Genomic DNA, 46,418 nt, shown 5'->3' with positions numbered 1-46,418 from the left:
TCCGGGTCCACCCCCCCCGCCTCGTGCGTCGGGGTCGGGCGCGCCCGCTCGCGCCGGCCCCCCGACCCCCCGCCCCCCGCCCCCCCCCCCCGCGTCCGGTCAGGCCGAGGCCTCGTCCAGCAGCGCGGTCTGCTCCGGGGTGAGCCGCAGCGTGGCGCCCGCCAGCAGCGGGGGCAGCTGGTCGACGGTGCGGGCGCTGGCGATCGGGGCGGCGACCGTCGGGCGGGCGGCCAGCCAGGCCAGGGCGACACTCGCGGGCTCGACGCCGTGCTCGGCGGCGACCGAGTCCAGCGCGGCCAGCACCTTCGGGCCGCGCGGCTCGGCCAGGTAGCGGGCGGCGCCCTCGGCCCGGGCGCTGTCGACGCCGGCGCCGCCCGGGCGGTACTTGCCGGTCAGGAAGCCGGAGGCGAGCGCGTAGTAGGGCACGGTGGCCAGGCCGTGCTCGGCGACCACCTCGGCCAGCGGGCCCTCGAAGGTGGCGCGGGAGACCAGGTTGTAGTGCGGCTGCACCGCGACGTACTTGGCCAGGCCCTCGCGCTCGGCGAAGGACAGCGCCTCGGCGAGCCGCTCGGCGGAGATGTTGGAGGCGGCGACGGCCCGGACCTTGCCCGCGCGGACCAGCTCGTCCAGGGCCGTCACGAACTCCTCGACCGGGGTGTCGTCGTCCCGGTGGGTGTAGTAGAGGTCGATGTGGTCGACGCCCAGGCGGCGCAGCGAGCCCTCGACGGAGGACTTGATGGTGGCCGCGGCCAGTCCGCTCGCCTCGGGGTGGCTGCCGACCTTGGTGGCGATCACGAACTCGTCGCGGTTGCCCCGGCTGCGCAGCCAGTTGCCGATGACCGTCTCGGACTCGCCGCCGGTGTTGCCGGGGGCCCAGGCGGAGTAGACGTCGGCGGTGTCGACGAAGTTGCCGCCGGCGGCCGCGTAGGCGTCCAGCACGGCGAAGGACTGCTGTTCGTCGGCCGTCCAGCCGAAGACGTTGCCGCCGAGCGAGAGCGGGTGGACGGACAGGTCGGAGGTGCCGAGGCGGACCCGGCTCTGGTTTCCGGTCATGACCGAAGTCAACCCGCTTGTGCGGCAGCGCATTCCGTCGATCACACGGAATTCACGATCCGGTCGTACCGCCGTCGCACGCGCGGGTGGTGTGTTCGCCCGAGGAGGGGTCCGGGGTGTGCCTGAGGTGGGCGGATTCGTTAGAGTCCGTGCCATGGCTGACAACGACTACGACCCCGCCGGTAGCACCCAGATGTTCCGGGCGTTCGTCGACGAGACCCCGGCGCGTCAGGCACCGGGTTCCGTCTCCACCTACGGCAGCAGCAAGAACAGCGGCAGTCGCACCGGCGTGATCGCGCTGGTCGCGGTCGTCGCCCTGGTCGTCCTGGGCGCCGTCGTCTGGCTGGCGGTCAAGTGACCCTCGCGCGGGTGGCCCCGGTCCGGGTCACCCGCGCGACGGTACGCATCGGGAGGACCGGCCTCAGCAGGGCTTGCGCCAGGCGTTGAGGTCGAGCTTCTTCTGCATCGAACTGAAGCCCAGCGCCTTGGTCTTGGCGCAGAACTGATCCGTGTCGAGCTTGTACTCGACGTGGAATACCGCCTTGCCCGCCTTGATGAAGGGCGACACCCGGTCGCACTCGTCGAACTGCGAGCACTCCTCGTTGACCGCGAAGTCGAAGTCCGGCAGCAGCGCGGGGATCTGGTCCAGGTCGTTCTTCAGTCCGATCGCCAGGCCGCGTTCGTGCGCGAGCTGGGCCAGCATGCGGTTGTACGCGAGCTGGTCGTCCGGGGTGAGCGGGAAGCCGCTGTTCTGGTTGTAGGCCTCGATGGTGTCCGGTTCGATGGCGTCGAAGCCCTTGCTCCGGCACATGTCGAAGCGGGCCGCCATCAGTGGCTTCAGCTGGTCGAGCTTGCGGATGTCGAACCACTTCTCGCCCTTCCAGCCGGTGTCCGAGCCCTGGAGGGACTTGGCGAAGGCGGCGGAGTCGGGGCGGAAGTCCTCCCAGGAGCCGGCGTTGATGTAGCAGATCACCTTGCGGCCCTTGGCGTGCAGCGCGGCGACCACCGAGGCGTCGTTCTCGAAGCCGTCGATGTCGTAGACCGGCACGTCCACCGACTGGTCCACGGTGCCGCCGAGCTGCCACTGCCAGGTCAGGCCGGGGGTGGGCTGCCAGCGGGCGCCGGTCGGCGGGGTGGTGGTGCCGGGCGGGGTGGTGCCCGGCGGGGTGCCCGGGGCGGTGGTGCCGCTCGGGGTGCCGGGGGCCGGGCCGGTGCCGGTCCCGCTCGGCGTGCCGGGCGTCCCGGTGTCGGGGTTGCTCGGGGCGGTGGCCGTCGGTGAGGTGCTCTGGGAGCCGTCGGCCGAGTCGTGGTCGTCCTCCGAGCCCGAGCTGCTGCACGAGCTGACCAGCAGGGCGGTGGCGGTGGCGAGGGCCAGGGCGGCCGGCAGCAGCCGGTTGCGGCGGTTCACGGTAGTCGAACTCCGGGTCGGGTCAGGTCAGTTCGGCGGCGGTCAGATCGTGGGGCAGGGTGCGCCAGGGGTTCTCCCCGGCGCCCGGTACGGCACAGCCGACGCCGGCTCGCCGGGCGGCGATCAGTGCGCGGGCGTCCTGGGCGGCTTCGGCCGGGACGTCGTAGACCAGGTGGCAGAAGCGGGAGGCCGCGTGGCGGCCGGTCCACAGCGGCAGGGTCATCTCGCGGTACGCGTCCCAGTCGCCCTCGAAGGTGACCAGCAGGTCGGCCAGGCCGACCTCGGCGTAGCCGGGGTCCGGGTGCTCGCCGTGGCCGAACACCACGGTGCCGCAGCCGGCCGCCCGGGCGGCCGTCGCGAGGCGCCGGTAGTGCGCGAGCGCGCCCGGGTGGGTGGCGACCTGGTCGAGGTAGACGCCGGTGATGCCGTGCCGCTGGCGGTACGTCAGGATGTCGGCGACCACGGCCGCGTGGGGCCGGCGGCCGTAGTCGGTGTCGGCGTAGCCGACCAACGGCAGCCCGGCCGCGCGGAGTTCCTCGGCGGCCTCGGCGAAGACGTGGTCCGGGTGTTCGCCCGGGCCGTCCGCGAGGTTGAGCACCACGGCGGCGATCCGGGCGGGGTCGGCGGCGGCGACCGCCCGCCAGGCCGCCGGGTCCACCGCGGGGTGGACGTACAGCGGCACCAGCAGGCGGCCGTCGGGGGTGGTCCCGGTCATGCGACCACCGGGGTCGGCGCGGGCTCGGCGGTGCTGAGCCACAGGTCGCGCAGGGTGTCGGCGAGGTCGGTCGCCGGGCGCCAGCCCAGTTCCCGGGCGGCGGCCGACACGTCGGCCTGCTGCCAGGAGACCGCGGCAGAACGCTCGGAGCCGGCCCCGCTCTCGTCGATCCGGCCGGTGAAGCCGGCCGCCGCGACCAGGCCGTCGGCGATCGCCCGGACCCGCTGGGCCCGGCCGGAGGCGAGGTTGAGCACCCGGGGGAGCGGGCCCTCGGCGGTGACGGCCAGGCCGACCGCCGCGGCGATGTCCCGGGCGTCGACGAAGTCCCGGAAGGCGGAGAGGTCGCCGACCGTGACCACGCCGTCGGCACCCCGGGGCGCCACCCGGCGCAGCTCGGCCGCCAGCCGGCCGGGCAGCGAGCCCGCCGGTGCGCCCGGGCCGACCGGGTTGAACACCCGCAGTACCACGGCGTCCAGCGCCGAGCCGGCCACCGCGAGGGAGCCGGCCAGCTTGGTCGCGCCGTACACGCCCACCGGGCGGGCGTCGGCCTGCTCGGTCAGCGACTCGCCCTCGGCGCAGACGCCGTACTCGCCGGCCGAACCGATGTGCACCAGCCGGGCCTTCGGGGCGCCCAGGGCGAGCGCCTCGCAGAGCACGGCCGGTCCGCGGGCGTTCACCTCGGCGAGCTTGACCGCGCTGCCGGCCACCGCGCCGGCGAAGTTGACCACCACGTCGGGGGCCAGCGCGGCCAGTTCCTCGCCGAGCGGGCCGGCCTGGGCGGTGCCCAGGTCCAGCCGGAGGTCGTGGGCGGGACGCCGGCCCGCGGTCAGCACGGTGGCCCCGGGCAGTGACCGCAGGACGGCGGAGGCGTGACGGCCGAGGAAGCCGTCGCCGCCGAGCAGCAGGATTCTCACGCGGCCCGTCCGTCGCTCTCGGCGCCCGCGGCGGCGGGCTCGTCGACGGTGGCGTCCGGGGCGGTGCGGGCGGCCGGGATCGGCAGCTCCGCGAGGCCCGGCGTGGCGCCGGTCGACTCGAAGGGCATCAGGACCGGGCGGATCGAGGAGAACTCGGCGTTCGCCCGGTCGTAGTCGTCCGGGCGGCCGATGTCCAGCCAGTAGCCGCCGAAGTCGTACGCGGCCGGCGGGGTGTTCGCGGCCAGCAGGTCGAGCACCAGCTCGTCGAAGCCCAGCGGCAGGCCGGGGGTGTACTTGGCGAGCGCCGAGCGCGAGACGCCGTAGACGCCCATCGAGACCCGGTAGTCGATGCTGGGCTTCTCCTGGAATCCGGTGATGGTGCCGGAGTCGGTGGTGAGCACCCCGAAGTCGATCTTCACCTGGCGGGCGTAGGTGGCGATCGTCAGCGGGGCGCCGGACGACTCGTGGTGCTTGAGCACCCCGGCGAAGTCCAGGTCGGTCAGGATGTCGCCGTTCATCACCAGGAAGTGCTCGGGCAGGCGGTCCTGCATGGTGAGCAGCGGGCCCATGGTGCCGAGCGGGCTGTCCTCGACGGCGTAGCCGACCCGCAGGCCCCACTGCGAGCCGTTGCCGACGTAGGCGCGGATGATGTGGCCGAGGTGGCCGATGGCCAGGGTGACGGTCTTGAAGCCCGAGGCGGCGAGCTGGCGCATCACGATCTCCAGGATCGCGTGCTGGTCGCCGATCGGGACGAGCGGCTTGGGAAGCGCGGTGGTGTACGGGCGGAGGCGGACGCCCTTACCGCCGGCCAGGATCACTGCGTGCATGGTGTTTCCCCCACGGAAAAGGTGTGTAGGACACGAACCTTGGCTACCAGGACGAGCATGATCGTTACGGCGGTCAGACGTTGTAGATGTCGGTCTTGTAGCGGGCCAGGTTGGCCGGGTCGCGGAAGAACTCGATGGTCTGCTCCAGGCCCTGCTCCAGCGTGAAGTTCGGGGCCCAGCCGGTGGCCTCGCGCAGCCGGGTGGCGTCCGCGACCAGGCGCATGACCTCGGAGTTGGTCGGACGGATGCGCTGCTCGTCCTCCTTCACCACCAGGTCGACGCCCATCAGCTTGCCGACCAGGGTGACCAGGTCGCCGACCGAGATCTCGCCGCCGGTGCCGGCGTTGAAGGTCCGGCCGACCACCGTCTCGGCGGCCGCGGTGCCCACCGTGCGGAAGGCGTTGGCGGTGTCCTTCACGAAGGTGAAGTCGCGGGTCGGGCGCAGGTCGCCCAGGGTGATCTCGGTCTGGCCGGCCGCGACCTGGGCGATCACGGTGGGGATGACGGCGCGCATCGACTGGCGCGGGCCGAAGGTGTTGAACGGGCGCAGGGTGACGACCGGGGTCTCGAAGCTGGCGTGGTAGCTGTCGGCCAGCCGGTCCCCGCCGGCCTTGGAGGCGGCGTACGGGGACTGGGTGTTGATCGGGTGGTCCTCGGTGATCGGCACGGTCTGCGCGGTGCCGTAGGTCTCGCTGGTGGAGGTGTGCACCAGGCGCGGGATCTCCTGGTGGCGCACCGCCTCCAGGACGTTCAGGGTGCCGGTGACGTTGGTGTCCACGTACGAGTGGGGCGCCCGGTAGGAGTACGGGATCGCGATCAGCGCGGCCAGGTGGTAGACCGCCTCGGTGCCCTTGACCAGGCCGTTGACCGAGCCCGGGTCCCGGACGTCGCCGAGGACGATCTCGACCGAGTCCAGCACCTCCTGCGGCAGGGTCTCCAGCCAGCCGAAGGAGGAGAACGAGTTGTACTGGACCATCGCGCGAACCTGGTGCCCGTCGGCAACCAGGGTCTCGACGAGGTGGGAGCCGATGAAGCCCTCGGCTCCGGTGACCGCGACGCTGCTCATGCGGATTCGCTTTCTCGATGTTCGGGGCGGCCGGACGTCTGAGCACGCCCGGCCGGTGGTGCCTCGGAGGAGGCGGGTACTCAGCGGTGTTGGGTGGTGCGGCCGAGCGCGGGCCCGGCGGTGGCGGTGAGGACGAGCGCGGCCGCCCCGCAGCCGATCAGCTGCAGGACGATCGGATCCGCACCGGTCAGCAGCCCGACGCTCTCGGCGACCGCGGCGGCCAGACAGATGAGGGCGGTGCTCCAGCTGAACCCGAAGGCGTTCAGCAGCAGCGCCAGCCAGAGCGAGCCGCCCAGGAGCAGCATCGCGCCGAGCTGCGGCACGCCGAGCGACGGGGCGCCCGGCCACAGCACGGTCGCGGCGGCGTCCAGCGCGGCCACGGTGGTGAGGTAGATGAACAGGCAGCCGAGCAGGATCCCGCCGGTGCGGCGGGTGAACTGCCCGGTGGTGTGGCTGGTGCGCAGCGCGGCCACCGCCATCGCCCGGTAGCGGAACAGCAGCCACTCGGCGAGGCCGAGACTGAGCGTCAGCGCGATCATGGCCGGCCCGGTCGGGGTGGTGCTCACCCCGGAGGGCGCGGTGTGGCCGCCGTGCACCGGGGTGTGGGCCGTGTGGGAGGCGGCCTGCACGGCCTGGTGGATGGTCTCGCCGAGGCCGGCGATCAGCGTGAGCGCGCCGCAGGCCAGCCCGAACAGCAGGTGCGGGACCTCCTGGCGGATCGGCAGCTTGAGGTCCACGCCGTCCTGGTCGCCGCTGCGGGCCGCGACCAGCAGCTCCCGTGCGGCCAGGCCGACCGCCAGCACCACCGAGGCGAGCAGCACCACCGTACGGACCGTCTCCGGGACGTCGACCGCCAGCACCACGCCCGCGCCGACCGAGGCCGGGGCCAGCGCCAGCAGCAGGAACTTCTCCCGCCCGAGCACCAGCAGCGCGGTGGCCGCGCCCAGGTAGCAGGACTGTCCGGCGGCGAACCACAGCGCGCCGAGCGGCCCGCCGACCACGTACGCGGCGGCGGAGGCCAGCAGCGCCCCGGCCGGTGCGCCGACGGCCAGGCAGACCGCGGCCTCCCGGCGGCGCAGCCGGCCCAGCCAGCGGTAGGCGCGGTGCGCCAGCGCCTGGTTGAAGCCCCAGCTGACCAGGGTGGCGACGGACAGCGCGAGCATGCCCGAGGGCAGGCCGAAGCGCATCCGGGCGGTGGCGAACAGGTTGGCGCCGAGCAGGTAGCCGAGCCCGGGCAGGGCGAACACCAGGCCGCGCACCACGCAGCGCCACGGGTCGGCCCGCCAGGGGTTGGCGAACTCGGAGCCCTGGCCGGGGTAGCGGCGCTCGACCTTCTCGAACAGCTCCTCGGCGACGGTGAAGGCGTCGGGGCGGCCGTAGAGCAGGGCGGCCTGCTCGTCGGAGAGGCCGTCGGACTCCAGGAAGGCCGCGATCTCGTACGGGTGGACGGCGTCGGCGCAGATGTCGTGCAGGCGCTCGGCGAGCTCGTCCAGCGGGTCGTCGGAGAGGTCGAGCTGCTCGGCGGGGTCGGGCTCGACGGGCGGGGCGGGGCGGCGGCGCTTCAGCGGCAGGGTGCGCAGCTGCATCGTCCGCTCGGCGCCACCTTCGTCCGGAACGAGGCGGATCGGACCACTCATGCGCCCACCTCGCTCGGCTCGGCGGCCGCGGAGCGGGACACGCGCCTCTCGATGGTTCGCTCGCTGCGCTCGTTCACGCTCCGACCTCGCTCGGCTCGGGCCGGGCGGTGGCCAACTCGGGCCGGGCGGCGGTCAGCTGCTGGTCCCAGTCCGGGCTGGGCGCCTGGTCGGTGACGGCGACCATGCCGCCGGGCATCCAGCGGGCGGTGCCCAGGAGTTCGGTGTAGATGCCCCGGAAGCCGTCGATGTTCTGGCGGAGCGTGAACTGCTCGATGACCCGCAGCCGGGCGCCCTCGCCGAGCCGGGCGCGCCGCGCGGGGTCGCGCAGCAGCTCGATCGCGGCGGCCGCCATCGGCTCGGGCTCGCGCGGCGGGACGACCAGTCCGGTGTCGCCGACCGCCTCGCGCACGCCGCCGACGTCGGTGGAGACGGTCGCCCGGCCGCAGGACATCGCCTCGATCAGGGTGAACGGGAAGCCCTCGCTGATGCTGGAGAGCATTACCACGTTGCCCGCCGCGTACGCGTCGGTGATGTCGGCGACGCGGCCTTCGAAGGCCACCGAGTCGGCCACGCCGAGCTCGGCGGCCAGGGCTATGCAGCCGTCCCGGTACGCCTCGCCGCCCTTGGGGGTGCCCCCGAAGAGCCGCAGCCGCGCCTCGGGGATCTCCTGGTGGACGAGGGCGAAGGCCCGGATCAGCGTCTCCAGGTCCTTGATCGGGTCGACCCGGCCGGCCCAGCTGAGGGTCGGCGTCTCGGGCTCCGGCCCGGCCGGCGGGAAGGCGGCCGGGTCCACGCCGTTGTAGACGGTGCGGATGTGCGCGGACGGGGTGCCGCCGCGCTCCTCCCAGCGCCGGTTGTACCGGTTGCCGGGGGTGACCAGCGCGGCGACCCGGTAGCTCTCCTCGGCGAGCATCCGGTAGAAGCCGAGCAGCAGTGCCTTGACCGGCCAGCGGTACGGGCCGGTGCGGTAGCCGAGGTAGCGCTCGCGCAGGTAGATGCCGTGCTCGGTGAGCAGAAACGGTACGCCGTACTGCTGGGCGGCGATCAGCCCCGGCAGGGTGGCGAGGCCGCCGCTGGCCGCGTGGGCGACGCCGTCCTTCGGCGGCTCGACCGACAGCGGGCGCAGCGCGTGCTCCAGCAGGTCGGTGGCGTTCAGCGCGTCGTGCAGGGTCGGCCGGGAGACGGCCGTGGGCAGGTAGTCGCGGGTCCAGACGTGCTGGAGGGTGCGCAGGGCGCGCTCGCTGCGCAGCGCCGGGCTGAGCAGCCCGCGCCGGGCGAGGTCGGCGAAGCCGTACAGCTCGGTGCCGAAGTGGGTGGTGTAGACCGGGTCGAGGATGGAGTGGAGGAAGCGCTCGTACGCGTTGAGGAAGCGCCGCATCTCCTTGCCGCGCGGCGCCCGGGCCTCCGCGGCAGGGCCCCACAGGGGTGCGGTGGTGACCGACCGCACGTTGGCGGGCAGTTCCCAGGCCAGTGGTTCCTGGCCGGTCCCGGTGACGGCGATGACGTCGAAGTCGACGTCCGGCATGCCCTGGACGAGCTGGTCGCACCAGACGCTCACGCCGCCGTGCTGGTGCGGGTACGTCCCCTCGGTGAGCAGGGTGACGCGCATTCCTGTCCCCCCTCCTGTTCTTGCGTGGTCTGTCCGGCCTGGGTGGTCGGAGCGGGAGCCGTGGCGGGGCCGGACCGGTTGCCCGGCCCGACCCCGCCACGGGGTGCTGCGGGTTACCGGTGGCCGGAGTTACCGGTGCCGGTGGTGCCGTGCGAGGCCGTCCCCCCGGACGGCTTGCCGGTCTGGGCGCCGTTGCCCTGGGTGCCGGCGCCCGGCACGACGTCCTTGCCGGGAACCGGGGTTCCGCTGCCGGGGACGAGCGACTGGGCGGGCTTGCGGGTGACGTCGCTCGGGCCCACCGGGACGGGGGTGGCGACGCCCTGCGGCACGACCTTCTTGTCCGCCGGCGCCGGTGCCGGCACGGACTTGGCCGCGACGTTCGGCGTGACGGCGGCCGGTGCGGCCGGCGCGCTGCCGGAGGGGAGCTGCAGAACGACGCTGCTCTGCAGGGCGCCCGGGGACACCCAGCCCGAGAGCGTACCGGCGTAGGCCGAACCGAAGGCGGCCGTTCCGATGGCCATCTTCTGAGCAGTTCCGGTCGGCATGGTGGCCTGGACCTGAACACCGGCCGGCGCGTTGACGGTGACGGTGTTGCCGATCTTGTACGCGGTGACCTGACCGGCCGTGACGGCCTTGTTCCAGGCGGCGCGCTTCTGGAACTCCTGGCCGATCTCGCGCTCGCCGAGGTTCACGATCGGCGCGCTGTCCGTGTACAGCGAGCGGTAGGTGCCGAGGATCTTCTCCAGCACCGGGTAGATGATCCGGTCCTCGGAGAGGTTCGACTGGTGCACGAAGTGCGGCCGCGGGTCGTTGTTCAGCACGTGGCCGAGGTCGATCCGGGCCTCCAGCGGCACGATGTACGACTGGAAGCCGGTGGCGGTGTCCAGCGGTTGGGGCAGGCAGGTGGAGTTGGCGTTGTTCTCGCAGACGCCGCTGCCGCCGTTGGCCTTGCTGGTGTAGATCCAGTTGTACTCGTCGGCCTCCTCCTTCGCCGTACCGGCGTTGTAGAAGACGTTCATCGGGTACCGCGGCACGGTCAGCGTGGAGGAGCCGACGGCCCGCTGGGCGGGCTCGCGGGAGGCGTCGCTGCCGGTGTACTTGATGCCGTTGGCGGCCAGCGCCGGCGCCAGGTACGGGTTGTCGCTGGTCTCCTGCGGAGCGGTCAGCAGACCCGAGTGCTCACCGGTGACGAGGACCTGCGGGTCGACCTTGAGGCCGTTCGCGGTGGCCCAGTCGAAGTTCTGCTTGATCTGGGTGGAGATGGTGTTCTGGTCCACCCAGACGGTGTTGCCCGAGGCGTCCTTGGTGCACTTCCACGGCACCACGGAGACGTCCTGCACGCAGCCCAGGTACGGGTGGGTGAAGGTGTGGTTGACCCACCGGTAGCTGGTCTGGTCGGCGATCAGCTGGTTGGCGGTCGGGTCCACCGTGGTCTGGTGGTCGGCCTTCCAGTCCTCGCTGCCGCCGCCGTTGAACACCATGTCGATGGTGAAGTTGTTGGCGGCCTGCCACTGCTTGAGGTGCTGGGCGTCGGCCGGCGTCATCCGGATCGGGTTGGCGGTGTCCGGGGTGCCGGGCGGGCAGGTGACGTCACCGGGGGTGCACTTGAGCACGGTGTCCCAGCGGTCGTCGGCCAGGAACACGTCGTCCACGTGGGTGGCGAAGTAGTTGCGGTCGTAGCCGAGGTGGACGCCCTGGGTGATCCAGTCGACCATGCCGCGGGCCAGCAGCCGGTACTGCTGCTGGTACTGGTTGTAGACGAAGGTGACGACCAGTTCCTTGCGGCCGTCGTGGGTGTACTCGCCGACCAGCGAACCGCGGGTGGTCGAGCCGGGTATCGCGGCGTCGACCAGCGGGACGAAGGAGGCGCCGGACGGCAGGTTGGCCAGCGGGGTGGCGAGGTAGCCGTAGCTCTCGCTGACGTTCGGGTCGTTGTCCTCGAACGGCACGCTGCCCTTGAGGTACCCGAACGGGCCCGAAGTTCCGGCGGTCGTGGTGGCCGCCTGGAATCCGTCCAGGGTGCCGACGAATCCCGGATTCTGGGCGTAGTTCAGGCCGACGGCCGGGCTGGCCCAGGTGTACGCGTCGATCTGCCGGACGTTGAAAGCCGCTTCGTAGGTGGCGATCGCGGTCATCTCGGCGGCGCTGTTGGGGAAGGGGTTTTCGTTGGGCAGCACGATGCCCTGGTACTTGCCCCGGGGGAGCCCGTTCACCGTGTCGCTGAGGAAAGCGGAGTTGATCACGGGGCGGTTGGGGTCATTGAGGCTGACGACCTTGTACGGCGTGCCCTGGCTCTTCAGCTCGGCGGTGATCGCCGCGACGGAGGGGCCCCCGTCGTCGATGACCAGGACGGTGAGGTCGATCCTGGGCGCCGGCGTGGTGTCGCCGTGGGCCAGGGTGATCTGCAGGCCACTGGCCAGCAGAACTGCCGCTGCGCAAGCGGCAACTCTTCGGGTCGCTCGACCCATGTTCTGATCCTCCCCTTGGGACAGGCACCGCACTGCTCGGCGCTCGCCTGCCCGTGTAGCTGTTCGCGGGCAGCAGGCTGCCCGGCGCCCATCCTGGTCGAGGGTCGGCGGTGCGAGGGACCAATTGGGCGAGAGTGCAGCGAACCTGTTACCAACGTTCATGGTGAAGCCATGGAGGCGCTGATTGTGACCGTAACCGGACCGCCCGCGCAAATAATGAATTGAAAATGAAAAACCGGAAGCCGACCGCTACTCGTGGTTACCGACTCTGCGGCCCGCGCCGAAGGGCTGGGCACCTACACTGTCGTCGTTGCGACATGACACTCTTGCACATCCTGCCGCACCAATGGGCAGGTTCATGCAATATCGGGCACCGCTGTGCCATGTGACAGTCCGAATATGCAATGGAGGCGCACGAGTGGCCGATCGTCAGATCGCGTCCGAGCGAATCAGGGGCCTGCGGAATGCCTTCCCGGCGGCGGACGGAACGGTCCTGGTCGGGCGCAGTCTCGGTCTGCGCGGTGCGGTCAACGCCCGGGACCTGGGCGGGTACCGGACGGCCGACGGCCGGGCGGTCCGCGCCGGAGCGGTGCTCCGCAGCGATGGCCTGAACCACGTCACGGCCGAGGACCTCGACCCGCTGGGCGCGCTCGGACTGCGCGCGGTGGTCGACCTGCGCAGCCCCGAGGAGATCCGCGAGGCCGGTCCGGACCGGCTGCCGGACGGCGTGTCCACCCACCACCTCCCGCTGCTGGCAACAGACTTCGACATCCACCTGACACTGCGCGGCGCGCTGGCCGAGCGCAGCCCGGACCGCCAGCGCGAGCTGCTCGGGGACGGCCGGGCGGCCGCCATGATGACCGGTCTCTACCGCTGGTTCGTCACCGACCCGGTGGCTCGGGAGCAATTCGCCGCCCTGCTGCGGCTGCTGGCCGATCCGGACGGTGTGCCGCTGCTGTTCCACTGCTCGGCCGGCAAGGACCGCACCGGCTGGGCGGCGGCGCTGGTGCTGACCGCCCTGGGCGTGGACCGCGCGACCGTGCTCGCCGACTACCTGCTCACCAACGAGCGCGCCGCCCCGGTGGTCGACCGGGTGCTGGCGGACTTCCGCGGCCGCGGCCTGATGCGCGAGCCCGAGCTCCTCCTGCCGGTCTTCCGGGCCGACCGCGACTACCTGGACGCGGCCTTCGCGGAGGTCGAGGCCGGCTGGGACGGCTTCGACACGTTCTGGCGGGAGGGGCTCGGTCTGGACGAGCGGGTGCTGGCCGGACTGCGCGCCAACCTCCTGGCGGACGACGGCAGTTGAGCCGGGCGGCGGTCGGCCCTCGTTGATCAGCCCTCGTTGATCAGCCCGGCGCGGAGCTGGGTCAGCGTCCGGGTGAGCAGCCGGGAGACGTGCATCTGGGAGATCCCGATCTCCTCGCCGATCTGCGACTGGGTGAGGTTGCCGAAGAACCGCAGCATGATGATCCGTCGCTCGCGCGGCGGAAGTTTGGCCAGCAGCGGCTTCAGCGACTCCCGGTACTCCACGCCCTCCAGCGCGAGGTCCTCGTAGCCGAGGCGCTCGGCCAGCGGGCCCTCGCTGTCCTCCTCGCCGGGGCTGGAGTCCAGCGAGCTGGCGGTGTAGGCGTTGCCCACCGCGAGGCCCTCGACCACGTCCTCCTCGCTGACCCCGAGGCAGACGGCCAGCTCGGCCACGGTGGGGGAGCGGTCCAGCCGTTGGGAGAGTTCGTCACCGGCCTTGGTGAGCGCCAGCCGAAGTTCCTGGAGCCGCCGGGGCACCCGGACCGACCAGCTGGTGTCCCGGAAGAAGCGCTTGATCTCGCCGACCACGGTGGGCATCGCGAAGGTGGGGAACTCCACCCCGCGCTCCGGGTCGAAGCGGTCGATCGCCTTGATCAGGCCGATGGTGCCGACCTGGACGATGTCCTCCATCGGCTCGTTGCGGCTGCGGAAGCGCGCCGAGGCGTACCGGACCAGCGGCAGGTTGAGCTCGATCAGGGTGTCGCGGACATAGGTGTGCTCCGCGCTGCCGGGCTCCAGCGCGGCCAGCCGCAGGAACAGCGAGCGGGAGAGCGTCCGGGTGTCCAGCCCGGCGCCGGGCGGTGCCCCGGCGGACGCTCCCGGGCCGGGTGTCCCCTGGCCGGGCGCCCCCTGGCCGGGTGTCCCGGTGTCGGGCCGTTCGAGCGACGTGGCCCGCTGGAGCGGGATCCGGTCCTCGGCGACCGCCGTACCCTTGGCCTGACCAGCGTGGATCTCCGCAGTGCCCAGCTCTCCGGACATGCACCCACCCCCTTGTGACTGACAATTGAACGGGGGCCTTCGCGCGGAGGTTCCCGGCGGAGGCCCAACCCCCTCCATACCGGAACACGGTGCACGCCAAACCCGAGCGTCGCAAGATGTCACGCGGGGGTAACGCGCTGCAACCTCACTCTTCCCAGGAGTTGCCGGTCCGAAGCCTGGTCAGGATCCGGGAGAGCAGCCGGGAGACGTGCATCTGGGACATCCCCAGCTCGGTGCTGATCTGCGACTGGGTGAGGTTGGCGAAGAACCGCAGCATCACGATCCGTCGCTCCCGCTCGGGGAGTTGGACCAGCAGGTGGCGGACCATGTCGCGGTGCTCGACCTCGGCCAGCGCGGCGTCCTCGTAGCCGAGCCGGTCCAGCAGGGCGAGGCCGCCCTCGTGCTCCTGGGCGGCCTCCAGGGAGGCCGCGTTGTAGGCCCGCCCGGCGTCCAGGCAGGCCCGGACGTCCTCCTCGGGGATCCGCAGGCTGGCGGCGATCTCGGGCACCTTGGGGGCCCGGCCGTGCAGCACCGTCAGTTCCTCCATGGCGCCGCTGACCTGGACCCACAGCTCCTGGAGGCGGCGCGGGACGTGCATGGTGCGCACGTTGTCCCGGAAGTAGCGCTTGATCTCGCCCAGGATGGTCGGCAGCGCGTAGGTGGGGAACTGGACGCCCCGGGTCGGGTCGAAGCGGTCGATCGCGTTGATCAGGCCGATGGTGCCGACCTGGACGACGTCCTCCATCGGTTCGCTGCGGCTGCGGAAGCGGGTGGCCGCGTAGCGGACCAGCGGGATGTTCACCTCGATCAGGGCGGCCCGGACCCGCTCCCGCTCGGGGGCGTCCGGAGGCAGCTCGGAGAGCCGCTCGAAGAGCACCCGGGTGAGCGTCCTGACGTCCACGACGGGCCGGCCGCCGGGGCCGCGCAGTCCGTCCGGGCGGAGCTCGCCTGCCGGGCTGATGATCGCAGCCAACACCTCGTCCACGGACACGTCACCCCTCCCAAAGTCGACAACGGCGGGCCCTGCGGATCGGGTGTCGCGGCTGGTTCGCACCTCGCCATGTCCGGCAAAACCGGTCATAGCATCACAAGGTGGGCGCAGGTCGGGCAAGCACCCGGTGGAGGTGTGTTGATGGGGTGCGCGGGCCGCGGGCGGCCGGTCGGCGAGGCGCCGCAAGGGTCGTTCCCGGGCGGACCAAGACGCCCCGCCCGGGAGTCGGACGGGGCGGGCGCGGGCCGTCCGGGGGACGGCCGCGAGGGGGGCGGGTCGCTCAGACCTCGATGTCGGCGATCACCCAGGTCGCGAACTCGCGCCACTGGCCGGCCGCCGCCTGGTGCGCGGGGTGGGTCAGGTACGCCTGGAGGGCGGTACCGTCCTCGACCAGGCTGTTGATCGCGTAGTCGTACGCGATGTCGCGCTCGGTGGTGTTCCAGCCGGACTCCCACTCGCGCAGCTCGGGGATGAGCGAGCCCAGCTCGGCGAACGCCTTGGCGCCGGCGAGCACGCGCGGCTCGTCCTTGGCGACGCCCTCGTTGAGCTTGAACAGGACCAGATGGCGGATCACGATTGCCGCTCCTTACTTGATCAGACCGGTCATGAAGGTGCCGACCGCCTTGGCCGCGTTCGAGATGCCCTCGAAGCCCAGCTGGACGAGTTCGGCGGACCGGGCCGGTGAGGTGATGATCGAGTAGAGCACGAAGATGAGCAGGAGGGCCATGCCGATCTTCTTCGCCTGCGCCATCGTGACCTTCCTCCCTGCGGTGGGCCGCCGTCATCCGGGTCCCCGAGCGGCCCTGCACGGCAGCTTATCCACCGGACGGGCTATCAAGTGTGCGACGCGTTCGCCCGGCGGGACGAAGGTCCCCGCGAGTGGGGTCTTTCTCCGGATGCCCCGCGGAGGCCCGGGCGGCAGGATGGAACACGTGCCGAGGATCTGGCAGGAATCCCCGGCAGGTGGATCCGGAGTCCCCGCTGTGGGACCGGTCGTCGCGGCTTCCCCCCACGCGGCGCCGGTTGTGGGACTTCGACGGGGGAGCGGTCAGTCCCCCGAGCCGCTCCCCCTCCAAGGCTCCGTACGAGCCGGGCACGGTGGTCATCGGCCCGGAGTACGGGGCCTCTTTCGTGCCCGGGGTCGGGTCCGCGGTGTCCCGCAAGCCTTCGACGGTGCGTCGGGGACGCGCCGGGGGTGCGCGGAAACGCCGAGAGCCCGTCCGGATCGGACGGGCTCTCGGGCTTGCTGGCGGTAGCGGTGGGATTCGAACCCACGGTGGAGTTGCCCCCACACACGCTTTCGAGGCGTGCTCCTTTGGCCGCTCGGACACGCTACCGAGGGGAACTCTACCGGACGGGTGGCGCGGTCACGAAATCCGTATCGGGAGGGCCGTCGCCGGGGTCTCAGCGGTGGGTGTCGAAGAAGGCGCGCAGCTGTGCGCCGCACTCCTCGGCGAGCACGCCCCAGATCACCTCGGGCCGGTGGTTGAGCCGGCGGTCGCGCATCACGTCGAAGAGCGAGCCGGCCGCGCCGGCCTTCTCGTCGAGGGCGCCGTAGACCACCCGGTCGATCCGGGACAGCACGATGGCGCCGGCGCACATCGTGCAGGGCTCCAGGGTGACCACCAGGGTGCAGCCGCTGAGCCGCCATTCGCCGGTCTTCTCGGCCGCCTGCCGGATCGCGACCACCTCGGCGTGCGCGGTCGGGTCGCCGACCGCCTCGCGCTCGTTGTGGCCGCGCCCGATCACCTCGCCGTCCGGGCCCAGGACGAGCGCCCCGACCGGGACGTCCCCGGTGGCCGGCGCCAGGGCGGCCTCGGCGATGGCGAGGCGCATCGGCGCCGCCCAGCGGTCGCGGACCGGGTCGGGGCGGACGGGGGCGGGCAGCGGGGGGACGTGCGGGACGGTCAGCGGGGTGGATGCGGGCTGCATGGCATCCAGTGTCGGGCATCCGGTGGCGGACACCGGTGCGAGCGGTGCCGCTACCGGACCGCTTCCAGGACCTCGCCGCAGCCCAGGGCCTCGGCGATCTCCTCCAGGGCGTCGCCCGGCACCGCGCCCTCGCCGCTGAGGCCGAGCAGTTCGTCGGCGGCCAGGCCGAACTCGGTGAGCAGGTGGGCGTCGCCCAGCGGGCCGACCGGGACGCTGCCGTGGGCGTCCGCGTCCTCCTCGTCCTGCTCCTCGGTCTCCGCGTCCTCGTCCAGCAGGTGGTCGAGGTCGCCGAACTCGCTCTCGCCGGCCTGGTCGACCAGCTCGTCGGTGAGGACGGAGCCGTAGGAGCTGCGGGCGGCGGCGGCGCCGTCCGACACGAAGATCCGCGGGTCGTCCTCACCGTCCACCCGGACGATGGCGAACCAGGAGTCCTCCTGTTCGATGAAGATCAGGACGCTGTCGTCGTCCTGTGCGGCGCCGCGGGCCAGGTCGGCCAGATCGGCCAGGGTTTCGACGTCGTCGAGTTCCGTCTCGCTCACATCCCACCCGTCCTCGGTGCGAGCAAGCACTGCAGCGAAGTACGCCACCAGGGACACTCCCAAGATCATCGGTCTCGGCTGTCGGCGCGCTCGGGCGACGCGGAACTCTGGCCGCCCCCGCGCCAGAGGCGGTCCGCTTGTTCGGACCGTCCCATCGGAATCGTGACAGAAAGCCCGCCCTCGCGGGGGGTGTTCGGCAGCGCGTCTTTGCAGGTCGTGTCGGAAGGGCCGGGTGGCGGACGGCGGAACCGGGTCGGGGCCGTCCGGCGCCGGTCGAATTTTGTCCCGAACGCCTGTCGGATTCGCTGCGGGGTCTTGACGGGGCCAGGGTGCGGTGGTGTCGGGGTGCGGTGGTGCCGGGTCGGCACCGGGCGGGTCGGAGCCGGTCAGATCCGGAAGGTCCGCATCCGCATCGCCTCGCGCATCCGCCGCTCCTTGGTCCGCCGGGGCTGGACCCGCTCCCTGAGCTCACGGGCCTCGGCGAGCTCACGCAGGAAGACGGCCCGCCGCTTGCGGCGGTCCGACTCGGTCTCCGGGGGGTCCTGCGGAGGCCCGGCGCGGAGGGCCGCCCCGTCGACGGGCTCGTCCGCCGAGCCGTCCCCGGCCTTCGGGTTGCTCGTCATAAGACGTGACATTCCCAGAACGGCCGGGTTGATACCACAGCAAACGGTTCCGTCCGGACATTCCCCGACTGTCACGGCGTGTCACCGAAAGATGACAGCGGCCGGTGGGCGGCCTGGCACGGCGTGTCGTACAGGCGTCCAGGACCGGGCTAACCTCGGTACATGCGTCTCCACGTCGTCGACCACCCCCTGGTCGCCCACAAGCTCTCCACCCTGCGCGACGAGCGCACCGACTCGCCGACCTTCCGTCGCCTGACCGACGAGCTGGTGACCCTCCTCGCCTACGAGGCCACCCGGGACGTCCGCACCGACGAGGTGGAGATCACCACCCCCGTGGCGGTCACGCTCGGCACCCGGCTCAGCTACCCGCGTCCGCTGGTCGTCCCGATCCTGCGGGCCGGTCTCGGCATGCTCGACGGGATGACCCGTCTGCTGCCGACCGCCGAGGTCGGCTTCCTCGGCATGGTGCGCAACGAGGAGACCCTGGAGGCCTCCACGTACGCCACCCGGATGCCCGACGACCTGTCCGGCCGCCAGGTCTACGTGCTCGACCCGATGCTGGCCACCGGCGGCACCCTGGTCGCCGCGATCAAGACGCTGATCGAGCGCGGTGCCACCGACGTCACCGCGGTCGTGCTGCTGGCGGCGCCGGAGGGCGTCGAGGTGGTCCGGCGCGAGCTGGCCGACCTGCCGGTCACCGTGGTCACCGCCGCGCTGGACGAGCGGCTGAACGAGAACGGCTACATCGTCCCCGGCCTGGGCGACGCGGGCGACCGGCTGTACGGCACGGCCGGCTGATCACCCTTCCCCCGAGAACGTCCGAGAGCCCCCGGCGCTGCGTCTGCCGGGGGCTCTCCTCTTGTCCTGTTCCGGCTTGCCCTGTTCCGGCGGCCGGACCGGACCTAGCAGCTGCCGGTGGTGCTCGGGGCGGGCGAGGGCTTGATCGCCAGGGCGAGGGCGGCGGCCGCCTGGGTCTCGTCCAGCAGGGCGTTGTAGCTGTCGCCGATCACGAAGTCCACGCTGGTGTCCGCGCGGGCGTCGGCGGTGACGGTGGCTCCGGCGATTTGCGCGCCGACCAGGGTGCCGGCGGCGGCGCCGGTCGGGCCGGCGATCACCTGGGCGGTGCCGGGCACCTTCTTGTCCAGCTCGGCGGGCGCGTTGCCGACCTTGCCGATCGTGAAGCCGCGCTTCTTCAGCTCGTCGGCGGTCCGCCCGGCCAGGCCGGCCTTGGTGGTGGCGTTGTAGACGTTCACCGTGACGGCCGAGGGCTGCGGCACCGCGTGCGGGTCGACCGCGGCGGCGGGCGCGCCGGAGGCCGCGGGGGCGCCCGGGGTGGCGCCCGGGGTCGGGGCGGCCAGCGCCTTGCCGGACGGGGCGGCGCAGGCCTGGGCGGCGGCGTTCTTGTCCTTGCCGCGGAAGATGTCGTACAGCTGCACGCCGCCGAGGCCGATCAGGGCCAGGGCGAGCACGGCCGCGAGTGCGGCGATCACCTTGCGGCTCTTCTTCGGGGGGCGGCCCAGCCGCGGGTAGGCGTTGCCGGTGACGCGGTACTGCTTCCCCTTGAGGCCTTGGGGAGTCAACATGCTCACGGTCTGTCTCCCCCTCGTGCCGGGGCGGGGTCGGAGTGACGGGAGGGCCGGGCAGGGAAATCCCCCAGGTGCGGGCGGATCCCCTGGTCGCGGCCGTAGTCAGCAGCGTAGTGCCGGACAGCTGTGAAGGTACTAAACGATCATCATCTGGAGTACCCCGGTACCCGAAAGGAGGTACCCGGGTACGCCGGGACCGCCCTCCGCCGGGTGGCGGGGAGCGGTCCGGGGGACATCCGGGGGTCGTCCGGCTGGGTCCGAAGGCGTCCGGTGCGACCGTCAGTCCATTTCGAGGACACGGGCGTGCAGCACCTGGCGCTGCTGCAGCGCGGCCCGTACGGCCCGGTGCAGCCCGTCCTCCAGGTAGAGGTCGCCGTGCCACTTGACCACGTGGGCGAAGAGGTCCCCGTAGAAGGTCGAGTCCTCCGCCAACAGGGTTTCCAGGTCGAGCTGGCCCTTGGTGGTCACCAGCTGGTCGAGCCGCACCGGGCGTGGGGCGACGTCAGCCCACTGTCGGGTGCTCATCCGGCCGTGATCCGGGTACGGCCGCCCATTGCCGATGCGCTTGAAGATCACACGGAAAGCCTACCGTTCGGACGGTGCGTGGCGCAGCAGCCGGTGCGCCGCCACGCGCACGGGTGCGAGCTGCGGGTGGGCGATTGCGGCTGTTTGATGGGAAATGTCGTGAACATCGGCCGGTCCCGGCCGGGTTCAGGACCGGCGTCCGACCGCCGATCCCGTCCGGCGATCCCGTTCGCCGATCCCGTCCGGCGATCCGTTTCAGGAGCGTGCACCGATGGACTCCGCCCTCACCCCGCCGACCGTCCGGGAGATCGCCGACGGGTACGCCTTCACCGGGCCCGCGCTCGACCTCGGTGCGGTGCTGCTGGACGGCACCGCCTACCCCGACGCCCAGGTGCGCATCCCGCTCGCGGTGCTCAACCGGCACGGACTGGTCGCCGGGGCCACCGGCACCGGGAAGACCAAGACCCTCCAGCTGATCGCCGAACAGCTCTCCGCGCAGGGCGTGCCGGTGTTCCTCGCCGACATCAAGGGGGACGTCTCCGGCATCGGCGCGCCCGGCGCCCCCAGCGACCGGACCTCGGCCCGGGCCGCCGAGGTCGGGCAGCAGTGGACGCCGCAGGGCTGCCCGGTCGAGTTCTACTCGCTCGGCGGACAGGGCACAGGCATCCCGATCCGGGCCACCGTCACCAGCTTCGGGCCGCTGCTGCTCGCCAAGGTGCTGGACCTGAACGAGACCCAGGAGTCCTCGCTCAGCCTGGTCTTCCACTACGCCGACCGCCAGGGCCTGGAGCTCTACGACCTCAAGGACCTCACCGCCGTCATCGGCCACCTCACCTCGCCCGAGGGCAAGGAGGAACTGCGCACCATCGGCGGCCTCTCCGCCGCCACCGCCGGGGTGATCCTGCGGGCGCTGACCGTGCTGGAGAACGAGGGCGCCGGGGCCTTCTTCGGCGAGCCCGAGTTCGACACCGCCGAACTGCTGCGGACCACCCCGGACGGCCGGGGCGTGGTCTCGGTGCTGGAACTGCCCGCCGTCCAGGACCGGCCGCGGCTGTTCTCCACCTTCCTGATGTGGCTGCTCGCCGACCTGTACCAGGAGCTGCCCGAGGTCGGTGACCTCGACCGGCCCAAGCTGGTGTTCTTCTTCGACGAGGCGCACCTGCTGTTCAAGGGCGGCTCCAAGGCCTTCCTGGAGGCGATCACCCAGACCGTGCGGCTGATCCGCTCCAAGGCCGTCGGGATCTTCTTCGTGACCCAGACGCCGCGGGACGTCCCGGCCGAGGTGCTCGCCCAGTTGGGCAACCGGGTGCAGCACGCGCTGCGCGCCTTCACCCCGGACGACGCCAAGGCGCTCAAGGCCACCGTCTCGACCTTCCCGCGGTCCTCCTACGACCTCAGCGCGGTGCTCACCTCCCTGGGGACCGGCGAGGCCGTGGTGACCGTGCTCTCCGAGAAGGGCGCGCCGACGCCGGTGGCGGCCACCCGGCTGCGGGCGCCGCAGTCGCTGATGGGGCCGATCGAGGCGGGCGCGCTGCAGGCGGCCGTGGACGCCTCGCCGCTGACGGCGCGCTACCGGGACGCGATCGACCGGGAGTCGGCGTACGAGAAGCTGGCGGCGCGGGCGCCCCGGCCGGACGCCGTGCCGGTCGAGCCCCCGGCGCCGCAGCGGGAGCCGGCGCCTCGGCGGGAGCCGACGCCTCGACGGGAGGAGCCGAAGGGGGCGGGCGGGCTGCTGGGGTCGCTGCTCAGCAACCCGACCGTGAAGTCCTTCGCCCGCTCGGCCGGGAAGCAGCTCGGGCAGGAGATCTCGCGCAGCCTGTTCGGGACGTCCAAGCGGCGGCGGTGACGCGGGCGGCGGTGATGCGGACGGCGGACGCGGCTCAGCCGCTGAGGGCGGCGCCGATCCGGTCGAGCGAGGACAGTCGCATCAGCCCGTAGTTGTAGAACTCGACCTCGGGGACGCCGAGTTCACGCAGCACGGCGATCTTGGCGGCGAGGTTCTCCGGGCCGTCGCAGTCCGAGGCCATCGGGCGCAGGATGACCGCCATCCGCTCCGGGCGGACGCCGTGCAGGGCGAAGGCGGCGAGCTTCTCCCGGACGGCCTCCGGGGTCTTCGCGTAGCCGAGGGTCTCGATCTGGTCGGTGGCCCCGACGAGGGCGGGCAGGTCGATGCCGGAGAGCCAGCCCTTGCCGGGGCCGCCGCCGTCCATGAAGCTCAGCCGCAGGCCGTGCCGGTGGGCCTGTTCGGTGAGGTCGGCGGTGAGCGCGGTGACGGTGGCGGCGGAGGCGTCCAGGTAGGCGGCGAAGGCGCCGTCGGCCAGGGTGCTCAGGTCGGCGGGCTCGGCGGCGGCGGTCTCGTCGGCGAGGCGGCGGCGCAGTTCGGTCCGGACCGCCTCGGCGACCCCGTCGGCCGGGACGCCCGCGCGGTCGGCGGCGGCGCGGCAGTGCGGGCAGAAGCAGACGCCGAGCAGGGCCTCGGTGATCGGGCCCAGCTCCTCGAAGTAGCGCTCGTGGTGGTAGCCGTGGCGCAGGCCGTGGAAGTGCAGGGACTCGGCGCGGATCGCGTCCACGCCGTACCGGGCCAGCTCCTCGACCAGGGTCAGCGCGTACTCGCGGACCTCCGGGTGGGCCGGGCAGAGCTCGGTGAGGTGGCGGTCGCCGAAGGCGTTCGCCGGGGCGCAGTCGGGGTGGGCGAAGCCGAGCCGGTCGTTGTGGCAGAACACCGTCCAGGCGTGCAGCTTCAGACCCCGGCGGCCGGCCTCGGCGGCGGCCTCGGCGAAGGGGTCGCGGTCGCCGATCGCGCCGGACGGCGCCGGGGCGAGCCGGAGGCCGGCCCAGCGGGCCGGGTCCGGGCGGAAGTAGGCGGCACCGGGCTCCAGGTAGCGGATCACCCGGCGGGGGTTGTGCGGGAAGACGTCGCGGGCCTCGTGGTAGACGGAGGCCAGGGTGACGCCGCCGACGCCGGCCCGGTCGGTGAGGTTGCCGAAGAAGGTGTCGGCGCCCTCGTCGAGCAGGTCGGTGGCGAAGGCGAGGACGGACGACTCCACGGTGCGGCTCCGGAGCTGGGGGAAGGTGCGTCGTTCACGCTAGCCGCAGGGGTGGGAATGGTCTATACCTGGCTCGCCCGGTCGGCCTGCTCGGACGGACCTAGAGGCCCAGGTCGTCGAGCTCCTTGAGCAGGGCGGCGTTCGGGCTGCCCAGGCTGGGGGTCGGGGCGGGTGCGGGCGCCGGCCGCACCGTGTCCGCCGTCTTCGCCGTCTTCGGGTCGCGGAGCAGGACGGCGGCGGCCAGTCCGCCGATCAGTCCGCCGAGGTGGCCCAGCCAGCTGACGCCGTGGGCGATCGGCAGCACGCCGATCAGGATCGTCCAGTAGACCGCGGCGACGCCCAGGCCGACGACCGCGTCCAGCACGTTGCGGTCGAGGACCCCGCGCAGCACCACGTAACCGAGGTAGCCGTAGACCATGCCGCTCGCCCCGGCCGTCACGGTGTTCGGGCTCTCCAGCAGCCAGACCAGCAGCCCGCCGGAGACCGTGATCACCAGGCTGGCCAGCAGGAACTTCCGCATGCCCCGGTAGGCGGCCAGGAAGCCGAGCACGAACAGCGGCCAGGAGTTGGCCACGATGTGGTCCCAACTGAAGTGCAGGAACGGCATGGTGAACATCTCGGGCAGGTCGTCCACCCGATTCGCGCGCAGGCCGTACTCCCGGGACAGGTCGTAGTCGTCCAGCCAGTTCACCACCTGCACGGACCAGATGACGGCCTGGATCCCGAGCATGGTGAACAGCGCGCGGCGGGAGTCCGAGAGCAACCGGGCGAATGTCGAGGCCATGGCTCCGACTGTAAGGGGCGTCCGGGCCGGACGTGCACCCCCGGGCGGTGACCGGTCGCCCCAACTACAGTGACCGGTGTCATTCCGACCGTGAGAGGTGCACCCCATGAGTGTTCGTCCGCCGTTGCCGTACGAGTTCCTGCCGCAGGTGCCGTCCTTCCCGTTGAGCAGCCGGGACTTCGCCGAAGGCGGCACGCTGGGCGAGGAGTTCATCCACGCCGGTGGCAACCTCTCGCCGCAGCTGGCCTGGTCGGACCTGCCGGAGGGCACCCGGGGCATCGCCGTCACCTGCTACGACCCGGACGCGCCGACCGGCTCCGGCTGGTGGCACTGGCTGGCCCTGAACCTGCCCGCCGACACCGTCGAACTGCCGCGCGGCGCCGGTTCGTCCGACGACACCCTGCCGGGCGCGGCCTCCTTCCACGGGCGCACCGACTTCCCCGGCAACAAGTACGACGGTGCCGCCCCGCCGCCCGGCGCCCCGCACCGGTACGTGTTCGCGGTGCACGCGCTGGACGTGGAGAAGCTGGACGTCACCGCCGACACCCCGGCGGCCCAGGTGGGCTTCAACCTCACCTTCCACACCCTGGGTCGGGCGCTGCTGACCGGCGAGTACGGGGTCTGACCCTTTCCGATGGCCCGGCCGGTTCGGCGGGGGCCCGGCCGTCGCTCGCCGCGGCGTGCCGGGCCCTCGTCGCCACCGTGCGCAGGTGTTCGCGCAGCTCCGGGGGTTCGTGGACCTCGAAGTCGCAGTCCAGCATGAGCAGTCCGGCGGCCATCCACTTCACCGAGTCCGCGCGGGCGCGCAGCCGGCAGCTGTGGTCGTCGATCGGCTCGATCTCGTACTCGCCGGTCCAGGGCATCCAGCCGTCGACCTCGGCGGCGGGGCGGTGGACGGTGGCGACCATGGAGCGGGTCGGCGAGCGGCGCAGCCGGTTGGCCACGAAGGTGGCGGCGTCCTCGGCCGGGAGCGGGCGCGGGGTGAAGCGGGCGCCGGTGGCGAAGGGCTCGGTGATCCGGTCGACCCGGAAGAGCCGCCAGTCCTCGCGGTCCAGGTCGTAGCCGATCAGGTACCAGCGGCGGCCGGTGGAGACCAGGCGCTCGGGTTCGACGTTGCGGCGGGTCTCGGCGCCGTCGCGGGCCCGGTAGGCGAAGCGCAGCCGCTCGTGGTTGGTGACGGCGCCGGCCAGCAGGGTGAGGAGCTCCGGGTCGACGGTCGGGCCGTCCCCGGTGAGCAGCGGCACGGTGGCGTTGTTGAGGGTGCCGACCCGGTGCCGCAGTCGGCCGGGCAGCACCTGGAGCAGTTTGCCGAGCGCCCGTACCGAGGCCTCCTCGATGCCGACCACGGCGTGCCCGGCGGCCGCCCGCAGGCCGACCGCGATGGCCACCGCCTCCTCGTCGTCCAGCAGCAGCGGCGGCATCGCGGTGCCCGCGACCAGCCGGTAGCCGCCGACCGCACCCATGGTGGCCTGCACCGGGTAGCCGAGGTCGCGCAGCCGGTCGACGTCGCGGCGGATGGTGCGCGGGCTGACGCCGAGCCGTTCGGCGAGTTCGCTGCCGGGCCACTCGCGCGGGGTCTGCAGCAGGGAGAGCAGGTTCAGCAGCCGGGCCGGGGTGTCGGTCATGCCGTCCAGCATGCCGGACCAACTGGGACAGGTCCTGACCTATATGCCCCGTACCGTTCTCCGGGTGCAGAAGCAGCGGACCAGCGAGGAGAACGGCATGACTACGGCGGGAGCCGACCGGCGGAGGTGGATCGCGCTGGCGATCGTGATGGTCGCCTCCTTCATGGACCTGGTGGACGTCACCATCGTCAACATCGCCATCCCGAGCATCCAGCAGGACACCGGCGCCTCGTTCAGCGCCATCCAGTGGGTCACCGGCGGCTATGCGCTGGCCTTCGCGATCGGCCTGATCACCGGCGGGCGGCTCGGCGACATCCACGGCCGCAAGCGGGTGTTCCTGCTGGGGATCGGCGGCTTCACGCTGGCCTCCGCGCTGTGCGGGCTGGCCTCCGGCCCGGAGATGCTGGTCGCGATGCGGATCCTCCAGGGCGGCACGGCGGCCCTCATGGTGCCGCAGGTGCTGTCGATCATCCACGCGACCTTCCCGGCGGAGGAGCGCGGCAAGGTGTTCGGGATGTTCGGCGCGGTGGTCGGGCTGGGCGCGGTGTCCGGTCCGATGATCGGCGCGCTGCTCACCGAGTGGAACCTGCTGGGGCTGGAGTGGCGGCCGATCTTCCTGATCAACCTGCCGGTCGGCATCGCCGGCCTGCTGCTCGGCCGCCGCTTCATCGACGAGTCCAAGGCCGAGCAGGCGCTCAAGCTGGACCTGGTCGGCATGGCCCTCGCCAGCCTCGGCCTGCTGATGCTGATCTACCCGCTCACCCACGGACGGGAGGCCGGCTGGCCGCTCTGGGGCTACCTGTCGATGGCCGGCAGCCTGCCCGTGTTCGTGCTGTTCGTCGCGTACGAGAAGGTCAAGACGCGGCGGGACGGCTCGCCGCTGGTCGAGCTCTCGCTGTTCCGGGTGAAGAGCTTCGCGGCCGGCATCTGCGTGCAGCTGGCCTTCGGCGTCGCGCTCGGCATCTTCTTCCTGGTCTGGACCCTCTACATGCAGATCGGGCTGGGCTGGAGCCCGCTCAAGGCCGGTGCCACCGGCATACCGTTCTCGATCGCCGTCTCCACGGCGGCCGGTCTGTCCGTGCAGAAGCTGGTGCCCCGGTTCGGGCGGAAGGTGCTCCAGGCCGGCGCGCTGGTGATGGCAGCGGGCGTGCTCACCTACATCTGGGAGGCGCACCGGTACGGCACGGCGATCACGTCCTGGCAGATGGCGCTGCCGCTGGTGGTGATGGGCCTCGGGATGGGGCTGATCGTCGCGCCGATCACCGACGCGGTGCTGTCCGAGGTGCCGCGCCGGCACGCCGGGTCGGCCTCGGGGCTGATCAACACCGTGCAGCAGGTCGGCAACGCGCTCGGACTCGGGCTGGTGTCGGTCGCCTTCTTCGGGGCGATGGACGACGTGGTCGCGCCGGACGCGCTGGGGACGGCTTTCGGCGGGGCCTTCGTGCACGCGATGTGGTGGGTCACGGGCGTGCTGCTGGCGGTGTTCCTGCTGATGTTCGCGCTGCCGCGCGAGCGGGCCGCGGCTGCTGCGGGGGATTCGGAGCCTTCGGAGTCCTGGGAGTCCTCTGAGTCTTCGGATTCTTCGGACGCCGTGGCGGGCGACAAGGAGCAGGCGCCCGTGCTGCTCTGAGGGCCGTCCGGTGTTCGAGGGCCTCGGTCGCGCAGCGCGACCGAGGCCCTCGCCGCATGCCGGGGACCGGGCGCCCGGACCCGAACAGGGGGGCGCCGGTGGGGTCAACGGGCGCCGGTGAGGCCCGCGGTGGCGGACCGGGTGGTGGTGCGGGGCTTGGCGGCGGCCTTGGCCTCCTTCGCCGCGCGCTTCGTCTCCTGCTTGAACTCCCGTACCAGGGTGAGGGATTCGGGCCCGGTGATGTCCGCGACCGAGCGGTGTGCGCCCTCCTCGCCGTACGCGCCGGCCGCCTCGCGCCAGCCCTCCGGCCGCACCCCGTACTGCTTGCCGAGCAGCGCCAGGAAGATCTGCGACTTCTGCTTCCCGAAGCCGGGAAGGGCGTTGAGGCGGCTGAGCAGCTCCTTGCCGCTGCGGGCGTCCTTCCACAGCGCGGCGGCCTCGCCCTCGTACTGCGCGACCAGGAACTGGCAGAGTTGCTGCACGCGTTTGGCCATCGCCGCCGGGTAGCGGTGCACGGCCGGCTTCGCGGAGAGCAGCGCGACGAACTTCTCCGGGTTGTAGGTCGCGATCTCGTGGGCGTCGAGGTCCTTGCGGCCGAGGCGTTGGGCGATGGTCAGCGGGCCGGTGAACGCCCATTCCATCGGCACCTGTTGGTCCAGCAGCATGCCGACGAGCGCGGCGAGCGCACTCCGTCCGAGCAGTTCGTCGGCCTCGGGCTGCTGGGCGAGCCGGACGGTGACGTTCATGAGGTGTGCCCTCCTCGGAGTTGACGTCGGTCGGCGCCCAGTCTGGAGGACGGGGCGTGGACGGACCTGGTCAACACGCCCGTAGCTGGGGAAGTCTTGGTGTTCCAGCCCTTGCCAGGCCTGCTTTGTTCGTTGGCGGAGCGGTTGTTGGGGGCGTTCGGGAGGGGCGGCGGAAACAATTTTGTCCGTGGCGGCCGGCGGCGTGGGGTGTTCCGGGTCGGTGCGGTGTCCGGCCGAATGCGATCGATTGCGACCGGGGGTGATCGACGGATCGACGGGTGGACCTGAGGGTGGAACGCCGGGCGGTAGGGTCCGCCAACGACCGCCGCCCGCACCGGTTCCAGTGCTCGCGGTCGAAGGATTCCGCCTCGCTGGAGGGGCGGCGCGCGGACGTCGGGCGGACGTCGGGAGGGGGTTCGGGCGGGGGTTCGAGCGGGTGGGTCATCTCATATGACTGTTTGGGTTGTGACGGTGCGTCGGGGTGGAGGCAGGCCATTCTTGGTCCCAATCGACGCGTCCAGAAAGGCCCGACCGCCGTGAGCCAGCCGTTCGAACTGCCGTCCTTCTACGTGCCGCACCCGGCGCGCCTCAACCCGCATCTGGCGGAGGCCCGGGAGCATTCCTCGCGCTGGGCACGGGAGATGGGGATGCTGGAGGGGTCCGGGGTCTGGGACCGGGCCGACCTGGACGCCCATGACTACGGGCTGCTCTGCGCGTACACCCACCCCGACGCGTCGGCCGAGGCGCTGTCCCTGGTGACCGACTGGTATGTGTGGGTGTTCTTCTTCGACGACCACTTCCTGGACATGTTCAAGCGCACCAACGACCGCGAGGCCGGCAAGGCGCACCTCGACCGGCTGCCGCTGTTCATGCCCGCCGACCCGGCCACCCCGATGCCCGAGCCGGAGAACCCGGTCGAGGCGGGGCTGGCCGACCTGTGGCGGCGCACCGTGCCGGCGATGGGGGAGGACTGGCGGGTCCGGTTCGCGGAGAGCACCCGCAACCTGCTGGACGAGTCGCTGTGGGAGCTGGCCAACATCGACGCCGGCCGGATCGCCAACCCGGTCGAGTACATCGAGATGCGGCGCAAGGTCGGCGGGGCGCCCTGGTCCGCGCAGTTGGTCGAGTACGCGGCCGGGGCCGAGGTGCCGAAGGAGGTGTCCGGCTCGCGCGCGCTGCGGGTGCTGATGGACGCCTTCTCGGACGCCGTGCACCTGCGCAACGACATCTTCTCGTACCAGCGCGAGGTCGAGGACGAAGGTGAACTGAGCAACGGCATCCTGGTGTTGGAGCGTTTCCTGGAGTGCTCCACCCAGGAGGCCGCGGAGGCGGTCAACGACCTGCTCACCTCGCGGCTGCAGCAGTTCGAGAACACCGTGTTCACCGAACTGCCGGTGCTGTTCGCGGAGACCGGGCTGGACGCGGCGGGCCGGGCCAGGGTGACGGCGTACGTCAAGGGGCTGCAGGACTGGCAGTCCGGCGGGCACGAGTGGCACATGCGGTCCAGCCGGTACATGAACGGCGGTGGTGCGGCGGCCGGTTCGGGCGGTTCGGACGGTGACGTGCCGCCGGGGACGGGGGGCGGAGGGCTGCCGGGGCTTCCGGGGCTCTCCGGGCCTTCCGGCGGCGGAAATTGGTGGGACCGGTACGCGATCGGGGGGATCGGCACCTCGGCCCTGGACATCCTGCGCAAGGGCGCCGCGAACGCCGGGGCCGCGGTGGCCCCCGCCGTGCGGCGGTCGCGGGCGCACGCGCACGTGCCGTTCCAGGCCGTCGGGCCCTCCCTGCTGCCGGAGTTCCGACTGCCGTTCGAGCTGAGCCTGAGCCCGCACCTGGACGGTGCGCGGGAGCGGGTGGTCGAGTGGGCCGAACGGGTCGGGCTGTTGGCCGCCCACCCCGACGTGCCCGGATCCGGGATCTGGGACGCCGCGTCGATCCGCGACCACGACCTCGCGCTCTGCGCGGCCGGCCTCCAACCGGACGCCACCGCCGGCCAACTCGACCTCTCCTCGGCCTGGTTGGCGTGGGTCACCTACGCCGACGACTACTACCCGGCGGTCTTCGGCCGCACCCGCGACCTGGCCGGAGCCAAGGCCGCCAACGCGCGACTGGTGCTGTTCATGCCGTTGGACGGCAGCCCGACGGCCGAGCCGGTGAACGCGCTGGAGCGCGGCCTCGCAGACCTCTGGGAGCGCACCGCCGGACCGCTGACCGACGAGAACCGGGGCCGGCTGCGCGAGGCGGTCGAGGCGATGACGACGAGCTGGATCTGGGAGCTCGCCAACCGGATCCAGAACCGGGTCCCCGACCCGGTGGACTACCTGGAGATGCGCCGCTCCACCTTCGGCTCCGAGCTCACCACCCTGCTCGCCCGCCTCGGCCACGGCTGGACCGTGCCCGAGGAGATCCACCGGCACGGTTCGATGCGCGCGCTGGAGAACTCCGCGATGGACTACGGCTGCATGGTCAACGACCTGTTCTCGTACCAGAAGGAGGTCGAGTACGAGGGCGAGCTGCACAACCTGGTGCTGGTGGTGCAGACGTTCTTCAACTGCGACTACCCGTCGGCGGTCCGGATCGTCGACGACCTGATGCACTCCCGGCTGGAGCAGTTCCAGCACGTCGCGCGGAACGAACTCCCGGTGATGTACCAGGACTTCGGGCTGTCGGCGGAGGACCGGGCACTGCTCGGCGGGTACGTGGCCGAGCTGGAGAACTGGCTCGCGGGCGTACTGAACTGGCACCGGGAGTGCCGTCGGTACGGCACCGCGGACCTGGAGCGGCACTTCGGCGCCGAGCGGGACCTCGCGGGTGCGGTGCGGGCCCGGGCGGAGGCGCCGGCCGGTGGCGCGGAGGCGGTGACGCCGGTCGCCGTACCGGTCGCGGTACCGGCGGGTCCGACCGGGCTGGGCACCTCCGCCGCCCGGCTCCACGGCTGACCGGGTCCGCCGCTGACCGGGTCCGCCGCTGACCGGGTCCGCCATCGGCGGGGTCGGCTGAGGACGGCCGGCCGCACCCGTGCGGCCAGCCCGCGCGGGTGCGCCGCCCCCTGGCTAGGCTGGCGTGTCGGGGGCCGCGCGCGCCGCCCGGCCCGCGCCGCAACGCCGACACGAAGGCGAAGAGATGGCTGCGCTACCTGAGGGCACACCCTGTTGGGCCGACGCGATGTTCACCGACCTGGAGGCCGCCAAGGCCTTCTACGGGGACGTCCTCGGCTGGACCTTCGGCGAGAGCTCGTCGGAGTACGGCAACTACACCCAGGCGTACTCCGACGGCAAGGCGGTGGCCGCGATCGTGCCCCCGATGCCGGGCAGCCAGGGACAGTCCGCCTGGTGCCTGTACCTGGCCTCGCCGGACGCCGCCGCCACCGCCGAACGGATCCGCACCAACGGCGGCGAGGTGGTGATGGGCCCGATGCAGGTCGGCGACTTCGGCACCATGGTGATCGCCCGGGACCCGGGCGGGGTGGTGTTCGGCGTCTGGCAGGCCGGGATCCACGAGGGCTTCGAGAAGCAGGGCACGCCCGGTGCGTACAGCTGGGCCGAGATCGTCACCCGGGAGCCCGAGAAGGCCGACGCCTTCTTCCCGGCGGTCTTCCCGTACGGCGTGCAGAAGTTCGACGCCGGGGCGTCCGAACCGTTCGACTACCGGATGTTCCTGGTCGGCGGCGGGCCGGTGCTGGGCCGGATGGGGGCGTCCGACTTCCTGCCGCCCCAGGCACCGTCGTACGTGAGCGTCTACTTCGCCGTGGACGACACCGACGCCGCGATCGAACGGCTGACGGCGCGCGGCGGCAGGGTGTACCACGGGCCGCAGGACAGTCCGTTCGGGCGGTTCGCGGCGGTGGGAGACCAGCAGGGCGCGGCCTTCGGGCTGATCGACCTCGGTCGGACGGTCGGCGAGAAGCCGCCGACGGTGGACGCCTGATGGGTGAGCGCGAGGAACTCGTCGAGACCCTGGACAAGCACCGGGACCTGCTGCGCCGCACCGCCCGGGGCCTCGACGACGAGCAGGCGGCCCGCCGCACCACCGCCAGTGAGCTGTGCCTCGGCGGCCTGATCAAGCACGTGGCCGCGGTCGAGGCGCGCTGGGCGCGGTTCATCACCGGCGGCGCGGAGGCGATGCGCGGCGGCGGTGGGGACGGGGAGTGGGCGGACCAGTTCCGGATGGCGGAGGGCGAGACCCTGGCGGGACTGCTCGCCGGGTACCAGGAGGTGGGGCGCGGGACGGACGAGCTGATCCGGAGACTGCCCGACCTCGACCTCGCCCACCCGCTGCCGCCGGCACCCTGGTTCGAGCCGGGGGCGAGCTGGTCGGCCCGGCGGGTGCTGCTGCACCTGATCGCGGAGACCGCGCAGCACGCCGGGCACGCGGACATCATCCGGGAGGCGCTGGACGGGGCGAAGTCGATGGGGTGAGCGGGGTCGTCCGGTCCGGGGCGGGGCCGACGGGGTGGGCAGGGCGTTCGGTCGGAGGGGCGTCCGGTCGGGTGGGCGGCCGGGGTGGGTGCGGCCGTCGTCAGGGCAGCTCGACGCCGAGCAGCTCGCGCAGCGCCCGGCCGCCCTCCGGGGTGACCCGCAGGGCCCGGCCGGAGCCGATCCGCTCCACCCAGGCACGGTCCAGCGCGGCCCGGCAGAGCGCGGCGCCCAGCGCGCCGCCGAGGTGGCTGCGGCGTTCCGTCCAGTCCAGGCAGCTGCGCACCACCGGTCGGCCGCCCGGGCGGCCGGAGCGCGGCGGCAGTTCGATCGCCTGGGCGGACAGCCAGGCGTGGCCGCGGTCGGTGACGGCGAGCCCGGCGCGGTCGGTGACCAGGCCGCGGTCGAGCAGGGCGTCGGCGACGGCCACGCCGAGGCGGCCGGCCAGGTGGTCGTAGCAGGTGCGGGCGCGGGCCTCGGCGCTCTGCCGGGTGGCCTCGCGGAGGCTGCGGGGCGCGGGGCGGCCGGTTCCGGCGGCCGAGCCGCCTGCGGTCGCTTCCGCGGTCGGCCCGCCGGTGGTCTCGGCGAACACCGTGAGGTCCTCGATCAGCGTCGCGACCGCCGGGGAGGCCAGCCGGACGTACCGGTGCCGGCCCTGCCGCTCCTCGGTGAGCAGTGCGCCGGCGATCAGCCGGGACAGGTGCTCGCTGGCCGTCGAGGGCGCCACCCCCGCCACCCGGGCCAGCTCGCCCGCCGTCCAGGCGCGGCCGTCCAGCAGGGCGGAGCAGAAGGCGGCGCGGGTGGGGTCGGCGAGCAGCGCGGCGAGCGCGGCGAGCGGCGAGCCCCGGTGGTCGGCTGGGGTGCGTTCGTGGTCGGGCATGCCCCCATGGTCGCCCCGGCACGGTTCGGTCGGGACCGAAACGACCCGGGGCCACGATGGCGGCATGAGCGATCCGACGCCCCGAGAACTGACCTTCTCCCGCTACCAGGACGTGACCGCGGCCCTGGCCGACCCGGCCCTCGTCCCACCGCCGGCGACGCCCGGTCCGTACGGCACCATGGCCTGGCTGCGGGCCACCGTGGCCCGGTTCAGTGCGGGCGGGCCGCACGCCCGGCGCCGGGCGCTGGTGCAGGCCGACCTGGACCGGCTGGACCCGGTGCTGCTGCGGGTCCTGGCCGCGGGCGGGTACGAACCGGACGTCCGGCTGCGGGTGGTGCGGGTGCTCGCGAGGGCGCTCGGGCTGGCCGATCCGGAGGCCGTCGCACGGGACGTGAAGGTGGTGGCCCGGGCCTACTTCGAACCGACGCCGGACGACCCGGAGGCGGACGCGGCGGTCGCCCGGTTGCTGCCCGCGATGGGTGCCGGGGGCGCTGAGGGCGGCGAGGACGACGAGGACGACGAGGGCGGCGGGGGCGCTGAGGGCGGCGAGGACGCTTCGGACGGCGGGGTCGCGGAGGTGGCGGCGAACCGGATCGGCCTGCTGGTGCAGGCCTGCGAAGCCACGGCCACCCTGGTCGAGCGGGCCCGGAGCGGTGGCGACAGCCCGGCCGCGGTCCTGCGGGACGATCCGCCGGTCCGGGCGATGCGCCGGTTCGCGGCCCGGGCGACGGTGGTCGGCGGGGTCGCGGTGCCCGCGGGGACGCACGTGCTGCTCGACCTGGCCGCCGCCCGGGCGGGGGAGCCGGGCGGGGATCCGCTGGCCTTCGGCGCCCCGTCCCGGCTCTGCCCGGGCCGTACCCACGCCCTGGTGATCGCCGAGGGCGTCCTTTACGGCTCCTCCGACCCCTCGGACACCTCCGTGCCGCCCGCCGAGGACCACCTCGACCAGGCCGAACTCGCCGCCCTGATCCCGGGGATGATGGACCACGTGCTCGCCCTGGCGGACACCTGGACGGCCTGGGACGGGCGCCCGGTGATCAACGCCGACGGCCGGACGTACACCCCGCACAAGGTGATCCGCCGGGTCGCCGACCACCTCCTCGACCACCTGGCCGAGGTGGAGGCCCGGCTCGCCGGGGAGACCGCCGCCCCCGACCACTGGCACGCGTCCAACGTCACCACCCCGGCCGACCTGGTGCCGTTCACGGCCGCCGACCTGGACGAGGCCCGCAGCCGGCTCGACCGGATCGGGCGGATCTGGGCGCTGCGGGTCGCCGCCCTGCCGGAGCGGCAGTTGGACGACTCGCCGGGGGTGGGGTGGAGCTTCCGGCAGATCGTCTGCCACCTCGCCAGGACCGCCGCCTACTACGCGGACTCGGTCGGTCCCGTCACCGAGGGCCTGACCGCGGAGGCCGTCCGATGACCCCCTTCGCCGCCCTGCACCACCGCCCCGGTCACCCCCTGCTGCTCCCGAACGCCTGGGACCACGCCTCGGCCGCCGCCCTCGCCGCGGCCGGCCACGCCGCGATCGGCACCACCAGCCTGGGCGTGGCGGCCGCCGCCGGACTGCCCGACGGCGCCGCCGCCACCCGGGCGGAGACCGTACGGCTGGCCCGTCGGCTGGGCCGGGACGACTTCCTGCTGAGCGTCGACGCGGAGTCCGGGTTCAGCGACGGCCCGGCCGAAGTGGCCGCGCTGGCCGTGGAGTTGGCGCAGGCCGGGGCGGTCGGCATCAACCTGGAGGACGGCCGGCCGGACGGCTCTCTGACGCCGTCCGACGTGCACGCGGCGAAGGTCGCGGCGGTGAAGGCCGCTGTGCCGGAGCTGTTCATCAATGCCCGCACCGACACCTACTGGTGCGGACACCAGGACCCGGGGGCGGAGACCGCACGGCGACTGGCGGTCTACCAGGAGGCGGGCGCGGACGGCGTGTTCGTGCCCGGACTGACGGAGCCGGCGGCGATCGGCCGACTGGTCGGCGGGCTGTCCGTCCCGCTCAACATCCTCTGGACGCCGACCGGCCCGGGCCTCGCCGAGCTGGCCGGGCTCGGGGTGGCCCGGGTCAGCCTGGGCTCGCTGCTGTACCGCTCGGCGCTGGCGGCGGCGGTGGCGACGGCCGCCGCCGTGGCCTCGGGCGGGCCGGTCGGGCCGGTTCCGGGCTACGCCGAGATCCAGGCGCTGAGCGGGAGTTGAGCGCCGGCCGGGGCCGGGGCCGGGGCCGGAGCCGGAGCCGGAGCCGGAGCCGGGGCGGGCCCGAGTCGGGGGCTCCGGCTCAGCCCCGCTGCCGCGCCGCCCGGTGCGCCTCGATCCCGTCCGTGATCACTTTGACGCCCCGGGCGAAGCTGCTGTCCCGGCTGCCCTCGTTGACCTCCCGCTGCACCTCGGTGGTGTACAGCCGGTTCAGCCGTGGATAGTCCCTGGTGGCCTCGATGACGGCGGGCATCAGCTGGTTCAGCCACACCCGCTCGTCCTGGCCGCTCTTGTGCAGCGCGCTCAGCCAGGCGGCCTCCACACAGGCGGTGCCGATGGTGTAGCCCATGATCGCGCTCATCGCCTCGTTGGCGTCGACGAGGCCGAAGCCCGCCGTCTCCATCACCGTGAGCATGTGCTCGGAGAGCCGCATCCAGTTGGGGCCGAGGTAGACCACCCCGACGTCGCCGAACACCGTGATCATCCACGGGTGGCGCAGGATGACCGAGCGCATGCCCTCGGCGCACTCCAGGACCCGCTCCCGCCAGACCGCCGGGTCCTCGCAGCCCTCGGCTGCGGGCAGCGGGAGTTGGCCGAAGACGTGGTCGACGACCAGGGCGAGCAGCTCGTCCTTGTTGGCGACGTGGGTGTACAGGGAGGTGGCGCCGGCGTTCAGGCGGGCGCCGAGCTTGCGCATGCTCAGCGACTCGATGCCCTCGGCGTCCAGCAGGGCGGAGGCCTCGGCGACGATCTGGTCGCGGCTGAGGGCGGGTTGCGTCCGCCGCTTCTGCGGACGGTTCCACGGCGACGGGATCCCCGGGGGCGGGTCGGTCCGGTGCTCCGGCTGTGCGCCGGTCCGGTGCTCCGGCGGGGTGTCGTCCTCCGACTTGGCCGTCATCAGGCCCTCCAATCCACGTGCCCCCTGGTCGGGTGCGGTCCATTCAGCATAGGCCCCGGAGCCGAACACCGTACGGTCGGCCGAACACTGTGCGGCCTTGCGAACGGTGTTCGGGCTCCGTACAGTGTTCGGCGTAGCGCACACCGTTCGGTCGGGGACGGCGGACGGTGTGCGCCGCGAGGACTTCCGCACGGCAGCCGCCGGCGCGGGGATGTGTGCGGGGCCGCGGCCCACGCGCCGGACCGAAGGGGGAACGTGGTGGACCGTCAGGCGGATCGTCACCCGCGTCGCTGGCTCATCCTGGTCGTGCTCTGCCTCAGCAGCCTGGTGCTGGTGATCGACAACATGGTGCTCACGGTGTCCATCCCGCCGATCGCGGAGGACCTCAAGGCCGGGGCGCAGGACATCCAGTGGATCATCGACTCGTACATCCTGGTCTTCGCCGGCCTGCTGCTGACCTCGGGAAGCCTCTCCGACCGGTTCGGACGGCGAAAGGTGATGATCATCGGGCTGGTGCTGTTCGGCGCCGCCTCGCTGGTCGCGGCGGTCGCCGCCAGCCCCGGTGAACTGATCGCCGGCCGGGTGCTGATGGGCGTCGGCGGCGCCCTGGTCATGCCGAGCACCCTCTCCATCCTGATCACCGTCTTCGACGACGAGGAGCGGCCCAAGGCGATCGCCGCCTGGAGCGCGGTGGCCATGGTCGGCCTGGTCGGCGGCCCGGTGCTGGGCGGCGCGCTGATCGCCCACTTCTGGTGGGGCGCGGTCTTCCTGCTCAACGTGCCGGTCGCGGTCGTGGCCGTCGTCGCGGCGGTCGTGCTGATGCCGGAGTCCAAGGGCCCGTGGCGCAAGCCCGACCTGCCCGGCATGCTGCTCTCGATGGTCGGCATGACGGCGCTGGTCTGGTCGATCATCGTGCTTCCCCGGGACGGCTTCGCCCACGTCAACACCCTCGGCTCGCTGGCCGTCGCGGTCGCCGCGCTCACCGGGTTCGGCATCCGGCAGGTCCGCACCGACTCGCCGATGGTCCCGCTCAAGCTGTTCCGCAACCGGGTCTTCACCGGTGCCAGCTTCTCCCTCGTCCTGCTCACCTTCGCCACCGGCGGCCTGATGCTGGTGCTCACCCAGTACCTGCAGTTCGTCCTGGAGTTCACGCCCACCGACACCGGCCTGGCCTTCATCCCGCTGGCCGTCGCCTCGCTCGTCTTCAACGTGATCGGCGCCGCCGTCGGCAAGAAGGTCCCGGCCCGGGTGCTGACCTCGATCGGGATGGTGATCATCGCGGGCGGCTTCGGCCTGCTGGCCACCCTCTCGGTCGGCGACGGCTTCACCAAGGTCGCCCTGGCCATGCTGGTCCTCGGCATCGGCTCCGGCCTCGGCATGCCCGCCGCCGCCAACGCGCTGATGGGCGCCATCCCCGGTGAGCACGCCGGCGTCGGCTCCGCGCTCAACGACACCATCCAGCAGTCCGGCGCCGCGCTCGGCGTCGCCGTCCTCGGCACCGTGCTCTCCAGCACCTACACCGGCGAGATGCCCACCGACGCCCCGGCCCCCGCCCGGCACGCCATCACCGACGCCCTCGCCCTCGCCGCGGGCAACGGCGACGGCACCCTGGCCCGGGCCGCCCGGGAGGCCTTCAACACCGCCACCTCCACCACCTTCACGGTCGGCGGGATCGCGGTCCTGGCCGCGGCGGTGCTCACCCTGGTGCTGATGCGGGGCGGGCCGGGGGCCGCGACCGGGGCGCCGGCCGAGGGCGCCGAAGCCGTCGAACCCGCCGCCGAACCCGCCGTCGAGGCGGTGGCCTGAACCACACCGAAGCGGCCGGCTCTTTCCCGCCGGCCGCACCCCCCACCGGCCCCGGCTGCCCCGCGCAGCCGGGGCCGCGGGCCGTCCGGGGCGGTGCTCCCGATCGGTGCCCGCCGGCTCCCGGAGCGCGGCGGCTCGCGGAGCGCGGCGGCTCGCGGAGCGCGGCGGCCGTCCGTCCGCGTAGCCTTCGAGCATGGCCACCGACTACGCGGAGCGCGCGTCACGGGTGCCCGGGGCGGTGCTGTGGACGAGGGGCGCCGTGGCGGAGACCGCTGCCGCGGAGGCCGGCGGGGCGGCCGGGCTGGTGCTGCCGGACGGGTGCATGGACCTGTTGTGGACGCCCGGCCGACTGCTCGTCGCCGGGCCCGACACCCGGGCGTTCCGGCCCGGACCGGGGCTGGGCGGGCCCTGGGCCGGGATTCGCTTCCGACCCGGGGCAGGACCGGCGCTGCTCGGTGTCCCCGCGTACGAACTGCGCGACCAGCGGGTCGAGTTGGCCGATCTATGGCCCGCCGGCGAGGTGCGGCGACTGACCGGGCTGATCGACGCGGCGCCCGACCCCGCCGCCGCGCTGGAGCACCTGGCACTGCGGCTGGCCGCCGTGGCGCAGCCCGAGGACCCGCTGGTGCGCGCGGTGGCCGGCGCGCTCGCGGCCGGGCGCAGCGTCGCGGCGACGGCCGAGGCGGTCGGGCTCGGCGCCCGGCAGCTGCACCGCCGCTCGCTGACCGCCTTCGGCTACGGTCCCAAGACACTGGCCCGGATCCTGCGGCTGCAGCGCGCCCTGGGGCTGGCCCGCTCGGGCGTCCCGCTCGCCGAGACGGCGGCCCGGACGGGCTACGCGGATCAGGCGCATCTGGCGCGCGACGTCAGGGAGTTGGCGGGCGCCACGGTCACCGAGCTGCTCTGAGGCGGGGCCGCGGCCGCCGTGGTGCGAGCTTGCCCGAGGGCCCCGCTACAGCGGTGCGAGGCGACCGGCCGGGCCCCGCTACAGCGGCGCGAGCAGGTCGACCCCGTTGCCGTCCGGGTCGTGCAGCGAGGCGTAGCGCTGGCCCCAGAAGGCGTCCCAGGGCTTCAGCTCCCCGTGGTACCCGGCGGCGGTCAGCTCCTGGTACACCGCGTCCACGTGCGCCGGGCTCTGGCAGCGGAACGCCAGCGCGGCCCGCGCACCGCCGGTCGGCGGCTGCCGGTCGGGGTGGAAGGAGCGGATGGTCGCCTCGGTGTCGAGGACCAGCAGCAGCCCGCCGGGCAGCTCGGCCTCGACGTGCGGCTCCCGTTCGGAGCCCTCGGGGAACGCGAGCCCGAGCCGCCGGTAGAAGGCGACCGAGGCGGCCATGTCGGAGACGGCGAGGCCGATGAAGGCGAACTGGGGTGAGGGTGTGCTGTTCATGGTCGCCACGCTAGGCGGGGCACGGGCCGGCGGTCTTGAAGGAATCGGACACCCCCGGTCGCCCTGCCGGCCCGGGCGGGGGGGGGGGGCTCCCGGGCCCGAACCGAACCCTGAGCGGGCGTTGTCAGTCCCTCCTTGTACCGTCGACCGTGCCGCCGATCGCGGCAACAGCAGGACGAACACGGGGGCATGGCGCATGATCAGGACGGATCCGGAGACGCCCGACGTCTACCTCACACCGGTCGAGGACGTCTTCGTCCGCAACCACCTCGGCCCGCACCCGCGGCTCGACACCGACACCTGGTCGCTCAGCGTCGAGGGCCTGGTGGAACGGCCGGTGCGGCTGGACTTCCGGGCCCTCGAAGGCCTGCCGCAGACCAGGTTCACCGCCGTCCACGAGTGCTTCGGCAATCCGCTGCACCCCACGGTGCCGACCCGGGCCGTCACCAACGTGGAGTGGGCCGGGGTCCCGCTCGCCGAGGTGCTGGAGCTGGCCGGGCCGCGCCCGGAGGCCCGGCACGTCTGGCTGGAGGGCGCCGACCGCGGCGACTTCGCGGGGGAGAGCGGCCTGAGCTTCCTCAAGGACCTGCCGCTGGCCGAGGCGCGCGCCGAGGTCGTGCTCGCGCACGGCATGAACGGCGAACCGCTGCGCCCCGACCACGGGTACCCGGTGCGGGCGGTGGCCCCGCGGATGTTCGGCACCAACTCGGTCAAGTGGCTGACCAGGATCGTGCTGGCCGCCGAGCGCCCCGAGCACGTCTTCACCACCCGGCTGTACACCCGGGTCCTGCCGGGGGAGAGCGTGGTCCGGCCGGTCCGCGAGAAGGACGTGTGCAGCAAGTTGCTCGCCCCGAAGGACGGGGGCACCGTCCCGGCCGGAGTCCGTGAACTGGCGGGCTACGCCTGGAGTTCCGGTGAGGTGACGGCCGTCGAGGTCGCCGTGGACGACGGCGACTGGCTGCCGGCCGAGCTGGAGCGCCGCGGCCCGCACCCGAGTTGGCAGCGCTTCCGGATCCGCCACCACCTCGCGCCGGGCCCGCACCGCATCCGCTGCCGGGCCATGGACGCCGCGGGGCGGGTCCAGCCGCTCACCGGGGACCGCAACGCCGTCCACGAGATACGGGTGACCGCGGTGGTCAACGGGTGACCGACTGCCCGGTGATCGCCGGGCGGACCTTGGTGAGCATCAGGTCGAGGAACTGGTCGGGGTGGCGGAAGCCGGCGAAGTGGCTGGCGTTCCGGATCAGCGCGAACTCCTTGACCGGGGCGGTCACGTCCTCGAAGAACCGCCGGGCCGGCGCGGGCGGGGTGAGGACGTCGCTGTCGCCCTGGAAGACGAAGAACGGGATCCGGAACTCCGTCCCCTCCGCGCGCTCGTCGAAGGCCACGGCCTCCAGCTGGAGCCGCTCGGAGAACTCCATGGCCTTCAGGTAGGAGCGCAGGCCGCGCAGGGTGTGCAGGGGCGAGAACCAGAGGGAGCGCATGACGACGGTCTTCATGGTGTCGTAGGAGAGCGGGTCGCTGGTGAGGACCAGCTTGTTGTACTCGGCGACGTCCTTGGTGGTCCAGCGGGAGCGGTCGGCGCCCATCGCCAGGGCGGCGGCGAGCTCCTTCTCCTTCTTGCGCCCCGCCGCGCGCAGCCGGCCGACGAGGGCGTCGTAGGCGGTGCGCTCCCGGCCGCCGTCGATGATGTTCTGGTCGGTGCCGACGTAACCGGAGTACAGCTCGGGGTGGTTGCGGGCGAGCTTCAGGCCGAGCACGGTGCCGAAGGAGTTGGCGACCAGCAGCAGCCGGTCGACGCCGAGCCGGGCCCGCAGGTGCTCGGTGACCTCCAGGGCGTCGCGGTACAGCTGCGGGTAGCTCAGCTCGCCCTGCCCCTCGGGGCCGCCGGCGGCGAAGGTGAAGCCGGCGCCGCGCATGTCCCAGCGGACGATCGTGAAGTGCTTCTCCCAGACGTGGGTGCGCGGCAGGAAGACCAGGTTGGAGGCGCCGGGGCCGCCGAGGATCTCCAGGATCACCGGGTTGCTGCGGTCCTCGCCGCGGATGGAGACCCACTGGTCGATGCCGCCGATCCGGACGAAGCCGGACTCGTCGATGCCGTTCGGGGCGGTGATCCGCAGCCGCTTGGCGAAGGTGGCGCGCTTGAGCTGCCGGTAGCCGAGCAGTCCGGCGACGGGAGCGGCGAGGGCGGCGGCGGAGACGGTGGCGATGGCGGCGAGCATGGTGGATCCCCCAGAACTGTTTATCGCGTCAGCAGATACGTTTAAGGTATATACAGTTCTGGGTGCTGTCAACGGGCGGCGCCGACGATACGGAAGTCGAGGAGACCGGGATGGCCAAGGAGAAGCCGCGTGACCTGCGCGCGGGCGTCGCACTGCTGTGGGGCGAGCAGGACCAGCCCACCCGGGGGCCCAAGCCGAGCCTGACCACCCAGCGGATCGCCGCCGCCGCGGTGGTGATCGCCGACGCCGACGGGCTGGACGCGGTCTCGATGAGCAAGGTCGCCGCCGAGTTCGACGTCTCGGCCATGGCGCTCTACCGCTACGTCCCGGGCAAGGCCGAACTGGTCGAGCTGATGGTCGAGTCCGTCCTCGCCGACGCCCCCGACCTGTCAGCCGCCGGCGACGGCTGGCGGCAGCGCATCACCGAATGGGCCCGCCGCTCCGCCGCGGTCCACCGCGCCCACCCCTGGCTGCTGGCGGCCACCGCCATGCGCCGCCAGCTGATGGGTCCGAACCAGCTCGGCTGGCTCGACTCGGCCCTCGCCGCCCTGGAGCCCACCGGCCTGAGCGCCGCCGAACAGCACCGGGTCTTCGTGCTGGTGGCCGGCCTGGTGCGGACCCTCGTCCAGCAGGACCTCGACTTCGACGAGCAGCACAGCCGGGAGTGGAGCCGTCTCACCGACGAGCTGCTGGAGCGCCACGCCGACCGCTTCCCCACCCTCACCCGGGCCATCGCGGCCGGCGCCTTCGCCCCCGACCCGGTCGACCCCCTGGAGTTCGGCCTCGCCCGGATGCTCGACGGGGTCCAGCTCCTCCTCCACCCGGACGACGCCGCAGGCTGACCGGGCCCTCGGCCGTCCTCCGGTCCTCCGTCCTCCGTCGCCCGTCGCCCGTCGCCCGTCCTCCGTTGCCCGTTCCGCTACGCGGCGCCCGAGCGCAGCGTGAGCAGGGTGATCTCGCTCGGCGCGAAGACCCGGAAGGGCGGCCCCCAGAAGCCGGTGCCCCGGCTGGTGTAGAGCTGGGTCCGCTCGCCGTGCCGGCTCAGGCCGTGCACCACCGGCTGGTCGATCCGGACGAGGAAGTTGAACGGCCAGATCTGGCCGCCGTGGGTGTGCCCGGAGACCTGTAGGTCGATCCCGGCGGCCGCGGCCTCGGGCACGTACTTGGGCTGGTGGGCGACGAGCAGGACGGGCAGCGCCGGGTCCGCCCCGGCCAGCGCGTCCGCCAGGTCCGCGCGGTGTCCGGCCAGGCCGGAGTGCGCCGCGGTCACGTCGTCCACGCCGGCCAGGACCAGCTCGTCCCCGCCGCGCTCCACCACGACGTGGCGGTTGTGCAGCGGCTCCCAGCCCAGGTCCGCCATCCGGTCCAGCCAGCCCTGGGCCTCGCTGCCGTACTCGTGGTTCCCGGTGACGTAGACCCTGGCCAGCCGGGCGCGGATCGTGCCGAGCGGCGCGGACTGCTCCCGGCGCTGGGCGGGGGTGCCGTCGGCGATGTCACCGGCGTGGACGACGACGTCGGGGTCGAGCGCGTTGACCGCCTCGGTGACCCGTGCCGACCAGTCCGCCCGGTCGATCGGCCCGTAGTGGGTGTCGGCCAGCACCACGACCCGGGTGCCGTCCAGGCCGGCGCCGAGCCGCGGGAGATGGACGTCCAGCCGTCGAATCCGAGGCACCCGCATCGCCTCGTGGTGCCCCCAGCCCAGCAGGGCGGCCGCGACCACGGCCACCGCCACGGCCACGCCCCTGGCCCGGCCGGCGCCGCCGACGTCGAGCCCGCCGAGCACCAGGTCCACCAGGCCTCCCAGCACGGACCAGGTGAACAGCACCCAGATCACGCCGAGGCTGGTGTCCGCGATCCGTGCGGCCCGGTCGTTCCGCCGCCGCCCGTGACCGGCGACCATCAGGAACGGGAACGACACCATCCAGCCGACCAGGACCAGCGTGCCGAGCGGGAGCACCGGGGACGGCCAGTCGGCACCGGCGGCGAACAGCGTCCACCAGGGCGGGAGGCACAGCAGCACCAGGACGAGGACGAGCACGGCCAGCCGCCGCACCGGCAACCGCCGCCTCGCCCCCGTCGCCGCCCCCGGCTCCGGCGGCTCCCCGGAGCCCCCGCCGTCCGGCCGGAGCTCCGGGTCCAATCCGATGGATTCGCTGTCAGCCACTTCGCCGCCCCTCACGTCTGCTCCCCCCATCATCCGGCAGTCGGTGGCGGGGCGGCGGCGGGGCGGAAGGATCGGCGGGCGGCGTTGTTCGGTGCCCGCGCCCGGGTCAGGCGCGAGCGCTGCCGAGGTTCCGGTCGGCGTCGGCGCCCTGGAGCATCAGGGTGGTCTCCTCGATGCGGCGGAAGCGCCCGTCGGCGGCGAGCTCGGCGAACAGGTAGACCTCCATCCGCACGGTGGAGCCGTCGGTCTTGCGGATGTCGACGATGTGGCGGTCCGCGTAGCGGTCGCCCTGCGCGAATTCGTCCAGGATGCGGATCTCGCCGCCCGCGACGACCGTGCGCAGGTGGGCGATGTGGGCGGTGAACTCCGCGTGGTCGTCCCAGCGGCCGTCGGTGCGCTGGCGGTAGTCGGGGGTGAAGTGCCGGTCGATCGCCTCGGCCAGCTCCAGGCCGGGGGTGAAGAGCAGGTCGGTGAGCGCGGCGGCGATGTCGGGGCGGGCGGTCTCGATGGTCATGGGTGTCCCCTTGGCAGTGCGGTCGGGTGGTGTGATCGGTGAAAAAGCGTGCGTTGAGCACGCATCTGCACCGTACTACGAAATGCGTGCGCTGCGCACGCTAAACTGGAGCCATGTCGAACGACGCGGAAGTGGGACACGAGATCGCCGACGCCCTGGGGACGCTGCTCAAGCGCGGCACCCGCGCCCAGCTGCACCGGCGCCTGACCGAGGGCCTCGGCCCGGCCGTGGACGAGGCCACCTATCCCCTCCTCAGCGGCCTCGCCCGCACCGGACCGCTCAGCGCCGCCGACCTCGCCGGCGAGATCGGCCTGGACCGCTCCGGCGTCACCCGCCGGGCCACCCGCCTGGAGGAGGCCGGCCTGCTGCGCCGCGACCCCGACCCCGCGGACCGCCGCGCCACCCTGCTCGCCCTGACCGACGCCGGACACCGGGCCGTCGACACCACCAGGCAGCGGCTCGCCGCCCACATCGAGGAGTCCCTCGCCGCCTGGCCGCCCGGCGAAGCCCGGGCCTTCGCCCGCCAACTCCACCGCTTCGTCACCACCGGCCCCTTCGCGGACTCCTGAGTCACCCGGCCCCGGACACGACGAAGGGCCCCGACCGGCGAACCGGTCGGGGCCCTTCGTCTGCCCCGGTGCTCCCGGGCTCTACTTGCCGTAGTGGTAACGGCATGCGATGACGCACAGGGTGTCGGCCTGTTCGTCGAGGACGTAGACCAGGCGGTGTTCCTGGTCGATCCGGCGGGACCAGGCCCCGGCGAGCTCGTGCCTCAAGGGTTCGGGTTTGCCGATCCCCTCGTTGCCGTTCCGGCGGATGTCGTCGATCAGCAGATTGATGCGCTTGAGGAGGCGGCGATCGTCGGCCTGCCAGTGCAGGTAGTCGCCCCAGCCTCGCTCGGTGAACTGGACCTTCACGCGCCCTGCTCGGTGAGGTCGTCGGGGTCGATCAGTTCGCGGGCCACCGCACGGCCCTCCCGGTACTCCTGCAGGGAGCGGCGAAGGTGGTCGGCGTTGGCCGGGGAGCGCAGCAGGTAGTCGGTCTCGCGGAGCGAGGCGTACTCGGCCAGCGAGACGACGACCAGCGGCTCGTGGCCGGCGCGTGTGATGACGAGCTCTTCGGCGTCGCTCTCGACGGCATCGAGTGCGGCGGCGAGATTGCCGCGGAGCTCGGTGGCGCTCATCGTCTTCATGACGTACAGAATAACGTACATCCGTCGAGCGGGCGAGGGATGGAACGACGAAGGGCCCCGACCGGCGAACCGGTCGGGGCCCTTCGTCTGCCCTGGCGGGCGAAGGCGGAGGATACGAGATTCGAACTCGTGAGGGGTTGCCCCCAACACGCTTTCCAATTCTTCCGAACGGTGTCCACCAGGGTTCACACCCGTTCTGACCTGCGCCGGAGCGGACCACTGGGCGGCGGCTGAACCCGGCTGGACGGGGGTGAATGAGACCAAAACTGAGACCACGATCTGGCGTTGGGACTGTCGGTGCTACTCGTCGACGGGGTTGCGGCTCGGATGCGGTACCACGAAGAGCTCCGTTACGAAGCCGGTGATCGTGCCGTCGATGCCTCGGCCGACCTACGTCGGGTAGTAACCGTCGCCCCAATCCGAAGAAAGCTACGAGGCTGTGGCTGATCTCGGGGCCAGTGATAACAGCCGGCGCGCGCACCAGGGAGTTCTCCTCACTGAACAGGGCCACCTCCAAAAGCTCGTAGTCCTCAGCGAGCAGGTTGCCGAGCGGGGCGTCGGCGGTGGCATCGACGAAACAGCCGGTCCCGGCGTCGACGCCGTAGAACTCCGTGTCGGCGAGGTCATCGATGGCTTGGCCGTCGCTTAGGGCGTCCGCCAGTAGGTGGTTGCAGCAAGGCAGGCACGGCTCACCCGATCATGGAGTTCTCTACGCTTCATGATCACCGGGGGATCCGTGCCT

Annotated in this window: 46 protein-coding genes, 1 tRNA gene and 1 pseudogene; 17 read left to right on the top strand and 31 right to left on the bottom strand. The window is 72.9% G+C overall.

Translation table 11 applies throughout. From position 1 onward, the window contains the following. Nucleotides 1–99: 99 nt before the first annotated feature. Nucleotides 100–1,053 carry an aldo/keto reductase gene (locus ABTZ03_RS36330; protein ID WP_350517449.1) on the bottom strand — a complete coding sequence of 318 codons (954 nt, stop codon included), beginning with the start codon at nt 1,051–1,053 and terminating at the stop codon, nt 100–102. A 154-nt stretch (nt 1,054–1,207) separates the two neighbouring features. Between ABTZ03_RS36330 and ABTZ03_RS36325 the strand changes: the two genes are divergently transcribed. After that, nucleotides 1,208–1,411: a hypothetical protein gene (locus ABTZ03_RS36325; RefSeq protein WP_350517448.1), complete on the top strand. Its 204-nt coding sequence runs from the start codon at nt 1,208–1,210 to the stop codon at nt 1,409–1,411. A gap of 63 nt (nt 1,412–1,474) precedes the next feature. On the opposite strand, the gene ABTZ03_RS36320 is transcribed toward ABTZ03_RS36325, so the two are convergent. From ABTZ03_RS36320 to ABTZ03_RS36285, 8 genes and pseudogenes are all read right to left on the bottom strand, one after another. Beyond that, complete coding sequence (locus ABTZ03_RS36320; protein ID WP_350517447.1) at nt 1,475–2,461, bottom strand: endo alpha-1,4 polygalactosaminidase; 987 nt, start codon at nt 2,459–2,461, stop codon at nt 1,475–1,477. A 22-nt stretch (nt 2,462–2,483) separates the two neighbouring features. After that, on the bottom strand, nt 2,484–3,176 hold the full coding sequence (locus ABTZ03_RS36315) for a spherulation-specific family 4 protein (protein WP_350517446.1): 693 nt from the start codon (nt 3,174–3,176) through the stop codon (nt 2,484–2,486). After that, on the bottom strand, nt 3,173–4,090 hold the full coding sequence (locus ABTZ03_RS36310; RefSeq protein ID WP_350517445.1) for an NAD-dependent epimerase/dehydratase family protein: 918 nt from the start codon (nt 4,088–4,090) through the stop codon (nt 3,173–3,175). Before ABTZ03_RS36310 ends, ABTZ03_RS36315 begins: the two co-directional genes overlap by 4 nt. A 125-nt stretch (nt 4,091–4,215) precedes the next feature. Beyond that, nucleotides 4,216–4,917 (bottom strand): annotated as a pseudogene (locus ABTZ03_RS36305) (nucleotidyltransferase family protein); the annotation flags it as partial. 73 nt (nt 4,918–4,990) lie between these two features. Next, nucleotides 4,991–5,983, bottom strand: a complete 993-nt coding sequence (locus ABTZ03_RS36300) for an SDR family NAD(P)-dependent oxidoreductase (RefSeq protein WP_350517444.1) — start codon at nt 5,981–5,983, stop codon at nt 4,991–4,993. A gap of 80 nt (nt 5,984–6,063) precedes the next feature. Next, nucleotides 6,064–7,620, bottom strand: coding sequence for a hypothetical protein (locus ABTZ03_RS36295; RefSeq protein ID WP_350517443.1), 1,557 nt, complete (start codon nt 7,618–7,620; stop codon nt 6,064–6,066). 73 nt (nt 7,621–7,693) lie between these two features. Continuing rightward, entirely contained in the window at nt 7,694–9,229 is a 1,536-nt protein-coding gene (pelF, locus tag ABTZ03_RS36290; protein WP_350517442.1) for a GT4 family glycosyltransferase PelF, read from the bottom strand. Nucleotides 9,230–9,342: 113 nt separating this feature from the next. Next, nucleotides 9,343–11,697: a hypothetical protein gene (locus ABTZ03_RS36285; RefSeq protein ID WP_350517441.1), complete on the bottom strand. Its 2,355-nt coding sequence runs from the start codon at nt 11,695–11,697 to the stop codon at nt 9,343–9,345. 418 nt (nt 11,698–12,115) lie between these two features. On the opposite strand from ABTZ03_RS36285, the gene ABTZ03_RS36280 reads away from it, so the two are divergent. Then, nucleotides 12,116–13,003, top strand: a complete 888-nt coding sequence (locus ABTZ03_RS36280) for a tyrosine-protein phosphatase (RefSeq protein WP_350517440.1) — start codon at nt 12,116–12,118, stop codon at nt 13,001–13,003. A 26-nt stretch (nt 13,004–13,029) separates the two neighbouring features. On the opposite strand, the gene ABTZ03_RS36275 is transcribed toward ABTZ03_RS36280, so the two are convergent. The 8 genes from ABTZ03_RS36275 to ABTZ03_RS36240 form a co-directional block, all read right to left on the bottom strand. Then, on the bottom strand, nt 13,030–13,980 hold the full coding sequence (locus tag ABTZ03_RS36275; RefSeq protein ID WP_350517439.1) for an RNA polymerase sigma factor SigF: 951 nt from the start codon (nt 13,978–13,980) through the stop codon (nt 13,030–13,032). 145 nt (nt 13,981–14,125) lie between these two features. Next, the gene (locus ABTZ03_RS36270; protein WP_400928172.1) at nt 14,126–15,061 is read right to left on the bottom strand and encodes an RNA polymerase sigma factor SigF; all 936 of its coding nucleotides are present in this window, start codon (nt 15,059–15,061) and stop codon (nt 14,126–14,128) included. Between the two features lie 190 nt (nt 15,062–15,251). Beyond that, nucleotides 15,252–15,545 (bottom strand): Dabb family protein, encoded by a 294-nt coding sequence (locus ABTZ03_RS36265; RefSeq protein ID WP_350517438.1) that lies wholly within the window; start codon nt 15,543–15,545, stop codon nt 15,252–15,254. Between the two features lie 12 nt (nt 15,546–15,557). Next, complete coding sequence (locus ABTZ03_RS36260) at nt 15,558–15,722, bottom strand: hypothetical protein (protein WP_188304848.1); 165 nt, start codon at nt 15,720–15,722, stop codon at nt 15,558–15,560. Nucleotides 15,723–16,218: 496 nt separating this feature from the next. After that, nucleotides 16,219–16,308: transfer RNA gene (locus ABTZ03_RS36255), tRNA-Ser, on the bottom strand. A gap of 67 nt (nt 16,309–16,375) precedes the next feature. After that, complete coding sequence (tadA, locus tag ABTZ03_RS36250) at nt 16,376–16,903, bottom strand: tRNA adenosine(34) deaminase TadA (RefSeq protein WP_350517437.1); 528 nt, start codon at nt 16,901–16,903, stop codon at nt 16,376–16,378. 50 nt (nt 16,904–16,953) lie between these two features. Then, nucleotides 16,954–17,511 carry a tRNA adenosine deaminase-associated protein gene (locus ABTZ03_RS36245; protein ID WP_350517436.1) on the bottom strand — a complete coding sequence of 186 codons (558 nt, stop codon included), beginning with the start codon at nt 17,509–17,511 and terminating at the stop codon, nt 16,954–16,956. Nucleotides 17,512–17,828: 317 nt separating this feature from the next. Beyond that, nucleotides 17,829–18,065, bottom strand: a complete 237-nt coding sequence (locus ABTZ03_RS36240; RefSeq protein WP_350517435.1) for a hypothetical protein — start codon at nt 18,063–18,065, stop codon at nt 17,829–17,831. A 162-nt stretch (nt 18,066–18,227) separates the two neighbouring features. Between ABTZ03_RS36240 and upp the strand changes: the two genes are divergently transcribed. After that, nucleotides 18,228–18,863, top strand: a complete 636-nt coding sequence (upp, locus tag ABTZ03_RS36235; RefSeq protein WP_350517434.1) for a uracil phosphoribosyltransferase — start codon at nt 18,228–18,230, stop codon at nt 18,861–18,863. 104 nt (nt 18,864–18,967) lie between these two features. Here upp and ABTZ03_RS36230 read toward each other — a convergent pair whose 3' ends face one another. Together ABTZ03_RS36230 and ABTZ03_RS36225 are read right to left on the bottom strand one after the other, a co-directional pair. Beyond that, nucleotides 18,968–19,648 carry a LytR C-terminal domain-containing protein gene (locus tag ABTZ03_RS36230; protein WP_350517451.1) on the bottom strand — a complete coding sequence of 227 codons (681 nt, stop codon included), beginning with the start codon at nt 19,646–19,648 and terminating at the stop codon, nt 18,968–18,970. A gap of 282 nt (nt 19,649–19,930) precedes the next feature. Then, complete coding sequence (locus tag ABTZ03_RS36225) at nt 19,931–20,227, bottom strand: type II toxin-antitoxin system VapB family antitoxin (protein WP_350517433.1); 297 nt, start codon at nt 20,225–20,227, stop codon at nt 19,931–19,933. A gap of 220 nt (nt 20,228–20,447) precedes the next feature. Between ABTZ03_RS36225 and ABTZ03_RS36220 the strand changes: the two genes are divergently transcribed. Next, nucleotides 20,448–22,022 (top strand): helicase HerA-like domain-containing protein, encoded by a 1,575-nt coding sequence (locus ABTZ03_RS36220; RefSeq protein ID WP_350517432.1) that lies wholly within the window; start codon nt 20,448–20,450, stop codon nt 22,020–22,022. 34 nt (nt 22,023–22,056) lie between these two features. Here the strand turns inward: ABTZ03_RS36220 and ABTZ03_RS36215 are convergent, their stop codons facing one another. Both ABTZ03_RS36215 and ABTZ03_RS36210 read right to left on the bottom strand, forming a co-directional pair. Continuing rightward, complete coding sequence (locus ABTZ03_RS36215; protein WP_350517431.1) at nt 22,057–23,223, bottom strand: hypothetical protein; 1,167 nt, start codon at nt 23,221–23,223, stop codon at nt 22,057–22,059. 100 nt (nt 23,224–23,323) lie between these two features. Next, nucleotides 23,324–24,007 carry a rhomboid family intramembrane serine protease gene (locus ABTZ03_RS36210; protein ID WP_350517430.1) on the bottom strand — a complete coding sequence of 228 codons (684 nt, stop codon included), beginning with the start codon at nt 24,005–24,007 and terminating at the stop codon, nt 23,324–23,326. Between the two features lie 106 nt (nt 24,008–24,113). Here ABTZ03_RS36210 and ABTZ03_RS36205 point away from each other — a divergent pair, with 106 nt between their 5' ends. Further along, nucleotides 24,114–24,632 carry a YbhB/YbcL family Raf kinase inhibitor-like protein gene (locus ABTZ03_RS36205; protein ID WP_350517429.1) on the top strand — a complete coding sequence of 173 codons (519 nt, stop codon included), beginning with the start codon at nt 24,114–24,116 and terminating at the stop codon, nt 24,630–24,632. On the opposite strand, the gene ABTZ03_RS36200 is transcribed toward ABTZ03_RS36205, so the two are convergent. Beyond that, a complete protein-coding gene (locus tag ABTZ03_RS36200; protein WP_350517428.1) occupies nt 24,580–25,632 on the bottom strand; it encodes a helix-turn-helix transcriptional regulator in 1,053 nt (350 codons plus the stop codon). The genes ABTZ03_RS36205 and ABTZ03_RS36200 overlap by 53 nt on opposite strands. 97 nt (nt 25,633–25,729) lie before the next feature. On the opposite strand from ABTZ03_RS36200, the gene ABTZ03_RS36195 reads away from it, so the two are divergent. Continuing rightward, on the top strand, nt 25,730–27,262 hold the full coding sequence (locus ABTZ03_RS36195) for an MFS transporter (protein ID WP_350517450.1): 1,533 nt from the start codon (nt 25,730–25,732) through the stop codon (nt 27,260–27,262). Nucleotides 27,263–27,366: 104 nt separating this feature from the next. Here ABTZ03_RS36195 and ABTZ03_RS36190 read toward each other — a convergent pair whose 3' ends face one another. Beyond that, nucleotides 27,367–28,008: an HhH-GPD-type base excision DNA repair protein gene (locus tag ABTZ03_RS36190; RefSeq protein ID WP_350517427.1), complete on the bottom strand. Its 642-nt coding sequence runs from the start codon at nt 28,006–28,008 to the stop codon at nt 27,367–27,369. A gap of 536 nt (nt 28,009–28,544) precedes the next feature. Here ABTZ03_RS36190 and ABTZ03_RS36185 point away from each other — a divergent pair. From ABTZ03_RS36185 to ABTZ03_RS36175, 3 genes are all read left to right on the top strand, one after another. Continuing rightward, nucleotides 28,545–30,947 carry a terpene synthase family protein gene (locus tag ABTZ03_RS36185; protein WP_350517426.1) on the top strand — a complete coding sequence of 801 codons (2,403 nt, stop codon included), beginning with the start codon at nt 28,545–28,547 and terminating at the stop codon, nt 30,945–30,947. Nucleotides 30,948–31,131: 184 nt separating this feature from the next. Then, on the top strand, nt 31,132–31,935 hold the full coding sequence (locus ABTZ03_RS36180; protein ID WP_350517425.1) for a VOC family protein: 804 nt from the start codon (nt 31,132–31,134) through the stop codon (nt 31,933–31,935). Further along, nucleotides 31,935–32,426 (top strand): DinB family protein, encoded by a 492-nt coding sequence (locus tag ABTZ03_RS36175; protein ID WP_350517424.1) that lies wholly within the window; start codon nt 31,935–31,937, stop codon nt 32,424–32,426. The genes ABTZ03_RS36180 and ABTZ03_RS36175 overlap by 1 nt, the downstream gene beginning before the upstream one ends. Before the next feature lie 100 nt (nt 32,427–32,526). Here the strand turns inward: ABTZ03_RS36175 and ABTZ03_RS36170 are convergent, their stop codons facing one another. Next, on the bottom strand, nt 32,527–33,303 hold the full coding sequence (locus tag ABTZ03_RS36170; RefSeq protein WP_350517423.1) for an ArsR/SmtB family transcription factor: 777 nt from the start codon (nt 33,301–33,303) through the stop codon (nt 32,527–32,529). A gap of 64 nt (nt 33,304–33,367) precedes the next feature. On the opposite strand from ABTZ03_RS36170, the gene ABTZ03_RS36165 reads away from it, so the two are divergent. Both ABTZ03_RS36165 and ABTZ03_RS36160 read left to right on the top strand, forming a co-directional pair. After that, a complete protein-coding gene (locus tag ABTZ03_RS36165; protein ID WP_350517422.1) occupies nt 33,368–34,726 on the top strand; it encodes a cytochrome P450 family protein in 1,359 nt (452 codons plus the stop codon). After that, entirely contained in the window at nt 34,723–35,496 is a 774-nt protein-coding gene (locus ABTZ03_RS36160) for an isocitrate lyase/PEP mutase family protein (protein WP_350517421.1), read from the top strand. Before ABTZ03_RS36165 ends, ABTZ03_RS36160 begins: the two co-directional genes overlap by 4 nt. A 79-nt stretch (nt 35,497–35,575) precedes the next feature. Here ABTZ03_RS36160 and ABTZ03_RS36155 read toward each other — a convergent pair whose 3' ends face one another. After that, on the bottom strand, nt 35,576–36,391 hold the full coding sequence (locus ABTZ03_RS36155) for a TetR/AcrR family transcriptional regulator (RefSeq protein WP_350517420.1): 816 nt from the start codon (nt 36,389–36,391) through the stop codon (nt 35,576–35,578). Between the two features lie 258 nt (nt 36,392–36,649). On the opposite strand from ABTZ03_RS36155, the gene ABTZ03_RS36150 reads away from it, so the two are divergent. Both ABTZ03_RS36150 and ABTZ03_RS36145 read left to right on the top strand, forming a co-directional pair. Next, nucleotides 36,650–38,197 (top strand): MFS transporter, encoded by a 1,548-nt coding sequence (locus ABTZ03_RS36150; RefSeq protein ID WP_350517419.1) that lies wholly within the window; start codon nt 36,650–36,652, stop codon nt 38,195–38,197. A 193-nt stretch (nt 38,198–38,390) separates the two neighbouring features. Then, nucleotides 38,391–39,104: a helix-turn-helix domain-containing protein gene (locus ABTZ03_RS36145; RefSeq protein ID WP_350517418.1), complete on the top strand. Its 714-nt coding sequence runs from the start codon at nt 38,391–38,393 to the stop codon at nt 39,102–39,104. A 78-nt stretch (nt 39,105–39,182) separates the two neighbouring features. Here the strand turns inward: ABTZ03_RS36145 and ABTZ03_RS36140 are convergent, their stop codons facing one another. Next, on the bottom strand, nt 39,183–39,584 hold the full coding sequence (locus tag ABTZ03_RS36140; protein WP_350517417.1) for a VOC family protein: 402 nt from the start codon (nt 39,582–39,584) through the stop codon (nt 39,183–39,185). Nucleotides 39,585–39,780: 196 nt separating this feature from the next. On the opposite strand from ABTZ03_RS36140, the gene ABTZ03_RS36135 reads away from it, so the two are divergent. Beyond that, nucleotides 39,781–40,731 carry a molybdopterin-dependent oxidoreductase gene (locus tag ABTZ03_RS36135; protein ID WP_350517416.1) on the top strand — a complete coding sequence of 317 codons (951 nt, stop codon included), beginning with the start codon at nt 39,781–39,783 and terminating at the stop codon, nt 40,729–40,731. Here ABTZ03_RS36135 and ABTZ03_RS36130 read toward each other — a convergent pair. Beyond that, entirely contained in the window at nt 40,721–41,806 is a 1,086-nt protein-coding gene (locus ABTZ03_RS36130; protein ID WP_350517415.1) for an alpha/beta fold hydrolase, read from the bottom strand. The genes ABTZ03_RS36135 and ABTZ03_RS36130 overlap by 11 nt on opposite strands. A 110-nt stretch (nt 41,807–41,916) precedes the next feature. Between ABTZ03_RS36130 and ABTZ03_RS36125 the strand changes: the two genes are divergently transcribed. Next, a complete protein-coding gene (locus tag ABTZ03_RS36125; protein WP_350517414.1) occupies nt 41,917–42,648 on the top strand; it encodes a TetR/AcrR family transcriptional regulator in 732 nt (243 codons plus the stop codon). Nucleotides 42,649–42,725: 77 nt separating this feature from the next. Here the strand turns inward: ABTZ03_RS36125 and ABTZ03_RS36120 are convergent, their stop codons facing one another. Together ABTZ03_RS36120 and ABTZ03_RS36115 are read right to left on the bottom strand one after the other, a co-directional pair. Beyond that, the gene (locus ABTZ03_RS36120; RefSeq protein ID WP_502894700.1) at nt 42,726–43,946 is read right to left on the bottom strand and encodes a metallophosphoesterase; all 1,221 of its coding nucleotides are present in this window, start codon (nt 43,944–43,946) and stop codon (nt 42,726–42,728) included. Between the two features lie 130 nt (nt 43,947–44,076). Continuing rightward, nucleotides 44,077–44,484, bottom strand: a complete 408-nt coding sequence (locus tag ABTZ03_RS36115) for a nuclear transport factor 2 family protein (protein ID WP_350517412.1) — start codon at nt 44,482–44,484, stop codon at nt 44,077–44,079. Nucleotides 44,485–44,597: 113 nt separating this feature from the next. Between ABTZ03_RS36115 and ABTZ03_RS36110 the strand changes: the two genes are divergently transcribed. After that, on the top strand, nt 44,598–45,053 hold the full coding sequence (locus ABTZ03_RS36110) for a MarR family winged helix-turn-helix transcriptional regulator (RefSeq protein ID WP_350517411.1): 456 nt from the start codon (nt 44,598–44,600) through the stop codon (nt 45,051–45,053). Between the two features lie 81 nt (nt 45,054–45,134). Here ABTZ03_RS36110 and ABTZ03_RS36105 read toward each other — a convergent pair whose 3' ends face one another. Further along, on the bottom strand, nt 45,135–45,401 hold the full coding sequence (locus ABTZ03_RS36105; protein WP_350517410.1) for a Txe/YoeB family addiction module toxin: 267 nt from the start codon (nt 45,399–45,401) through the stop codon (nt 45,135–45,137). Then, on the bottom strand, nt 45,398–45,676 hold the full coding sequence (locus ABTZ03_RS36100; protein WP_350517409.1) for a type II toxin-antitoxin system Phd/YefM family antitoxin: 279 nt from the start codon (nt 45,674–45,676) through the stop codon (nt 45,398–45,400). The genes ABTZ03_RS36105 and ABTZ03_RS36100 overlap by 4 nt, the downstream gene beginning before the upstream one ends. A 439-nt stretch (nt 45,677–46,115) precedes the next feature. On the opposite strand from ABTZ03_RS36100, the gene ABTZ03_RS36095 reads away from it, so the two are divergent. Continuing rightward, a complete protein-coding gene (locus ABTZ03_RS36095; RefSeq protein ID WP_350517408.1) occupies nt 46,116–46,325 on the top strand; it encodes a hypothetical protein in 210 nt (69 codons plus the stop codon). Nucleotides 46,326–46,418 lie beyond the last annotated feature (93 nt).

This window comes from Kitasatospora sp. NPDC096077, from assembly GCF_040303245.1.
Classification (GTDB): domain Bacteria; phylum Actinomycetota; class Actinomycetes; order Streptomycetales; family Streptomycetaceae; genus Kitasatospora.
Note: the sequence above shows the minus strand (reverse complement) of the source record. Positions and strands in the feature narration are given on the sequence as shown.

What these genes read in the sequence shown, in the direction of transcription:
- ABTZ03_RS36330 (WP_350517449.1), bottom strand. Translation starts at nt 1,053, where the DNA reads ATGACCGGAAACCAGAGCCGGGTCCGCCTCGGCACCTCCGACCTGTCC.
- ABTZ03_RS36110 (WP_350517411.1), top strand. Translation starts at nt 44,598, where the DNA reads ATGTCGAACGACGCGGAAGTGGGACACGAGATCGCCGACGCCCTGGGG.
- ABTZ03_RS36220 (WP_350517432.1), top strand. Translation starts at nt 20,448, where the DNA reads ATGGACTCCGCCCTCACCCCGCCGACCGTCCGGGAGATCGCCGACGGG.
- ABTZ03_RS36275 (WP_350517439.1), bottom strand. Translation starts at nt 13,980, where the DNA reads ATGTCCGGAGAGCTGGGCACTGCGGAGATCCACGCTGGTCAGGCCAAG.
- ABTZ03_RS36230 (WP_350517451.1), bottom strand. Translation starts at nt 19,648, where the DNA reads ATGTTGACTCCCCAAGGCCTCAAGGGGAAGCAGTACCGCGTCACCGGC.
- ABTZ03_RS36315 (WP_350517446.1), bottom strand. Translation starts at nt 3,176, where the DNA reads ATGACCGGGACCACCCCCGACGGCCGCCTGCTGGTGCCGCTGTACGTC.
- ABTZ03_RS36140 (WP_350517417.1), bottom strand. Translation starts at nt 39,584, where the DNA reads ATGAACAGCACACCCTCACCCCAGTTCGCCTTCATCGGCCTCGCCGTC.
- ABTZ03_RS36300 (WP_350517444.1), bottom strand. Translation starts at nt 5,983, where the DNA reads ATGAGCAGCGTCGCGGTCACCGGAGCCGAGGGCTTCATCGGCTCCCAC.
- ABTZ03_RS36180 (WP_350517425.1), top strand. Translation starts at nt 31,132, where the DNA reads ATGGCTGCGCTACCTGAGGGCACACCCTGTTGGGCCGACGCGATGTTC.
- ABTZ03_RS36205 (WP_350517429.1), top strand. Translation starts at nt 24,114, where the DNA reads ATGAGTGTTCGTCCGCCGTTGCCGTACGAGTTCCTGCCGCAGGTGCCG.
- ABTZ03_RS36285 (WP_350517441.1), bottom strand. Translation starts at nt 11,697, where the DNA reads ATGGGTCGAGCGACCCGAAGAGTTGCCGCTTGCGCAGCGGCAGTTCTG.
- ABTZ03_RS36125 (WP_350517414.1), top strand. Translation starts at nt 41,917, where the DNA reads ATGGCCAAGGAGAAGCCGCGTGACCTGCGCGCGGGCGTCGCACTGCTG.
- ABTZ03_RS36295 (WP_350517443.1), bottom strand. Translation starts at nt 7,620, where the DNA reads ATGAGTGGTCCGATCCGCCTCGTTCCGGACGAAGGTGGCGCCGAGCGG.
- ABTZ03_RS36160 (WP_350517421.1), top strand. Translation starts at nt 34,723, where the DNA reads ATGACCCCCTTCGCCGCCCTGCACCACCGCCCCGGTCACCCCCTGCTG.
- ABTZ03_RS36240 (WP_350517435.1), bottom strand. Translation starts at nt 18,065, where the DNA reads ATGACGAGCAACCCGAAGGCCGGGGACGGCTCGGCGGACGAGCCCGTC.
- ABTZ03_RS36135 (WP_350517416.1), top strand. Translation starts at nt 39,781, where the DNA reads ATGATCAGGACGGATCCGGAGACGCCCGACGTCTACCTCACACCGGTC.
- ABTZ03_RS36210 (WP_350517430.1), bottom strand. Translation starts at nt 24,007, where the DNA reads ATGGCCTCGACATTCGCCCGGTTGCTCTCGGACTCCCGCCGCGCGCTG.
- ABTZ03_RS36245 (WP_350517436.1), bottom strand. Translation starts at nt 17,511, where the DNA reads ATGATCTTGGGAGTGTCCCTGGTGGCGTACTTCGCTGCAGTGCTTGCT.
- ABTZ03_RS36190 (WP_350517427.1), bottom strand. Translation starts at nt 28,008, where the DNA reads ATGAACGTCACCGTCCGGCTCGCCCAGCAGCCCGAGGCCGACGAACTG.
- ABTZ03_RS36145 (WP_350517418.1), top strand. Translation starts at nt 38,391, where the DNA reads ATGGCCACCGACTACGCGGAGCGCGCGTCACGGGTGCCCGGGGCGGTG.
- ABTZ03_RS36325 (WP_350517448.1), top strand. Translation starts at nt 1,208, where the DNA reads ATGGCTGACAACGACTACGACCCCGCCGGTAGCACCCAGATGTTCCGG.
- ABTZ03_RS36270 (WP_400928172.1), bottom strand. Translation starts at nt 15,061, where the DNA reads ATGACCGGTTTTGCCGGACATGGCGAGGTGCGAACCAGCCGCGACACC.
- upp (WP_350517434.1), top strand. Translation starts at nt 18,228, where the DNA reads ATGCGTCTCCACGTCGTCGACCACCCCCTGGTCGCCCACAAGCTCTCC.
- ABTZ03_RS36200 (WP_350517428.1), bottom strand. Translation starts at nt 25,632, where the DNA reads ATGACCGACACCCCGGCCCGGCTGCTGAACCTGCTCTCCCTGCTGCAG.
- ABTZ03_RS36100 (WP_350517409.1), bottom strand. Translation starts at nt 45,676, where the DNA reads ATGAAGACGATGAGCGCCACCGAGCTCCGCGGCAATCTCGCCGCCGCA.
- ABTZ03_RS36130 (WP_350517415.1), bottom strand. Translation starts at nt 41,806, where the DNA reads ATGCTCGCCGCCATCGCCACCGTCTCCGCCGCCGCCCTCGCCGCTCCC.
- ABTZ03_RS36165 (WP_350517422.1), top strand. Translation starts at nt 33,368, where the DNA reads ATGAGCGATCCGACGCCCCGAGAACTGACCTTCTCCCGCTACCAGGAC.
- ABTZ03_RS36115 (WP_350517412.1), bottom strand. Translation starts at nt 44,484, where the DNA reads ATGACCATCGAGACCGCCCGCCCCGACATCGCCGCCGCGCTCACCGAC.
- pelF (WP_350517442.1), bottom strand. Translation starts at nt 9,229, where the DNA reads ATGCGCGTCACCCTGCTCACCGAGGGGACGTACCCGCACCAGCACGGC.
- ABTZ03_RS36260 (WP_188304848.1), bottom strand. Translation starts at nt 15,722, where the DNA reads ATGGCGCAGGCGAAGAAGATCGGCATGGCCCTCCTGCTCATCTTCGTG.
- ABTZ03_RS36195 (WP_350517450.1), top strand. Translation starts at nt 25,730, where the DNA reads ATGACTACGGCGGGAGCCGACCGGCGGAGGTGGATCGCGCTGGCGATC.
- ABTZ03_RS36175 (WP_350517424.1), top strand. Translation starts at nt 31,935, where the DNA reads ATGGGTGAGCGCGAGGAACTCGTCGAGACCCTGGACAAGCACCGGGAC.
- tadA (WP_350517437.1), bottom strand. Translation starts at nt 16,903, where the DNA reads ATGCAGCCCGCATCCACCCCGCTGACCGTCCCGCACGTCCCCCCGCTG.
- ABTZ03_RS36170 (WP_350517423.1), bottom strand. Translation starts at nt 33,303, where the DNA reads ATGCCCGACCACGAACGCACCCCAGCCGACCACCGGGGCTCGCCGCTC.
- ABTZ03_RS36155 (WP_350517420.1), bottom strand. Translation starts at nt 36,391, where the DNA reads ATGACGGCCAAGTCGGAGGACGACACCCCGCCGGAGCACCGGACCGGC.